Raw genomic sequence first — 57,671 nt, 5'->3', positions numbered from 1 at the left:
GTCCTGCACCAACCAGACCGGTAAGACCTACGATCTCGCCTGCATGTACATTGAAAGAAACATCCTTGAAAAATCCTATTCTGGAAAGATGTTCGATACGGAGCATCTCATCTCCAAACTTCACTTCCGGTTTCGGGAACAGATCGTTAATCTCACGACCAACCATTGCCTTGATCAGATCTGCGTTTGTGATTCCATCTACATCATAGGTTCCAATGTACTGGGAATCACGGAATACGGTAACTCTGGAAGCCAGACGGTACATATCTTCGAAACGATGGGAGATAAAGATAATGGAAACACCATTCTCTTTCAGCTTGTCAACCAGTGTGTAAAGCTTCTCGGACTCGTTTCTGGTAAGTGCTGCTGTCGGCTCATCCAGAATGATGATCTTCGCATTTGTGGAAAGTGCCTTGGCGATCTCGACCATCTGCTGCTGTGCAACAGAAAGTGTACCCATCTCTGCTGTTGCGTCAAAGTCTGCATCCAGCTCCTTCAGGTACTTGTTTGCCTCCTGATTCATCTCTTTCCACTGGATCATATGATGTTTAATGATCTCATGACCCATAAAAATATTTTCGGCTACTGTAAGATGCGGATATGATGTAGGGTGCTGATATACGGCAGCGATACCTGCCTCCTGGGCATCCTTCGGACCTTTGAAGTCAACCTTCTGTCCGTTTAAGAACATCTCACCCTCTTCTGCCTTATGTACTCCGGTAATAACCTTGATAAACGTAGATTTACCAGCACCATTCTCACCCATCAGCGCATGAACTTCGCCAGGTTTGAGCTGGAACTGTACATTATTCAGAGCTTTGACACCGGGGAATATCTTCGTAATACCTTTTAATTCAAGAACATATTCTGACACGGCTCTTTCTCCTCCCTTTCCTTTAATCTGATTATATTCTATCATCCGGCCCACAGATTGATAATGGGAATATTTTTGGATAAGGGTAAAATATTCTTCTTTTCCCTGTAAAATATTACTCATAAACCATTGTCCCATTCTCGTATTTCTATATACTTTATGCTATAATGATAACGCTGACGTTACAGTTTTCTGGGAATATAAACAGAGCTGTAAACGTCCGATTTACGAAGCTATAAAGCTATGCTCGATTGGAGAATTGTATATGAAATTACTGATCGTCGATGACGAAGAACTTACGCGTACCGGACTGATCTCATCTATCGACTGGGATTCTCTGGGAATCACCGAGATCCTTCAGGCAGATGATGGTGTGAACGGACTGGAAATGGCCAGACTGTATAAACCTGAGATCATTCTCTGCGATGTACGGATGCCGCGGATGACAGGCATTGCCATGCTGGAGCGTCTGGAGAAATTCCTGCCGGACAGTATCCCTATCTTTATGAGCGGATATTCTGACAAAGAGTATCTGAAAGCTGCCATCAAACTAAAAGCCATCAATTACATCGAAAAGCCTCTGCATCCCGAGGAAGTACAGGCGGCAGTTCTGGAAGCGCAGACTCTTTACAAACAAAAGCTCCGCTCCCATCGTGGCGAAGCGATCCATTCTCAGGAAATCGCTACCCGGCTGGCACAACAGCTGACTCTTCCACCTTCCGATAACAACAAAATTGCAGATCTCTGTCTGGAACTGGGGCAGCCGGAGCTTCTTGAGAACGGCATGAATTTTACCTCTGTGATCGTAAAGCTTAATGAATCTGTGGAGGCTTCCGGTATTTTCCTGGAAGATCTCCAGAACGACATTTCCTGTTTTCTGGAGCATTACCATCTGAAATGTCTTTTTGTGGAAAAAAGAGTTCAGTATCTGGTCCACCATATATATGGAAGGAATGCCCTTTCCCCGACTACCCTTTCCGCAGTGGGAAGCTATATTTCCAGACAATATGACACCTGCGGAAAGCATCTGATCGCAGCCGGAAATACCGTAACGGATATTTTCAAGGTTTATCAGTCCTACGCTTCTGCCGTGATCCTTCTGCAGAACTGTTTTTTCTTTCCGGAAAAAACATTTCTGACGGAAAATGCCATCCGCCTGCTTTCACCGAAGGGACCGGTTCCGGATTCCCTGCATTCACCGGAAAATACTTTTTCCAAATATCTCCTGGCCGGAGAAGAAGAACCCTGTTTTCAGTTTCTTGATGAGCTTTTCCGGTATTATAGCTGCAATCACACATTTATGCCTAACCAGATCCGTGATCTTTATTACCAGCTATTTAATACACTTTCGGCTTCCCGTAAAAAAAATCAGCTGGAAACCGAACTTCATGAAAAGCAGGATCTGATCGTAGATACGTTAAACAACGCCTTCACCTACGAAGAGCTTCACAAAGCTCTGAAAGAAAAAACCGCCCAGTATTTTGAAGATGCGAAAAATTCCAAGCCGGAAAATTCCACGATCTTTATGATCAAGGATTATATCAGCCGGAACTATATGAACGATACACTTTCCGTAAAAGATATCAGCGGCCATGTATACCTTTCCGCATCTTATGTATGCACTTTTTTCAAAAGCGAGACCGGACAGACTCTCAATCAATATCTGACAGAATACCGAATGGAAAAGGCCAAGCAGCTGCTTTCCGATCCCAAATACAAGATTTCCGAGATTTCTTCCAAGGTAGGCTATACGGATGGCAATTACTTCGGAAAAAGCTTCAAAAAATACTCCGGCTTTTCCCCGTCTGAATACCGGGAGAAAATGTCATGAGGGCCCTCTGGCGCCGTTTCAAAAACGGCTACCTGAATTTAAACCTGCAGACAAAATTCACCATTGCCCTGATCAGCATTGTGGTAATTCCTGCCTGTCTTACCGCCTTTCTTTTTTATGGACGACTTTATAGCATGGTGGTTTCCAATACCATCCGGCAGGAACAGGACGCCTCCGCAAAAACTGCACCTCTGATCGAACGGACTATGGATACGATCCTCGCTACTACCCGGAATATTACAGGACAGAATTTTTTTCAGGAACTTTTTTATATGCCGGTCAGCGATTCAGCAGAACAGCTTGCAACATCTAACCATGCCACTGATTTTAAAAATGCCATTCAGCGTCTGACCGCAGATTCCATTGTTACCGATGTACAGATCTATGTGGATTTTCCTGATGATCTGAAGACACTGGATACTTATCCCAATACTGAGAATATCCTTGCTCCCTTAAGTCAGGCGAAAGGTACCTACTGGTACGGTATCTTTCAGGGAAACCGGAACACCCAGGAAATGTTCTGTCCTTCCTTCTATCTTGGTCCCAGGGAAAAAAAGAATTATGGTGATATGGCATATATCTGCCCTTTAAGCCTTTATTATCACTCCACTGCCTATAAGGCTTATCTGGCAGTGTATTATTCCGATGACAAGCTTACTTCCATTCTTTCCGACAATCTATCTCTGGAAGGAAGTGTTTCATATATTGTAAACGAACGTGATGCCATTGTTGCTACCTCAGATTTGTCATTATCCGGAATCTACCAACTGGATTACGACACCATCAAGGCTTCCTTTATGTCTTCCAATAACTTCATTGAGCGGAACATTCTGGACACAAAGGTTTATGCCGGTTTTTACAGCATTGCCAATACGGACTGGTTTATGGTGACGGTCCTTCCTTCCCCGCCGCTGATCCATGCGAGCAACCGACTGATGGTCCAGATCGTACTGATCTATGCAGTTTTTCTGGTTCTGGCTCTGATTTTTGCCAATGTACTGGCTCATTCCATTACCGGAAGACTTTCTTCTGTGATCCGGCAGATGCAGACCGTCCGCCACGGCCCGCCTACTCCTATGGAAAGTCCACAGGCACATGATGAGATCGGTAATCTTATCGATACCTACAACTATATGACTCGAAAAATGGAGGAACTGATGGAAAAGCAGGCTAAGGCTGCAGAAGATCTCCGGATCGCAGAATTCAATTCCCTCCAGGCACAGATCAATCCGCATTTTCTTTATAATACCATGGATATGATCAACTGGATGGCACTGCAGGGACAGACCGATGAGATCAGTCACGCAGTGCAAAGTCTTTCCCGTTTTTATAAGCTGACTCTGAGCCGCAAAAAAGGAATCTCTACCATTGCAAGGGAGCTGGAGCATGTAACCATCTACGTGCAACTTCAGAATATGCGCTACCACGACAGCATTGAGCTGATCACGGATATCCCGGATGAGCTTTCAGAATACCAGATCCCGAAGCTGACTCTTCAGCCTGTTGTGGAAAATTCCATTCTTCACGGGATCCTGGAAAAAGAATCAAAATCCGGAACTATTGTTATTACCGGATGGATGGAAAATGAGGATATTGTTCTTCTGATTTCCGATGACGGTGTTGGGATTTCGCCGGAAATCCTGTCAACTATCCTTTCCGGAAAGGGAAAAAGCCAGTCCGGCGGCACCAATATCGCAGTTTATAATACCCACCGGAGACTCCAAATTCTCTATGGAAATAATTACGGACTCACTTATTCCAGCAAGCCTGGAGAGGGGACGGATGTTGAGATCCGGTTCCCTGCACATCGTGAAAAGTAACTTACGTTCCAAAAAAATCTTTATTCAGAAATGAGGTATGACACTATATGAATACACAGCCAGAAGCTCTTTTATATAATTTTAACGACCCGGAACGGCTTCGCCAGATCCGCCGCTATCTGAACCGTCAGAAGGTTAAGACACGGATCGTCACTGCGCCGGAATTTCTTCATCCGCTGGGATATCTTTTTGAGATTCCGGGATTTCATCCCTCATCCCAGTTTAATCTGGGAAGCAATTTCAGTGATGAGATGATCGTGCTGAAGGATTTTTCCAGTGCACAGATGGATGGTTTTCTTGCTTTTTTCCGTGAAAACCAGATCCCACCTGTTGCACTGAAGGCCATGCTCACACCGGTAACTCAGCACTGGTCTTCCATCCAGCTGCACGATGAGCTTTCCAGGGAGCACACACTTATGCATAAAAAATAACTGCAAAACCAAAATCTGCCGAATCTGCCTGCTGCATTTCCGGCAGATCTTTTTTATCTTATTTTTCCCACTGAAAAAGGAGACCGCTCCGCGCAGTCTCCTTTTTTGAATATGTTTTAGGTTGAATACATAAGAAAGAATTTATCTTGTCACGATATCTACCGGTACGTTAAAGATTTTTGCAACCTTCAGGATCGTATCGATGTGTCTTCCTGTAGCAGCTGCCATATGATGTGTCGGGCCAGCCTCGCTCCAGCGGTTAACGAACTCTCTTGCTCCGCATGTGAAGCGTGTTCTCATGTTTGTATCACCGAAGGAAAGGATCGGTCCCTCCTCGTTTACGCCCTCAGCTACAACGAATTTGAAGTTTCCGTCTTTATCCTGAGTGATTGCAAGGTAGGTTACAGGGCCTGTGTATGGATAGAACTGTGTCAGGTATCCGCCGCCTGTTTTGCCGTGGAATACCGGCACGATTTTCATGGTTGGTTTCTTGTCGGAGATGTCAGCGTCACCGCTTCCGGAATGTCCGATGATGCAGATGTCATCATTGAAGTCGATGGAGTACATCTCAGAAAGCTGGCCTGTACCGGAAATTGTCTTTAAGATACTCATTGCCATGGCAACCTTCATGTCACCCTCTACCGCACATGCAGTACCCTGTTTGATCAGCATGGAGAAAGCCGGGATCAGCATACTGTCAAGGACTCCTGCTTTACCCTGTGCAAATCCGTCGTAATGGGAAGCGATCATTCCAAGATGCTCGTCTTTTACCCACTCCTCAAAAGCAACTACATATTTTGCCATATCCCATACTTTCTCAATGGTGCCGCCGCCCTCAATATCGAATGTATCAAGGATATCCTGTGCTTTTGCCCGGATTGCCTCCTCATCTGTAATATCATCAGCGATCGCCCACATCTTCTCCCAGTCGAACTGTTTTGTGTAGAGGAACATTCTGTTATAGAGGTTTGTCTCATCAATATACAGATCCATCATACCCGGATATGGTCTTCCGATCTGCGCAATGTTAGTCTCACGGAATCTTCTTCTTACCTGAGCAGCCTTGCACCAGTCTTCGATCTCAGCCTGAACTGCAGGATCTCCGCCTTCTACAACGCCTGTGATAACCGCATGTCTCTTGCCTGCTCTCTCAAGGTCAGCAACTGCCTCGCCTACAGCACCGCATGCATAGCCTTCACCCAGCCAGGAGGCAATGTCAGTGTGCTCATAATCCAGCGCTTTGATCTTCTGAACGTTTACAAGAACAACCGGAACATCCAGATCACGGATCGCCGGAAGCATGTTGTAGGATGTTGCGTATGTCAGCATCTGAAGAAATACAAGGTCAACATCTGCTGCACGGAACTTATCTCCTGCCACCATTGCCTGCTCTTTTGTTGTCACCATTCCGCCGTCAACGATCTCTACTGTATCCGGGATCGTTTTCTTGAATGCGTCGTACTGTGCCTCAAATTCCGACACCAGTGACGGGAACTGCGGAAGATATGCGCCTAAAGCAATTGAAAATACACCAACTTTTGCCTTTGTGTTAACTAACATAATAAGACCTCCAATTATTTATGCTTTGTATACTTTAATACCGAAGGACTCATGGATGGTTGTACGAGCCTCCTCGATCGTTTTAAACTCCTCGGCCTTCAGCATCTGTGCTGTGATATTACCGATTGCAGTAGCCTCACCAGGGCCTGCATGGATTTCTTTCTTTGTAGCTTTTGCAGTCAGCTCATTTAAGTATCCTGCATTGGAACCACCGCCTACGATATGGATACGGCTGTAGGTTCTTCCTGTCATCTCCTCGATTTCTTTTGCGATCTTAGCGTAGCAATCTGCAAGGCTTGTATAGATAACGGTTGCAATCTCGCCAAGAGTTTCCGGAACCTGCTGTCCTGTTCTGCGGCAGTAGTCCTGAACCTCTTTTGTCATGTTCTCAGGAGAAAGGAAGCACTCATCGTTTGCGTTTACTCTTGACGGGAAGTCTTTTGCCTCCTCAGCCATCTCGCAGATCTGTGCAAAGCTGTACGCATCATCAAACTCATGACGTACAGACTGGATCATCCAGAGACCCATGATGTTCTTCAGATAACGGAAACGTCCTGCATATCCACCCTCGTTTGTGAAGTTCATCTCACAGCTCTTCTCAGAGCAGTCTGCTTCTTTTCTCTCGATTCCCATCAGAGACCATGTTCCGGAACTGATATAAATGAAATCGTCATCATTTGCAGGCACAGCCAGAACTGCAGACCCTGTATCATGTGTAGCCGGTGCTACAACCTCAAGATCAAAGCCAACTGCTTCCTTCACTGCGTCTGTTAAATGTCCGATGCTTGTGCTAGGCATGATCAGCTTCTGGAATATCTTTCTTGGATATCCCAGCATATCGATCAGCTCATAATCCCAGTCCTTGGTTGTCGGGCATACAAGCTGTCCTGTGGTTGCCTCTGTGTACTCGCAAGTTTTTTCGCCTGTAAGAAGAAAATGGAAGTAGTCCGGTACATGAAGAAGTGTCTCAGCCTGCTCCAGATACTCAGGATGTTTCTTCTTCACTGCCATCAGCTGATATACTGTATTGTAGATCGCTTTCTGGATACCGGTTCTTGCATACAGATCCTTCAGGGAAATTGTCTTATAAACTTCCTCGTCCATTCCCTCTGTACGATGATCACGGTAGCCTACCGTGTTGCCAAGAACCTTGTCATCCTTGTCTAGAAGCACAAAGTCAACACCCCAGGTATCAACACCCATGCTTACCGGGATCTTGCCGATCTCTTTACATTTCTTAAGACCATTTACGATCTCGTTGAAAAGGCGGTCAAACTCCCAGCAGAGCTCTCCATCCTTCTTAACCATGCCGTTCTCAAAACGATAGATTTCTTCCAGGATCATTTTTCCGTTTTCCATATGTCCCAGAATGTGACGTCCACTGGATGCTCCGATATCTACTGCTAAATAATATGTTGCCATTTTTAAATCCTCCTCAATATGTAAGCTTCTGATCACTTTCATATCTGATGTTGTATTTATCATACATCAGGATCCTTCCGGTGATAAGAACCTCTTTTGTCAAAAAAAGTGTCTTTATTTGCCAATAATACAGCGATTATTTATGAACTACTACATTATTTGTTTAAAAAATCCGCTGACTGAATCAGCCAGCGGATCTCTTATTTCATACGTCCGTGAACGCAATCCGCGTTCATTATAACTTCACGATCTTATCAATTATATGATTAGTCATAAAGGTTAGGTGCGATATTCTCGTCTTCCATATTTGTTGCATCATACCAGTAACCCTCTGTAGGAACATCCTCAAGCTTCTGGCCGTTTGCTGCTGCTGTCAGAGCGTAGATTGCATAGTATCCCATCATAAGAGGAGACTGTGTAACAGCACCAACGAGTGTGCCATCTTTAACAGCTGCTTTGATGATAGAACCAGCATCGAAACCAACACCAACTACATCACCGTTTGCCGGGTCAGAACCAAGAACGTTAAGGTTAGCATTTGCTGCAAGAACACCCTCTGCGGAAACCTGGTTGGAACCGAAGATTGCAATACAGTTCTCCTGGGAAAGGATTGCCTGTGCCTCTGTGGAGCAGAGCTCTACAGTTGTCTGTGCCGGAACAGCTACCTGGATAACAACGTCAGCGTCTTTAGCGTCTGCGTCAGCACCCTCTGCTGCGTTTACATAGAACTCGTTGCCGCTTACTGCAACTGTCTTTCCATCAGCCTGAAGAAGCTCGATCATCTTGTTGATGAATCCTGTACCACGCTGCTGGATATTCTGAGCTGTTGCATCCTGGTTAACCTCACCGATTACAACCTGTCCGTCAGCATCTTTAACAACGTCTTTAATGCTGTTGTACATATTCTCAGCTGCTACTGCACCAGCCTGTGCGTTGTCTGTACAAACCTCGCATACTACAGATCCCTCTGGAGCATCAGCGATACCTGTATCGAATGTTACAACCGGGATTCCTTTTTCTGCACATGTCTTAAGTGCATCTGTAACGGAAGATGTATCACAAGCTGCAAGTCCTAATCCAACAGGATTGGAAGCGATAGCTGTGTTGATCATGTTAACCTGGTCAGCGATATCGGACTCACTGTTCGGTCCCTGTGGTTTATAATCAACGCCCAGCTCCTTAGATGCTTTCTTCATACCTTCCTGAGCTGCATCCCAGTATGTGGACTGGAAAGATTTAACCATCATCGGGAACACATAAGCTTCGTTTGCTTTCAGTCCGTCGAACTGTGCAGTAGGATCCTCAGCTGCTGTGGAATCTGCAGATTTCTCTGTTGCTGCATCTTCTTTCTCCTCAGCTGCAAAAGCTGCAGTTGCACTCATGCTTGTTACCATTGCTGCACAGAGCATTAATGCCATAACCTTTTTTGCTTTCATATAATATTTCCTCCTTAAATATATTATATAGTTTTTTTATGTTCATACGCCATTGCTACCCCTTGGCGTTTCACATCTTTGATAATGGGTACTGTCACATTTCTCTGTGAACAGCACCCTTTTTCACATTATATCTCACTGCTTATCAGTGAGCTGCTTTTTTCTCTTTCAGGATATCGATCAGAACGGCTACGATCAGAACGATACCGGTGATGATCTGCTGCCAGTTTGCCTGCAGGCCGATATATGGAAGACCTGTTTTCAGAAGCATGATGACGAAGATACCAACGAATGTACCGATCACGGAACCATATCCACCGGTAGCTGCTACACCACCAACGAATACACCACCGATAGCATCCATCTCAAGTCCGGCACCAGTACCAGGCTGTACAGTAGGTGTTACTGCTGCGTATGCGATCGCTGCAAGACCTGTAAACAGACCGCAGACAACGTATACCATTACGTGATAGAACTTTGTATTGATTCCGGAAAGGGCTGCTGCCTCTTTGTTGGAACCGATTGCAATTGTATAACGACCGAATTTGGTGTGGTTCAGGATGTACTCCATAAGAAGAACCAGAATGATCATCCACAGGAAACCGAGCGGATAACGTGAAGCACTTCTTCCTGTACCAACGGTTACCTTGAAGATGCTGTGGAACCATCCACCCGGCTGTGTAAGTCCCGGCCAAGGTGTTGCACTGCAAAGAGATCCGGCACCACGGGTAATCATACATGTACAAAGCGTTGCAAGGAATGGCGGCAGGTTCATAACACCAATAAGTACACCGTTTAATGCACCAACTGCGATACCAAGTACGATACAGATGATCATAGCAAGTGCTACCGGGCAGTTGTTGTTTCTGATCAGTGTTCCTGCGATCAGTGCGTAAGCTACCATACCAGTTCCGATTGACAGGTCAACACCACCAGTGATAAGCGGGAATGTAACTCCGATCGCCATAAGAAGATCGTAATATGAGAAATCCAGCATACTCAGGATCGTGGTGTACTGTCTGAATTCTTTACTCAAGCCTGAGAATATTGCACACAGGACAATGATAACGAGCAAAACAATAAATCTCTGATCACTTAAAATACTTTTTTTCTTCTTAGTCATGACTTTCCTCCTTAATCGATATTCCGTGTGGCCTTGTCCATGATGTTTTCCTGGGTTGCCTCGGAGATATCAATACATCCGGTAACTTTACCCTCACACATGATGATGATACGGTCACTCATTCGGAGAACTTCCGTCATCTCAGAAGAAATCATGATAATGGATTTTCCTTCTGCTGCCAGTCTGTTCATTAATTTGTAGATTTCGTTCTTAGCACCAACATCGATACCTCTGGTAGGCTCATCGAAAATAAGGATGTCACTGTCTCGTGTCAGCCATTTTGCGATAACTACCTTCTGCTGGTTACCACCGGAAAGGTTAACTACCAGCTGGTCTGTAGTAGGTGTCTTAGTTGCAAGTTCGTTTACATATTTCTCAGCAACTTTTTTCTCTTTTGCTTTGTTGATAAAGATACCATTGGTAAACTCTTCCATTGTTGCCAGTGTTGTATTCTCTGTTACAGATTTCTGTACAACACAGCCGTATCTTCTTCTGTCCTCTGACAGATAACCGATACCGTATTTAACAGCATCCTGCGGGCTGTTGATGGTAACTTCGTGAAGCTGTCCATCTTTACCCATAACAGAGATCTTACCACTCTGTTTCGGGTCTGCTCCGAACAGTGCTCTGGCTGTCTCGGTACGTCCTGCACCCATCAGTCCTGAGAAACCAAGGATCTCACCTTTCTTCAGTTCAAAGCTTACATCTTGAACCATCTTTCCTGCGTTCAGATGTTCAACCTTAAGAACTACCGGTGCATCTGCCGGAACTGCACTCTCCTGCTTCGGATCCTCATAAATAACACGACCAACCATCATGTTGATGATATCTTCTTTTGTACTGTCTTTTGTGATGAGAGTTCCTACGTAACCACCATCTCGCATGACTGTTACACGGTCTGTGATGGTTTTGATCTCATCCATACGGTGTGAGATATACACGATACCAAGATTTTTCTTACGAAGGTCACGGATGATCTCGAACAGATCCGCGATCTCTTTCTCGGTAAGTGCTGCGGAAGGCTCATCGAAGATGATGACCTCAGCTTTATGAGAGATTGCTTTTGCGATCTCACACATCTGCTGTTTTCCGACTGTCAGGTTTTTCATCTTTTCCTTCGGATTGATCTCAATGTTCAGATCCTGGAAAAGCTTCTTTGAATCCTCGATCATCTTTTTGTCATCAATGCGGAAACCTTTTTTCGGTTCACGTCCGATGAAGATGTTCTGAGCAACGGTAAGATCACCTACCATGTTCAGCTCCTGATGTACGATTACAACGCCGGCATCCTGTGCCTCACGTGTATTGTGGAATTCTGTTTCCTGTCCTTTGTAAACGATGGAACCTGAATCCTTCTGATAAATACCGGTAAGAACCTTCATCAGTGTTGATTTACCGGCACCGTTTTCTCCCATAAGTGCATGTACTTCGCCGCGTTTTACTTCGAAATTAACGTGATCCAGAGCATGAACTCCAGGAAAGGACTTATCAATGTCCTTCATAGTTAAAATAACTTCACCCATTGTCGCATCCTCCCTCTAAGATCAGTTCTTTCTGCGTCTTGCAGAAACGTCGATATAAACTGCAACGATAACGATGATACCTGTGATGATCATCTGCTGTCCTTTACCAAGACCAAATGCCATGATGCCCTGCTGAAGAAGAGAGATGATGAATACGCCGATTACAGTACCGCCGATGGAAGCAAGTCCACCAACCATGGATGTACCACCCATAACGCAGCCTGCAATAGCCTCGTTGTTGTACTGATCGCCATAGCCAGGCTGAACAGTTGTGTATGTAGCTACAAAGAAGAGTGCTCCAATACCTACCAGGAATCCGCAGATCACATAAGCAAGCATTTCCCATTTCTTTGTGTTAACACCGGAAAGGCGGACAGCCTCTTTGTTGGAACCAAGGCAGAGGATGTAACGTCCCGGTTTTGTGTTGTAAAGAACGATACCGCAGATAACTGCCATTCCCAGGAAGATAATGATTCCTACAGGGAAGCCGTTTACGGAAACGATATTACGGAACCAGCCGTTTGCATCGCCAGCTGCCGGCCAGCTTACGGACTGTGTTTTTGTGAATACAGAAGCAATACCTTTTGCAATGTTCATGGATGCCATGGAAATAATGAATGGTGGCACTGACATGTAAGAAACCATCCAGCCATTAAAAATACCAAAGCAGAGACCGATCAGAATGCAAAGGATCATGGCAACTGCACATGGAACCTTGTAAGATGTCATGCAGTAACCGGATACCAGTGCACAGCAGAACATTACAGGTCCGATGGAGAAATCAATTCCTCCTGTAGCGATTACGAATGTAACGCCAAGTGACAAGAAGCCCAGGAAGTACACATAGTTCAAAGTAGACTTGATGCTATCAACAGCCGGAAACTTGTTTCCAAGAACTACTTTAAAAACCAGGAACATAAGAATCAGAACACAGACAAGAAGTATTCTGTTCAATCCGAGCTTCTTAACGATTGGATTTTGTTTTAAGTTTTCCAATTTTTACCCTCCTCACGTTTTGCACGTATCTTGTGTTTTCTTGGTTATTATAATACCGTCAAAAATCAATAATTGTAATAGAATATCTTTCAAAAAAAGGTTAAATATTTACTGTATGGTAAATATTTAACCCTTTTCTTTGTGCATTTATGACTATTTACGATGTAAGATCACCATATGTTTTTAACGTATTAAACGGAAAAAGCAGTTTTTCGATCTCACTGGTATACATATTGTCAGGAGTCACAAGCTGGCACCCGGAATTAATATTCTTCTTATAGTCTTCTCCACGCAGCATCTTAACAGTTTCCCGAACACCCACATACCCCATTTTAAATGCCTTCTGTACAACGATTCCCTGGAAGATTCCGTGTTCCATCAGCTGGACGGCCTCCTGTGAGCTGTCTACTCCCACCACCCTGATCCGATTCTCTGCTTTTGCTGCCTTTACTGCTCTTGCAGCACCTACAGAGGAATATTCATTCATTCCCGCGATCATCTTGAGATCCGGATATTTTTTCATCAGCTCTTTTGTAAGCTCATAGGACTTGTCATACTGAGAATCACAGTATACCACATCTACGATATTATCCTTCAGACTGCCAAGTCCTGTCCGGAAACCTTTTTCTCTTTCAACTGCCGTAGATACACCCTTTACATGTGAAACGATCGCAATCTGATCATCCGTTCCCACAAGATCCTTCGCAAACCTGCCAAGGATCTGCCCCGCTTCCAGATTATCGGTCGCAACGGTAAGATCCTGGACCTCTTCCTGTGTGTAGGAATCAATAAATGCGATATGTATTCCCTGTTCCTTTGCCTTCTTCAAAAGCTGGTCGGATTCAGTGAAGCTGGACGGCGAGATCAGGATCGCGTCCGGTTTTTCTTCTATTGCCCTTTCGATCAGCTTGTTCTGCCCAGCCACATCATTCTCTTCCTCAGGTGCCCATACGCGGATATCTGCATTATATTCCTTTGCAGCCATCTCCGCCCCCTGGATCAGTGATGTCCAGAAATCATTGGTACCGTCCACAACCTTCGGAATATAGATCAGCGATAGTTTTCTCTCTTCTTCTACCTGTTTATAATAGACTATTCCGGCTACAAGCCCCGCCACAAGGCAGATGACCACTCCTAAAGTCAGGAGTTTTCTATGTTTTTTCATATTGATTCCTCCTGTATTCCCGGAATGGTGATCGTGGCAGTGGTTCCGACACCTTTTTCACTTTCATAGGTGATCCCGTAATTTTCTCCATAATAAAGCTTCAGACGTTTCTGTACATTGTAAACACCCACACCATTGGAATGATAATTCACCTTATGCTTATCATAAATATGTGACAATGTTTCCTCATCCATACCTACACCGTTGTCGATCACCTGAAGAACTGCATTTCCGTCCTTCATAAAGCCTTTTACCTGCAAAAGTCCCTTACTCTCTTTATATTTCAGTCCATGATAGATGGCATTTTCAATAATCGGCTGGAGAACCAGCTTGATCAGAGGGATATTTAATATAGAAGGTTCTACATCGATCTCGAATTCCAGCTTGTCCTTGTAACGCATCTTCTGGATCGTAAGATAACCCTTGGCATACTCCACTTCCCTTGCAAGAGGAACCACTTCATCTTCATTACTGATGCTCTGACGAAGAAGACGCGCCAGGGATGCTGTCATCAGAACAACCTCTTCGTACTTTCTACCCTCTGCCATCCAGATGATCGAATCCAGGGTATTGTAAAGAAAATGAGGATTGATCTGGGACTGAAGGGCCTTAAGCTCACTTTTTCTCTTTGCTTCCTGTTCCTTCACGTTCTGCTCCATAAGATCCTGTATCCTATGTGTCATCACATTGAAAGATTTCGTCAGGCTTCCGATCTCATTCTCTGAATCGATCTCCACATCTGCTCCGTCAAAATGCCCTTCCTGTACTCTGGACATGGAATCTCTGAGACGCTGAAGAGGATATGTAAGACTCTTTGCCAGAAATCTGGAAAAAAGCAGTGCCACGATCATCAGAAGTGCGGAAATAAGCACATAAATACTCTGTGCCTGATTGCTTTTGCGCAGAAGCTCGCTGACGCTCATACAGCCCACAACGGTCCATCCGGTTTTATTTGATCTGGAAATGGAATACAGCTTTCCTCTGTTTCCCTTTTCGGTACGCACCGTATCTTCTTTTGATTTCACGATCAGGTCGATATTCTCAGTCTGCAATTCATTGTAAAGCTGCTGCTGTTGGGGATGGTATACAATATTTCCGCTTTCATCCAGAATGAATGCGTATCCCTTTTTCCCGATCGTATTCTGATCACAAAGTTCACTGATGGCACTGTAATTCAGATCAATAAAAAAGACTCCCTCTTTCTCACCGCTGTTGGAAAAATTACGGATTCCCCTGCTTAAAGTGATCACCCACGGACGCTCTCCGCTGATGATGTGCTGTACATGAGAAGATGTAAGAAGCGGGCCTTCCGGCTTCTGTAAAGCTTCCAGATACCACTCCTGGGTGGAAAGCTTCAGATCCGGATTCACAGACTGTTTGCCGTCGTTGATCAGCTTCCGTCCATTACTTCCAATGATCCCAAGATTTCGGATATCACTTCGTCCATCCAGAATAGTCTTGAACTGATTGATCAGACGCTCTCTTGTTCCATTGTCCACATTTTCGCCAAAAAGATATTGCTGTACATCCTCGTTACTGGAGATCATATAGGCTATATTTTCCATGTAATCAATATAGGAATCAATATTCTGATTCATCTGCTGCACGATATTCTGGGTGTAGACAGCAGAATTTTCAAAAATAGAATTGCGGGTATATCTCATGGAAACACCTGTTATGACCAGCACCGCACTTAAAAGCAGCACCGTCACTACCGCAAAGATCGCACTCTGGATACTCTTAAATTTTCCTATGATCTTTGCCGCAAACCGGATATCTCTCATTTACGTTTCTCCCTTGCATATTCTGTTGGTGTGCAGCCGGTCATTTTTTTGAAGGAGATCCCAAAATAATGGGGATCTGCAAATCCGACTTTCTCGGCAATTTCATAATTCTTCATAGTTGTATTCTCCAGAAGTTCCTTCGCCTTCTCCATACGGGTACGGATCAGAACCTCTGTAAAAGTCTCTCCCGTAAGATCCTTAAAGATCGTACTGAAATAGCTTGTACTGATATTCAGATAGGAACAGATACTGTTCAGGCTTAAATCCGGATCCATATAATTCTTCTGGATATAATCCAGGGCAAGTCTGGCCTGACGCTGTCCGCTGGAGCTGTTTGCATCGGAAAGTGTCTGGAAAATCTCTCCGATATGATTCCTGACCAGTTCAACAGCACTGTCAAAAGAATTCTGCTCCGTAACCTGCTGCAGAAGTGCTTCTCTTTTGGAAAAAAGCCTGTTGTCCGGAACCATATCCTCACAGGTCTCATCTGCTGCACGGATGATCTGCTGAAGATACACGCAGGCACGACTCTTATCCACCCGCGCTTCCTTGATCTCAGAAGAGATCTGTTCCAGAATATGCTCTGCGTTTTCCTTTTTACCCGCTTTCAGAGCAGCTGGCAGCTTCTCTACATAAGCTTTAATGGAAAGATTTTTTTCCTCCAGCTGTTCTTCCATATCAATAAGAAGGCTTCCTCCAAGAAGATAACGATATTCAATAGCTTTCTCTGCAAGTTCATGGGATGCACGAAGCTCCTGCTGAGTTCTGGCCCAGCTTCCCACACCGATAGAAATATCCAGCGACATCAGTTCCTTCAGCTTATCCTGGATCGTCCTGCAGATCTCCATGATCTTCTGTTCAAACTCTCTGGTACGGTTTCCCATGAAAAGAGCACCGACCTTGTTATTTCCAGCCTGATATGCCACTCCTGCTTTTTCTTTGCTGATGATCTCATCACTGATATTAAAAAGGACAAAAGACATCAGTGCACTCTCCTGGCGTTTCTCCACAGTAAGCTGACTGCCGTCCGAATACAGATCCAGATCAAAAACAGCCACACGATAGCATGCTGCCTCAAGATCGATTCCCAGTGCTGCAAGCTCTTCCAGACTTTCCTGCCGTGTCTTGATATTATCCACAAAGCCCTGCAGCGCTCTGGAACGGATCACAATGGCGTTTTTCTGATAATTCTCGGAAGTCTGTGTCAGACGTTCCAGCTTCTCTTTTTCTTTTCTTTGCTGGTCCACCTTCTCCTTCATTTTTCCGATAACATTTCTGAGTTCCATGGCTGTCACCGGCTTCAGCATATATTCACTGACACCATACTGGATCGCCTTCTTGGCATACTCGAATTCTCCGAATCCGCTGAAGATCACGATCACGATGTCCGGATAATTATCATGGAGAAAACGGCTCAGTTCCATACCATCCATATATGGCATAAGGATATCTGTAAGCACGATATCCACCGGATGGTTCTGTACAAATTCCGCTGCTGCTTTCCCGTTATCACAGTCTCCTACCAGCTCACAGTCCATTGCTTTCCAGTCAATATTCTCCCGGATCGCATCTCGAACAAGTATCTCATCATCTACCAGTAAAATACGATACATAATTTCTGTTGTCCCCCTCTGATCAGTTCCTTTTATTTTTATTGCACATCCCCCTGACAGATCCTTCCCCCCGTCTCTGTCATTTTCATTGGTAAGATTACTGTCCTTTCTGTGAACAATAACTGTTAATTCTTTTTATATGTTAACATGTTTGGTTAAAATTTACAACGGAGTTTCTTAGTCCAAATTAAATATAAAGAAATCCCGCATCCAACATATGGGATACGGGATTTTCCTGCATATTTTTATTATTTTACGATAACGCCATCCTCATCCCAGAGGTCATGCCAGTCATTTGCATCATGCCACAGGAATACCTGGCCTTTTACAAGACGGTTGCCTTTTTCCAGAGTTGCGATGGTTGCCATTTCCTCATCTGTAAGTGGATCCTCTGTGACACATTTCAGGTTGCTTGCATAGTTGTGGACAGAGAACGGAATGGAGATCTCGCCTCTCTGATGTGCCCACTTCAGAGCGATCAGAGCCGGGTGAACCCCATGTGCTTTTGCAATTGCCTGCATTTCCGGTACTTCCAGATCTGCAACATCCTCCGGACAGATATCTCTCTCCGGTCTGCGCGGGGAACCGATCGGCATGTAACCTACCGGCTGGATGTTATGTGCTACCAGATAATCATAAAGCTCCTGCTGCTGGAAACATACGTGAAGCTCAAGCTCACAGGTTGCAGGTTTGATCTTCATAAGCGGAAGAACTGCCTCAAGCTTCGGAATGGTCATATTGGAAATACCAATGTAACGGATCTTTCCTTTTTCTACCAACGCCTCACACTGGCGGTATGTATCCATAAACTCCTCCACACTGAAGGGTTTGGAATCCGGATTTCTGGAATCCACATCACATCCCGGTGCATGATAGTTCGGGAATGGCCAGTGGATAAAATACATATCCACATAATCGCACTGAAGATCCTTAATGCTCTTGTCACAGGCTTCCTCTACTCTTCTGTGCATGTCATTCCATACCTTTGTCATGATAAAAAGATCCTTACGCTCTACAACACCTTCGTCAAAAGCGTCCTTAAATACCTGGCCGATCTCATGCTCGTTTCCGTAGCATGCGGCACAGTCAAACATGCGGTAGCCACTGCGGATCGCGCCTGCAACAGCTGCAGATACATCCTCTGCGGATACACGGTCGGAACCGAATGTTCCCATTCCGACACACGGAACCTGCTCGCCGGAAGGAAGTGTCACTTTCGGCACAATTGCCGGATTGATAACTTCTGCCATCTTTACATCTCCTTTTTTATAAAAATTTTCTTATTATAAGCTTATCTTATAAACGCCTGATCTCGATCTTCGGAAGAAGAGCCTCCATATCCTCCATCACAAAGAATCCCGTTTCCTCGCGCATGGCTGCCGCCGCTGAAATTGCACTGGCTCTTTGCAGAGTCTCTTCCAGGGAAAGTCCCTCACTTAATCCAAGGGCAAAGCCTGCGATCATGGAATCTCCGCAGCCTACGGTATTTACCGCATCGATCTTCGGAACCACCGCACGGAAAATCCCTTCCTCTCCGACTACCAGGGAACCATCTGCTCCAAGCGAGACTGCCACGATCTCCACACCACCGGCATGGATGGCTTTCGCTGCTTCAATGATATCGTTGATATCGTCACAATGCTTGCCTGTCAGCATACGGATCTCATCAATGTTAGGCTTGATCAGTGTCGGTGCTGCCTTGATCCCCTCTTCCAGAAGCTTGCCGCTGGTATCCAGGATCACCGGTTTTCCGGCGTCTTTCACAATCTTCACAAGGCGCTGGTAGGCACTTCCGTCAAGTCCCTTCGGCACGCTGCCGGACATCGCCACAACAGAAGCGTCTTTTACAAGCTGGCGGAATTTTTTCTCAAAGCCCTCAAAATCTGCCTCTGTCAGTGTAAATCCCGGCTCCAGGAATTCGGTCTGTACATGATTCACCTCATCCCAGATGTTGATACAGGAGCGGCTCTCCGCCTCTACATGGTAAAAAGCACTCTTAATGCCAAAGGGTTTCAGGGCAGCTTCTATATAATTGCCTGCGTGACCGCCTACAAAGCCGGTGGCAACCACTTCAGCACCGTAAATGGACGCCGGCTTGGAAACATTCAGTCCCTTTCCGCCGGGAACGTAGGTACATTCACGCACACGGTTCACTTCGCCCACTTTAAAATCATCCACTACATAACGCTTGTCAATGGCAGCGTTTAAGGTTACTGTCAGGATCATATCAGTCTTCCTCATTGGAAAGAAGGATCTTTCCTTTTACAAGGCCCGGTGTCTTGAACAGCTGGAAGGCCTCCTGTGCCTGGCTCATCGGTATTTTCTTATAGATGAAGCCCGGGTCAAACTTCAGCTGGCCGGTTGCAAAATAATGCGCCGTCAGCTCCCACTCACGTCCCGGATATGGTGCACTGTAGGACATCCAGGAACCGGTAAGCTTGAACTCCTTACGGTTCATGTTCTCCCACTCCTTCGGTGTAAAGGTAAGGTTTTCATGAGGAGTACCAATGAAGCATACATGTGCCTTGTTTGCTGCAAGCTCAAATGCCATATGCATGGTAGGAACCTGTCCGGCTGTCTCAAATACGAAGCCGTAGCCCTTTCCACCTGTAATGGCCATGGCTTTTTCCATATATCCCTCTTCCTTTGTGTTGATGATCTCATCTGCGCCGAGACGCTTTGCAAGAGCAAGTCTCTCATCGCTGATATCAAAGACCACTACCTTTTTGGAGCCAAAGATCTTTGTCCACTGCATGGTGAACATACCAACTGTACCGCCGCCAAGGATCGCCACATACTCACCGCCGTGGTAATCGTTCTGGAATACACCGTGGATAGCTACGGTTGCAGGCTCAAACATGGCTCCCTGCTCATATGGAACATTGTCTGCGAATGGTACTGCATTCTGCTCAGGAACCACTACATAATCTGCGTTTGCTCCCTGCTCTCTGGAACCGATGAAGCTGTAATGCTTGCAGAGAGAGAAATTACCCTTCTGACAGTCGTCACATTTCATACAGGGAAGAAGCGGTGCACCGGATACACGGTCGCCGACCTTCACCTTGGTAACGCCTTCTCCCACTTCCACCACATCGCCGGAAAATTCATGTCCAAGCACGATGGGATAAAAATGTACGCCGTGATTTAATACACGCGGGATATCAGATCCGCAGATCCCGGAATATCTTACCTTGATCTTCACATGGCCCGGTGTTACCTGAGGTTCTTCCACTTCCTGATACTGAACATCCTCATTTGCTACTACTACTGCTGCTTTCATGATCACTTTTCCTCCTCATTTCTCATCATAGGTTCAAGAGATTTATAGAGATTTAAATAGGTTTTATAGGTTTTCTCATAAACGTCCCGGTTTTCCGGGTTCGGTTCATGTCTTCTTGTTTCCTTTACCGTAAGACGGATGGCCTCATCATAATCCTGATACATTCCAACACCAACACCTGCCAGAATCGCTGCACCAAGTGTTGTTGCCGTATCAGAGGACGGCACTACGATGGGTTTTCCTGTGATATCGGATTTGATCTGTGTCCAGAGAAGAGAATTTGCAGAGCCTCCCATTGCACGGAGAACTTCCACATCTGCTCCCGCTTCCTTTGCCACCTCAAGGTTGTGTTTCAGCGAAAGTGCTACGCCTTCCATACAGGCACGTACCATATGTCCCTTGGTCTTGGCAAAATCCAGTCCGTAGAATACGCCCTTCGCATTAGGATTCCAGATCGGGGAACGCTCACCGGACATATATGGAAGAAATACCACTCCGTCACTGCCTGGTGCGACCCTTTCCGCGATCTCATTGAGCTGGTTCAGAGAAGAGCCTTTTTCCCCTGCTACAGAGCGCTCATAATCTGCAAACTCACGTTCAAACCAGCGCATAACACCACCACCTCCGGTGGTTCCTCCCTGAAGGAGCCACTGTCCCGGAACCACGTGATAGCCAAGGATCAGTCTGGGATCTGCCTTGTACGCATCCATGCAGATGCTCATTCCGCCGGCCTGTCCTCCCTGCTCCTGTGTCTCACCCGGATGGATCACTCCAGCCCCCAGTGTTCCGCATGCTGCATCCAAACCACCGGCAACAACCGGTGTTCCCACAGCAAGGCCGGATTCCTTCGCCGCCTTCTCTGTAACTGTTCCCACAACATGATCACAGGCACAGATCTCAGGAAGAAATTCCATGGGAATCCCAAGCTTTCTGCACATATCCTCATCCCAGGCTGCCTTTCTCATGTCAAAGCAATGCAGGCCATAGCCCTGGGAAACATCCTGGCTCATCACACCCGTCAGCTTATATGCAATGTAGCTGTTAGACTGCAGGATCTTGTGGATCCTTTGGTACACCTCCGGGAGATTTTCTTTATACCAGAGGATCTTTGCAGTTGTGTAGGACGGCTGAAGGGAATTACCGGATACTTCAAAAATCTGCTCTGCCCCGATCTCTTCATTCAATCTGTCACAGATAGACTGTGCTCTGGTATCCATCCAGATCGGAGTGTTTGTCAGTACATTTCCGTCCTTATCTATGGCAATGGCTGACCAGCTCTGGCCGTCAATACCGATGCCTGCGATCTCCTCAGGTGCTATCCCCGCTTTTTGGATGGCCTTCTTTACCGCCTGACAGACAGCACTCCACCATTCTTCCGGATTCTGTTCTGCCCAGCCCTCCTTCGGATAATAAACCGGATAATCGCCGTTGGCCGCAGCCACAACCGTTCCCGATTTTTCAAAAACCGCAACCTTACAGGCACTGGTGCCGATATCAATACCTAATAAATATGGTTTCATTATAGCTTCTCCTTCTCGTCCAGCACACGGACGGATTTTCCCATGATGATCTCTGCGCCAAGCTTCTCCGTGATCGGTTCTGTTTCTTCACTTGCAGCCCCTTCCAGCCGTTTCAGCATGATTCCCGCCACTTCTCCGGCAATCCCCTGTGTAGGCTGTGCCACAATGGTAAGCTTGGGATTGCATGCTCTGGCAAACTGCAGATTGTCAAAACCGATCATAGACAGCTGTTCCGGGATCTTAAGACCCAGCTCATTCATCCCGATCACCGCCCCCATGGTCATCTCATAGTTGGTAACAAACACGGCCGTCATATCCGGATTGTCCGCAACAAGCTTCTCAATTCCCTGCACACCGCCCTGAATGGTATAATCGCCGTGATAGATCAGAGATTCCCGTACCGGTATATTTTCTTTTTCGTATGCATTGCGGTACCCCTGGAGACGTTCCTGAGCGGTGGAAATTTCCTCCGGTCCGCCAATGATCCCGATCTTACGGTGTCCTGCCTGAAAAAAAACTCTCATTGCGTCCTCAGCCGCCTTCTCGTTGTCTACAAGAACACTGTCACAGGAAAGCTCCCGGATCCTGCGGTCAATGAGTACGATGGGCTTTCCGGTTTTCTGGAATTTTTTCAGATGATTGCCTTCCGCATCTACCGGCATGCTGATGATCCCGTCCACACGCTTCCGGCTTAAAAACTCCACTGCATCCCGCTCCAGTCTCTTATCGGTACGGCAGTCACAGACAATAGTCGCATATCCGTGACTCCTTAAGACATCCTCCATTCCTGTGATGATCTCCGCGCAAAAGGTATTGTTAAGCTCCGGGATCACCACGCCGATGGTCTTGGTAGCATTGGTCTTAAGCCCTCTGGCCACCTCATTGACCTCATAATGCAGCTCCTGAATGGCCTCCTCGATCTTTATTCTGTTTTTTTCTCTTACGTTTCCGCCGTTAAAATAAGAAGAAATCGTTGCGAGCCCAAGTCCGGTCCGCCTGGCAATATCTTTCATGGTTGCTGCCATACAGATCACTCCGTTTCTGTTTTTTTACAGAAGATCATTCTGCCTTTCCATCACAGCCGCAAACCTTCATACGCGCCTCAACCAGCTCCTTCACTGCCTGGATCGCTTTCTTTCCGTAGGCTTTCGGGTCGATGGTGTTCTCATTCTCTGCAAAGGTCTCCTTCACTGCCCTGGAATATGCAGCACGAAGCTCTGTTGCAAAGTTAACCTTGCAGATACCACGTTTTACACAGTCGCTGACATCCTCATCACTGAGTCCGGATGCCCCGTGAAGAACAAGGGGGATATCTACAACTTCACGGATCTCGCTTAAGCGTTCCTTGTCAAGAACCGGTGTTCCCACATAGAAACCATGTGCGGTTCCGATGGCAACTGCCAGGGAAGTAACACCTGTACGCTCCACGAATTCCTTCGCCTCCTGCGGGTCGGTGTTAGTGTCTGCCTCAGCCTCAAGATCATCCTCTTTACCACCGACCTTACCGAGCTCAGCCTCACATGGGATATCCAGGGCTGCTGCCACATCCGCAACTCTCCTGGTCTCTCTGATATTATCCTCAAAATCCAGCTTGGAACCATCGATCATCACAGAGGTATAGCCTGCATGCATTGCCTGCATCGCAAGTTCAAAGCTGCTGCCGTGGTCAAGATGAAGGCATACCGGAACGGAAGCCTTGGCTGCCTCTGCTGCTACGATCGCAGCGTAAGTCTCAACCGTACCATATTTAACAGTAGAAGGTGTTGTCTGGATCATAACCGGTGCTTTCAGCTCCTCAGCTGCCTGGATGATCGCCTTCACCATCTCCATATTCTCTGCGTTGAATGCTCCTACTGCATATCCGCCCTTCTGTGCCTTTAACAGCATTTCCTTCGATGTAACCAGTGGCATAATCTTCTCCTCCTTGGAATCATAATCATTGTGTTTGTTTTGTATTATTTTCTCATTTGATCCAGAAACCGAAACGTTTCCGTTTGAGTTCATCATAGCGCTCCATACGTTTTCTGTCAACCATAAAATTTTCATCATTTACAGGAAAATATTCCCTTGAAAAGGAGGCCAAATACCGTTAGATTAATTAATAAGAGTTCTAAAGCCTGTGGCCGGGCAGGTCTGTCTGATACTACCGGCGTCATAACAGTTTCGGAAATCCATGTATCCTGTTCTGATCACCTGAGCCTGATGCTATAATTTCCGAAATGCTGTAAGTACACAATGATCTTAGGAGGATATGAACTATGTTAAAAGGAATTCCAGAAATCTTATCACCAGAATTACTGAAGGTTTTATGTGAGATGGGACACAGTGACCGTCTTGTTATCGCTGACGGAAACTTCCCTGTAGAATCCATGGGAAAAAATGCCATCACCATCCGCTGTGACGGACATGGCGTTCCGGAGATCCTGGATGCCATCCTGAAGCTCTTCCCGCTGGATACTTATGTAGAGCATCCGGTAAACCTGATGGAAGTAATGCCTGGCGATAATGTGGAGACACCGATCTGGGATACATATAAAGAAATCGTTTCCAAGCATGACGAGCGTGGCGAAAAAGCCGTCGGAAACATCGAGCGTTTCGCATTCTATGACGAAGCAAAAACTGCATACTGCATCATCTCCACAAGTGAGAAAGCACTTTATGCCAACATCATGCTTCAGAAAGGCGTTGTGATCAACAACGACTGATCTTTCTTTTGAACTGCCTGATATAATCATATATAATACACATATTCAACCAAAACATAAAACGCCCGGATCTGGAATGTTTCAAGCCAGATCCGGGCGTTTTATATTTTAACACTTTTATCTCTTTGCTGCTTTTGCGGCGTATCCTCCGCAGAGTACTTTTCCACCGGAGGTTTTTATCCCTGCACGCACCGCATAGTAATACGTTGTTCCCTTTTTTGCGGTCTTATCCTCAAAGGAGGAGCTGCTGCCTCCGGAAACTGTACTGATCTTTTTCCATGAACCCTTTCCGGTCTTACGGTAGATCTGATAGCAATCTGCTTTCTTCTGCGCTTTCCAGCAGATCTTCAGCCCCCTGGAGGTCTTCCTGACACTGGATATCTTCTGAAGTTCCGGATAGGACAGGATATAGCTGCTTGCCTGATATCCTCCGAAAACTTTTTTCCCGTCTACATTCTTATATGGCCTCACAGCATAAGCGTAGGAGGTGATTCCCTCAATCTTCGTGTCCTGCCAGGACAATACTTTGTTGTTCACGGTTCCGATCCGAACCCAGCTTTTCCCCTGGAGCTTCCGGTAGATATGATAGCCACTGGCTCCGGAAACCTTCTTCCAGGATACCCTGTTACATGGTCCGCTGACAGCTTCAGCCACTGCACGGGCCTTCCCCAGCTCCGCTTTTGCTGAGAACGGCGAAGATACGGCTCCATAAACAGTCTTCTTTCCGGAACGTACATAAGAAGCCCGGATCCGATACGTATAAGTGCTTCCTGTTTTCACTGCAGTATCCTGCCAGGTCACTACATCTGCTGTCACGGTTGCCATTTTTTTTGAATTTCCGCTTTCATCCCAGCGATAGATAGCATAACGATTGCAGCCGGGAACTGCTTTCCAGGAGATCCGTATCCTGTTAAATGCCTTGGAAACCAGTTTTACACCTGTGGTCTGACGAAGCTTCACCGTAACCTTACAGGTAGCCCGGATTCCCCTGGCATTTTTTCCGTAGCAGGTTATGGTTGCTGTTCCCGGATTTTTTGCAGTAACAACGCCGCTTCCATTTACAGCAGCCACACTGGTATCTGAGCTTTCCCAGACAATGCCGGAAGCATCCATCTCGGATCTGGTAGCCGAAGCATTCAGTGTTTTCTGATCTCCGGAATACAGACTTATCTCAGACGAAGAAAGCTGCATCCTGGCCGCACTGCTCAGAGTCCTAGTATGCGCCTTGATCCTCGGCGTTACCGATGGATTAAATTCAACCGCATCCATCCAGGTATCCTCCGCGTTATATCGCAGAAAGCTCTGACCGGATACGATAGACGGAGAAAAGCTACACCAGCCATAACTGACCTCTGCCTCCACACAGTATTTTATATATGTGCTTCCTGCATTTGTCACCACAATAGAATACAGACTGTTCTGGCTGAGCAGAACCTCCGGGATCTGAAAGGTCATAACCCCAGCCATCGGCTGACTGCAGGAAACCGGTGTGGAATATGCCGGTGTTCCACTGGTAGGATCACTGGCATCCTTCAGATTTGTGTATACCTGCACAGTATAGGAATTATTGGCAGACATGGAGCTAAGAGTCACCTCACCAAGCGATTCCGCTTTTCCGTTTCCTGCACTGGCACGAAAAACCGTGGACAGCTGTTCTCCCGCATACATGCGGATGGAGCCAAGGCCTGACGTTCCGTCATAAAAATAATTGTTGCTATATTTCGGTGTATTGACAGCCGTAGCCGCAACCAGCTCACTGACAGACTTATCCTCATAGGACATATAAAAATATCCGGATTTTCCCCAGCCTGTACCCCAGCTGTTCTTAACGATCCAGGCTCCGTCTCCCTTTACCTTGGAAGATGCCCGGAAATTCTTCGCAGAATAATTGTCATCCCACCCCACCACTGTAACTACATGATTCACGTTCTTGGTGCTGGTAGGATAAGAATAGGCCGCTGTACTTGCATTGTAATAGGCATTCTGTGCATTATACATCACAGTGACCGAATTATTTGCAACCAGAAGCTTCTTCATGGCATTTACGGAATAATCGGAAAAATAGGCATTTTTCAGATAAGCAGTTGCATTGTACGCCTTGGATGCCGCCGGAGTCACACCGGTTTTCTGTGTATGCGTGGAATCTGTTGCCAGCGGCACATCCCCTTCTGTTGTCATTCCAGACCAGGTACTCAGAAACATGGAAGCCAGAAGATCATTTCCGCCCTCATGATAATCTGCGTTTCCTTTATCATCTGTCCCCATATGCTTATTGACATCCCCGTAGGTATTTCCAAGCGGGTCATTCTTTCTGTTTGCAAAAAAATACGCCAGATGCTCTTCCGACAGATCATAAGCCCCAAGGCCCTGGGTCAGAAACGAGGTTTCCAGAAGAGAGGCCATTCCAAATGCCCAGCACATACCGTAGGGCTCCTGATTCTTTACGGAAGTAACATATCCCTGATCCGCTGCATTATAATAGGACGGATAGGCCGCAGCTCTTCCCATCGGTACCTCATCCACATCATTTCCGATCTCCACGGCGGTGGAATAAGAGGTCAGATTATCAAAGGGTGCCAGCTGTTCCTGCTCCTCTTCCTCCGTAAGCGGACGGCCCTTGATATATTCGATGCCGGACTCATCACTGTCTGAGGCATCCCCAAAGCTCTCCTCACCGTCGCCAAAGGTATCCTCCTGGGAATCAGAAGACAATCCTTCTGATGTTTCGGGAGTCTCTGTATCCTCCTCGGAACTCTGCAAGGCTATATCCTCGGTATCCCCGTCGGCTGCCTCTGCAATATCCTCTGTCTGTTCATCCGGGATACCGGTGTTCTCTGTGGTATTCCCTGTGATATTCTCTGCGGTGTTCCCTTCTGCGGTCTCCGTCGTATCCTCTGCTTCCGCTGACTGCGTCTGTGTATCTTCTGACCATTCTTCATTGAAGCCTTCCGCAGAATCACTGAAGCCTTCCACATCGGCTGCCATGACCGGAACCTGGCTGCCCGCAACTGCCACACACAGAAGAAGCGGCAATAATTTCTTCCTGACAAGCTGTAATCTCTTCACAAAATTCTCCACTTTTCTTATATTGATCTGATTTATCTGTTAACGTTTCTTCAAATGATAACCCAGAATTCCGATTACTGCAAGTACTGTTGCGATCCCGATCCAGATAAACGGACTTTTATACCAGGAATTTTCTTCTTTAAAAGATGTCGCAGCTGTGCCATTGACCGGCTTGGTGACAGCTTCATCCACAGATCCCCCACCTTCTGTTGTTCCATCCGCTGCAGGCGGTCCCTGGACCTCGCCGCTCTGAGCCTGAGAACTACCTGTGTTGGCCGTCCCTGCAGGTGGCCCCTGAACCTCACCTCTCTGAGCCTGAGATTCATCTGTGCTGGCCATCCCTGCAGACGCTCCCTGTCCTTCGCCATTCTGAGCCTGAGAGCTGCCTGTGCTGGCCGTCCCTGCAGACGTTCCCTGTCCTTCGCCATTCTGAGCCTGAGAGTTGCCTGTATTGTCCGTTCCTGCTGCTTTCCCCTGAGTCTCGCCGGCTGCGGAATCCTGCGTATCGGATGCATCTCCCTGATTCACTGCAGAAGTCTCTTTCTCCGTGCTCCCTGCGATTCCGGCCTTCGCCAGCTCCGCATCCTTTGAGGGCCGCAGCTCCTCCAGCAGCACATAACCGTATCTGCCATTATACTTTGTATATCCCCAGGTCTCACCATTCTTCTCTGTCTCCCCTTCGATATGCAGGACAGTCCCATCCCTTACCGTCTTATCATTGAGCTTTTCACCTTTTCCGTCGGTGGACGGATAAATATCCACACCAACTCCACCAGAATCCACAGTCATATAATAATCTGTGGTATCCGCCGGAGCTTCCACCTTCACCACAACCGACTTGTCCGCATACACCGGAACACTCATGCTCAGCACCAGCATTCCTGCCAGAAGCACACCTTTGCACCTTTTCATTGCTCTTTCCTCCCTCAAAAAATCTCACTGCCATTCTATGCATAAAATCCCCTTATATTTCTCTTTTGCCTTGACTCCGAAATATAAGAGGATCTTATCATTAGTTATATCCAGTATCTTTTTTATGCAAGCTCCCGCTCACACATATCCAACGCAGAAGCGATCACCGCATCCATGTCATAATATTTATATTCGCCAAGACGGCCGCCGAATATCACCTTCGGTTCCTTCTCTGCAAGCTCCTTATACTGTCCGTAAAGCGCTCCGTTCTTCTCATCATTGACCGGATAATACGGCTCATCTCCAGGTTTCCACTCGGAACTGTATTCCCGGCTGATCACCGTTTTCGGAAGATCATTACCATCCTCATCCTTTCCGAACTCAAACCATTTATGCTCGATGATACGTGTCCATGGAGTCTCCACATCCGTATAATTCACTGCTGCATTTCCCTGGAAATTAGGTTTATCCAGTGTTTCATTCTCAAAACGCACAGAACGATACTCCAGAGTTCCCAGCTTATAGTCAAAATACGCGTCGATGGCACCTGTGTAGATCACTTTCTCCGCCATTGCATCGTACTGCTCTTTTTTCTCCAGATAATCCTCATTCAGCCGTACCTCGATACCGTCCAGCAGATTGGCAACCATCTTCGTATAACCACCCACCGGGATTCCCTGGTACAACGCATTGAAATAGTTATTATCAAAGGTCAGACGCACCGGAAGCCTCTTGATGATAAAGGCAGGAAGCTCCGTACACGGCCGTCCCCACTGCTTCTCCGTATAGCCCTTGATCAGCTTCTCATAAATATCCGTACCTACAAGACTGATAGCCTGTTCCTCCAGATTCGAAGGTTCCGTGATCTCTGCTGCCTGCCGCTGCTCCTCGATCTTTGCCGCAGCCTCCTCCGGAGTCACCACGCCCCACATCCTGTTAAAGGTATACATATTAAACGGAAGACTGTACAGCTCCCCGTGATAATTGGCAACCGGACTGTTGGTAAAACGATTGAAGGTGGCAAACCGGGTGATATAATCCCAGACCTTCTTATTATTGGTATGGAAAATATGCGCACCGTATTTATGCACGTTGATCCCTTCCACCTTCTCTGTATATACATTTCCCGCAATATGCGGACGCTTGTCGATCACAAGCACTGACTTCCCGGCACGCTTCGCCTCCTGTGCAAAAACCGCACCGTAAAGACCGGCACCTACGATAAGATAATCGTACATTGATTTCATTCTCCCTGTTCTTTCATTGATGCTGTTATTTTAACACCGGAAAAGGGTAGCTGGCAAGAAGCCACTGTAAAATCCCGATAAAATATCAGATATCCGCTTCTCAAACACCAAAATGTATGATACCCTGTAACTGGATCAGATAATAAACTACTCTGATCACATAAACAGATCGAAGGTGGTGAAACCTATGGGTACAAAGGATACCATCACCAAAGATTACATGGCTGACAACCGCGTTTTTGCGGATGTGTTCAACCATATGCTGTACAAAGGAAAAAACGTCATAGACCCTGACACTCTTCATCCACTGGATACCACAGCTCTCGCTGTCCCCTACGGATCCGGCACTTCAGAAGTTCCCGTCCAGAAATTCCGGGACGAATTCAAATCTCTTAATGTTATGCACGATGATTCAAGGATCTATCTTCTCCTGGGGATTGAAAATCAATCGGAAACACACTACGCAATGCCGGTCAAAAACATGGTCTATGATGCATTAGAATACGCAGGGCAGGTAGAAAATTCCGCCAGATCACGCAGAGAAGCAAAGCAATGGCCTTCTACATCCGGAGAATATCTCACCGGCTTCTACAAGGATGACCGGCTCATCCCGGTCATAACCACGGTCGTGTACTTCGGTTCCGACACCTGGAACGCTCCCAGGAGCCTCCACGAAATGCTCTCTGTCCAGGACCCCGAAATTCTTTCCATGGTCCCGGATTACCGGATCAATCTCTTCTCACCTGCCGAGATAAAGGATGAAGAACTTGACAAACTCCAGAGCAATCTCAAAGAAGTCATGCTCTTCATCAAATATTCCAAAGATAAACGGAAGCTTCAGGAGCTTACCTCACAGAGTCTCGGCTTCCGGTCACTCGAGCTCAAAGCAGCCCGGGTCATCGACTCCATAACCGGTATCAACTTACGTTTCACAGAAACAGAAGGGAGTGTTAATATGTGTCAGGCTGTTCAGGAAATGTGCGATGATGCGCGTGCCGAAGGCCGCCAGGAACAAGCTATGCTGACAGCACAGCGTATGCTTCAGGATTCACGATTCTCCCCTGAAGACATCTCCAGATTTTCAGGCCTTTCTCTTGAGGACGTGCTGAAATTACAGAAGAAATAGTTCGTATTGAAAATGCTCAGATCCTTTGTGAGGGATCTGAGCATTTTGCTATTTTACAATACCAATATTACTTTATATCACAGAACAGTTCTTCTTTATAAACACCACGCTCCAGCATACCACGAAAACTCTCTTTTACAACCGCAACATCCTCTTTATAGGTCATGCCATACCATGTATCATTAGTCCGCAGCACCTTAACAGACATCTTATCCTCTGCCAGAAGTTCACCGATAAAGATTGGAATCAGATACTCGGCTTTCTGAGGATTACCCGGTACTTCTTTCTCGAAGAACTCTTTGAAGCCCTCTTCCAGCACATCCAGAAAATCAGGAGTCAATCCCCACACATATTCATAGATACCAGAGAATTCACATCGACAGCCACACCGTCTGCTTCTGCTCCGGTTGCTGTCTTTACAATGTTCTTTGTTTCCACAACCTCTGTCAAGTTATTTCCCTCATCCATCTTGCAGATACCACGGGTCACACCACCGTTATCGGACAGTGTGTTCTTCAAGACAAAACCTGCCATGCAAGACTCACCGCCATCTACAAGATACTCGTGGACGGCCTTGAAGCCTTCCTTGCCATAGTAATCATCTGCATTAATCACAATGAACGGGGTCATGATTACCTTCTTCGCTGCAAGCACGGCCTGCCCAGTTCCCCACGGCTTTGTACGGCCTGCCGGAAGTTCTCCCGGAATATCGTTGATATCCTGAAAAGCGTAGTCCACAGTTACATTATGAGAGGAACAAATGGAGGCAATGCGATTGCCGATGACCTCTTTGAACTCTTTCTCGATATCCTTACGGATAATAAATACCACATGATTGAAACCAGCCTCAATCGCATCATGGATTGAGTAGTCCATGATGATATGGTTTGCATCATCAACCGGCTCCAACTGTTTAATTCCTGTTCCAAATCGGCTGCCTATTCCGGCCGCCATGATAAGTAATGTTGTGTTCATATCTCTCCTTAATGTGCTCGTGTTGCTTTAATTGGGCATACCTTAATGCACTGATAGCAACGAACACATTTACTTTCATCTATCTGTGGATACTCAAAGCCTTCTTCATCCTCTACCATAGAAATAGCTTCTTTCGGGCAGATGGCATAACAGGCCGTGCAACCACAGCATTCTTCTTTTCTTTTATATAGTACTGGTATTTCTCTTTCCATATCCAATCACTCCACCGTCACACTCTTTGCAAGGTTTCTCGGCTTATCCACATCGAGGCCCTTTGCCACAGATACATAGTATCCCAGCAACTGCAGCGGAATCACGGTCAGACTGCCAATGAAATGCTCGTCTACCTTCGGGACATAGACTGTGAAGTTCACCTGATCTTCAATCTCGTACTTGCCATAAGTAGTCAGTCCCATCAGATAAGCCCCACGGCTCTTGCACTCCAGCATATTGCTTACAGTCTTCTCATACAGTTCACTCTGAGTTAACACACCGATGACCAGTGTTCCCTGCTCAATCAGGCTGATGGTGCCGTGCTTCAGCTCACCTGCTGCGTATGCCTCGGAGTGGATATAGCTGATTTCTTTCAGCTTCAAGCTGCCTTCCAGGCTGACTGCATAGTCGATACCACGACCAACAAAGAACACATCATGAGCGTTGGCGTACTTTGCCGCGAACCACTGGATACGCTCTTTGTCTTCCAGAATCTTCTGTATCTTCTCCGGGATAGTCTGCAGTTCAGAAATATAATAGCTGTACTGCTCATCCGTGATTTTTCCTCTGACCTTCGCAAACTGCACTGCCAGGCAGTACATAGCGGCAAGCTGTGCACTGTATGCCTTTGTCGTAGCAACAGAGATTTCCGGTCCAGCAAGTGTGTAGAACACTTTATCAGCTTCACGCGCGATGCTGCTGCCTACCACATTAACGATAGCCATTGTGGTGATGCCCTTTTCTTTTGCAAGACGCAATGCTGCCAGTGTATCCGCTGTCTCACCAGACTGGCTAACAACGATCACCAGTGCTTTCTGATTGAGCGGCATCTTACGGTAGCGGAACTCAGATGCAAGTTCCACACGCACCGGGATGTCTGCCATATCTTCCAGCACATACTGAGCAGCCATGCCCACATGCCATGCAGAACCACAAGCAACAATATAAATCTGCTCGAAATTCTTAATCTCATCTTCGGTAATCTCCACGCTGGACAGATTGATAACTCCGTTCTTGATTACGGAATTAAGAGTATCCTGGACAGCTTTCGGCTGCTCATGAATCTCTTTCATCATGAAATGCTCAAAGCCGCCCTTTTCAGCCGCTTCTGCATCCCACTTGATCTCGGTGGTCTGCTTTTCGATTTCATCACCATTCAGGTCATAGAAATGAGCCTCACCCGGAACAAGTTTTGCAAACTCAAGGTTTCCAATATAATACACATTGCGAGTGTATTTCAGGATTGCCGGAACATCCGAAGCCACATAAGTTTCACCATCCGCAATACCGATGATCATCGGGCTGTCCTTACGCGCTACCCAGATCTCGCCCGGATAGTCACGGAACATCAGCTCCAAAGCATAGGAACCACGGACACGAACCATTGTCTTCGCAATGGCATCGATGGGGCCAAGGTTATACTTCTTATAATAGTAATCAACCAGTTTAACAACTACTTCCGTATCGGTCTGGCTGTAGAATGTGTAACCGTGCTTCAGCAGTTTTTCCTTCAGTTCAGTATAGTTCTCGATGATACCGTTATGTACACCGACAACCTCAGATTCGACTGGACCGGAACCAGAACAAATGCAGTTGCCGGAAACATGCGGATGGGCATTGGTCTGGCTCGGCTCACCATGTGTTGCCCAGCGAGTATGGCCGATACCGCAAGTTCCTTTCAAAGCATTACCGTTATCCGTTTTCTCGATCAGATTAGACAGGCGACCCTTTGCTTTCACGACTTGTGCCAGATTCTCTCCATCACGGACAGCCAGTCCGGCCGAATCATATCCTCTATATTCCAGTTTCGACAGACCATCCAGCAGGATCGGTGCTGCCTGTCGGTTTCCTGTAAAACCAACGATTCCACACATAGGTTTATCCCTCCCGATATTTACTTCTCTCGTCTATTATACTTTCCCTCTTATGCAAAACGACTCCGGGTAATTGCCAGAGTCGTCATTGACTTTACGCCTTATATCCCTTTTCGCAGATCACATTAACCACTTCGTCAACATACTTCTGGCAAGTATCATGATCTGGTGCTTCCACCATGACACGCACCACAGGCTCAGTGCCGGACTCACGCACCAGAATACGACCAGTATCGCCCAGTGCTTCATCAACCTTAGACACAGCTTCCTGAACAACAGGATCATTCTGTGCAGCCTTCTTATCGGTCACACGGACATTTTCCAACACCTGCGGATAAATTTTCAGCGGTGCTGCCAGCTCACTCATCGGCTTCTTCTTAGCCAGCATGACTTCCTTCATTTTCAGGCTGGTCAGAATGCCATCACCAGTGCTCGCATACTTGGAGAAGATGATATGGCCGCTTTGCTCACCACCGACACGGCAGCCGTTCTTGGCCATATACTCATAAACATACTTATCGCCGACAGCGGTCTTAGCGTAACCGATACCTTGCTCATCGAAAGCCTTGTAGAGACCAAAGTTGGACATAACTGTGGTGACAACAGTATTATTTAACAGCTTACCACGTTCCTTCATGTAGCAACCATAAATGTAAAGGATATGGTCGCCAGTGATAACATTGCCCTTTTCGTCCACACACAGGCAGCGGTCGGCATCACCATCGTAAGCAAAACCAACATCCAGATGATTTTCCACAACAAACTTCTGGAGACCCTCGATGTGAGTGGAGCCAGCATTGTTATTGATGTTCAAGCCATTCGGTTTGTTGTTAATAACATAAGTGTCCGCGCCAAGAGCATCGAACACGGACTTTGCGATATTCCAGCTGGAGCCATTGGCACAGTCCAGACCGACCTTGACACCCTTGAAGGAGTATATACCCAGAGAGATCAGGTAGCCCATGTAGCGGTTACGACCGGAGATGTAATCCACAGTACAGCCAATATGCTCACGGTGGGCAAAGGGCAACTCCGGCCAGTCCTTATCAAAAACATGGAGCTTGCCGTCGATGTAGTCTTCCACCAGCAGCAGAGTCTCCTCAGGCATCTTCTCACCGTAGCAGTCGATCAACTTGATGCCATTATCGTAGTAGGGGTTGTGGCTCGCGGAAATCATAATACCACAGTCAAAGTCATCCACGCGAGCGATGTACGCCACGGAAGGAGTGGTGGTGACGTGTAGCAGACAAGCATCTGCTCCAGAGGCCATCAGACCTGCAACCAGACTGTACTCGAACATATAGGAGCTGCGACGGGTGTCCTTGCCGATGACGATATGAGCAGGATTGTTGTCACCATTGCGCTCACGCAGTGCATTATAATACCAGCCGAGGAAGCGACCCACTTTATAAGCATGGCCTGCTGTTAATGTAATTCCGGCTTCACCACGGAAGCCATCGGTTCCAAAGTATTTTGACATTTTAACTATTTCCTTTGATTATTTTTTACTAAAAGCGATTTAAGTCTACACATAACGATTAAGAACGTTAATGTTGCACAATAAGTCACAATCGGTGCAACGCATCTGTAAATCGATTTTATGCCGAGCTTACCTGTTGCGACTGAAAAGGCCGTAATGAAAATCGGATGAATAATATAAAGCCATGTGGAACATTTCCTTCCAATTACAGCCAATCCTTTATTATGCCAATTGCTCTTGAGAGTATATACAAAAAGACAGATTGCCAAGAAAGTCGTACTGAGATAATGATCTCTTGTTGCATTCAATCCTGCACTCACCAAAACAAATCTTTCTGCAAGACTGGTTATCGTAAAAACTACAATCAGCACCTGAAGTATTTTTCTATTCCATTTTTCAGAGCACCGTTTTTCTCTGATGAGATTTCCAATACAAAAATATGGTATTCCTACACAAAGGAAATTTCTAACTAATATGTACGGAAACTCCCGATGGAAAATGAGCAGCGAATACTTTCCAAACACCAAATCTGCAATGAGCAGAACCGGAGTTAAATAGTATAAAACCTTTTTGCAGTTAAATCTGTCCACCAGCAGAACAATCACTAGCACATAAAGAATTGCTCCTAAATACCAAAGGTGCCCTGCCAACGGTGATTCATTCAATACCAAGAACTTCAGAATGCTCTTTCCAGTAAAAATTTTCCGGACATAGGTTACTATGCTATCTCTTTTGAGGATACCGAGCGCAATATTCCAAATAAAGAAAATTGAATTTGCCCTTACAACCAAGTAGAATATTTTCCTGATCTGTCGATTTTCCTTATGCCGTGCAACAGTATCCCCATAAAAGTATCCCGTAATCATAAAGAAAATGGGAACCGCTACTCTAGTCAGTGTCGTAAAATATGCACCGAACTTTCCCGGAAACGGAGCATGAATACAAACAATCAAGAAAGCACATATCGCTTTCAGAATGTCAATATTATCTGCTCTGCTCTGCTCTGCTCTGCTCTGCTCTGCTCTGCTCTGCTCTGCTCTGCTCTGCTCTCAAGATTATCTTCCCCTCTGCAGCTTTGTCAATAATCAACATACCCATATTTTATTTTCTAGTAACTTTTGAATAAATATATTTAATTTTTCTCTTGATTCGAAATGGAATACCTGCTGGTGAGTAAAAAGAAATACAATATCCTATTCCCTTTTTCTGAAAGTCTCTCCAAAACGCATTAACATTCTTAGGAATAACAGAATGTCCCTTTAAATTTGGTTGCCGCACCGCGTCGGTAACAGAGATTTCTTGATATTTTAGCATTTCCTTAAATGAATCAAATCGTTCAAGTGCACGATCATTATTAAAGAATAAAAGAGAAACTCCTTTATTGTCATCAAATTCAGGCAAAACATCCTGAACGCCCCAAAAATCACCTACAGTAAAATCACCGCATCTTTTTATCGTTGAAAAAGGACATTCACCGCACGATCTTCTTAATGGTAAATTAGTATAGAATAATTGCGTGTATCCATCTCTATATTCTATCTTGCCATTTTCATATATTATTTTTTCCACGTGCTTGTGCCACCCCCCGATTTTATCTCGAAAGATGAATTCTTTAATCTTACTTTTCATTTTTCTTTCCAAATAGTGTAAATAGCTATTATATACCCTAGGACTAGGCACGCCATGGCAGATTAAATCTACTGTATAGAGATTATAATAAAATTTGCTTCTCGAAAAGTATTGTTTTACAGCCATTACATAGCACGGAGTTCCAGAAAATAACACTATCCTTCCCAATTTCAAATCAGCTTCAATACCTGCGTAAGTATTTCCCAATTTAGCCTGAACGTATTTTGAACCTTTTATTTCTTCAAGCTTTTCTATATGATCTATTCTTTTATAGACTGCCTGATTTGAGTTATCCATTTCGCAGCCATAAACAATTCCACCGCACTTTAAAAACGCAGTTGCAATTGCAGTAAAGGCGCCACCTGACTGACTTGCCATCAATTTCTCAGTGTCTTTTAATTTACAGCAAATTACCTTTTTAGGGGATTGCATATTATTCTCTTCCATAACTAATTCCCCTCTTTCTTATATTTTCTAATTTCAGCAAAGAACATTTTGATTAGCTTCCAATTTATTCCAACTGCATATATACAAGCAATCACCAGGGCGGCTACATTAAGAATAGTAATATTAAAATAGTAAGACAATGTAACAAATACAACAGCAACACTATTGAGTAATATATTTTTGACATTTACTTTAATTTTAATATACTTTCTGATATCAATTCTTCTATATAAAGCCGTACTAGCATAAGATACTAATGTTGAAATAGATGCTGCGTACAAACCTATAAACCTAATTAGTGCCAAGTTGACTAGAACATTTATTATTGCTCCTGCAATTGTTGTTCTAGCAATAGTGCTTGACTTCTTTAATGCAATGTATATAGCGCTATACAAACCTACAAGAATTTGGAAGATAACTGCAATCAGCAAAATCGGAATCTGATAATAAGCATTTCCATACTGTTGATTTACCATGACCGGAAATACAAAAGGCATAATTGCAATAATTCCAACACATATCGAAACAAACAAGTTAGAAACTGTCTCCATCATGTCACCGATAAACTCGTCTCTATCACTGTCATTATAGTGTACTGAAACAGTCTCCACCCAGGCCAAATTAAAAAAACCGTAAAAAGTGCCCACTAAATTTGAAAATTTATTTGCGACAGAATATACTCCATTCTCCGCAACACTTAAAAATTTTGCAATGATTGTTCTGTCAGAAGCACTTAAAATCCAGCCAGAGATTTGATTAGGCACAAGTGGCAATGAATAACCACAAACTTCCTTAATAAGCGATAAATCCACTAGCTTGGGCTTGTAATATTTCCATGCTTTTAACTTAAAGAACAAGTATATACAATTAATTGCAATTCCGCACATAGTAGCTATAAACATGCCATGTGCTCCTAATTTTAGAACCGCGACAAAAACAACATTAAGAACCACTGTACTTGCAGCGGTTAAAAAGCTACTCACGGAATATGCCAGCATATCCCCCAATCCGCGGGCAAATTGCATTAATAAACCTGAAAAGATGTTTAAAACTACACCAATCAACAAATAAATCTTATATTCTGATGAGCTGAACGGTTGTAAGCATAAATAAATCAATACCACTGCAAGTGCTTGAACAACATTTACTGATGTAATACTTGAGAATAATGCCTTAGTCTTTGTCTCATCTTCTCTGCAGTCTATCATAAAACGAAAAATTCCTTGATCTAACTGCCAACAGACCAAAGGCAAAATCAATGCTATATATGTTGTAAAAAGATCAACAATTCCGTATTCTTCTGTAGATAATAAAGCTGTATATAAGGGCAAAAGTAAAAAACTTACAAACTGGGTACACATTTTGCCTATTGTAAGAATTGCCGTATTTTTTACAAGTTCCTTACTTCTACTCACTATTTTACCCCCATTACTTTTCTATCAAGTCTACTACAGACCGCAAAAATTTGTATGATTTTTCTTTTTCTAAATTCAGACGAACATCAACCTTTGACCAATCTATTTTTCCTTTAAATGTGTTCTCCTTATTAATACCACGATTAATCGCGTGATCCTGCAAGCCAGTCAAATTAAGGATATTTTTTATTCTTCCATTTCTCTTAAGACCGATTTCAGAGTAGAATTCACGATGGAAAATTATCGAAAACGCAGTTGCATGAAATGAATTTGTAACCACATAACTTGCATTTCTAATATACCCAAGAAATTCACATGGTGATGCAGCTCCACAATGGTGTAATTCTCGGTGCTTATACCATATGTCTTGATTAGACAAATAAAGCAGCTCCATGTTTTTCTCATTAGCAAGGTTCTTTGCAAATTCTAATGTTTGATCTAATTCATCATTATATCCTACGCAGAAGAATAGAACATATGGTTTCCTGACAATAGAACTAGCCATTGTATTCCATTCGTCTTGCTTTAAAAGAAAAACAGGATCAACAACAGAACATATTTTTTTCTCTGAAGCAATTTTTTCAAAAATCGAAACCAGTTCTTTTTCCCGAAAAGAAATAAGGGCAAATCTATCAATCAATTGTTTGTAATTTTGTAATTCTTCATTTGAAAATGCAGAACTGCCTATACTTGCAGCATATGAGCAGCAAATGGATTCTGGCATTGCAAAATCACAAAAAAAAGTTTTGTCATTTCCCGTAAGAGTTATATTCCAAACCTGATCTGAACCAACAAGATATAGGTCATACTTGAGAGATGACAGATCTTCCTTTTTAATTTCATTATCTGCTGTCAAGTATTTATTGACAAATTTAGAAAACACTTTATCTAATTTCAAATAATATGGTGTCGTCAAAAGATTGCGTGCAAGTTCTTTTATGACATTGTTGTTGAACAGACTCTTCCATCTTGATTTTTCTTTTTCGATTTGTTCGTTCTTATAATTTACAATTTCAACAGTGCAATTGGAATTTTTCTGCAAATACTCTTTAAGCGCATAAGCCTGTAAAACCGCTCCGAAATTATATGCATTATGAAATGTTAATATTCCTATCTTTTTCATTCTAACCTCTGCTTATCTATCCTAAAATTAAGTGCGCCAGTTATAGCCATTGCAATGATATATAAATAAAATGTCATATCATAAAGACAGTTTCCAGACAAACTGTATAACAAATAAAAAATCTGAAAACAGAATGACAGCATTGCAGCATACTTATACTGATACTCTTGTGTCTTTGAGAAATATTTAAGTGCTTTAATCGTATACTTAAGTAAAAGAATAATGGCACCAGTATATAATACAAATCCAATAATACCCATTTCGCACAAAACCTGAATATATACATTATGTGCATCCAGACGCCGATACGATGAAATATCTGTTAGATCACGAATAAACTGTGCCGCCAAATTTGTGCTATATTGTTCTCGAAAATTCAAAAATCCAATACCTAGCAGAGGAGATTTGGTGAAATTCAATATTGCAAGTCCCCACATTGCAAATCTATCGGTTGAACTATTATCAGAGCCCAACTCTGAAAATCTCTCTACAATAAAATTCAAAGAAGGTATATTCTCAACCGCAAATTGAAGAAGGACGACGCTGACACAGGCTATAATAATCAATCTAGTAACAAATTTTGATTTTTGCTCTGTCGAAACAAACCATGTCAAGATAATTGCGACAATACACCAAACCAGAGTACCTCGTTTACCATTTAGCAGAAAGGCCAGAAAAGCTATCCCAGCAATTATTAGTCTTAACCTATTTGTATATCTACTTTTTTTTCTTGCTGATTCAGCAAGAATCAGAGTTACAAGCGTCATGATAAAAACAGCAATAAATATACCGTTTTGTGAATAATGAGCTGTTATTCCTGCTCTATATCCGTATTTTAACTGTCCAGTCCCAGGAGGATAATATCCATAAAAATCAACAACATAGCTGTATAAACTCGGAATCAGCCAAAAGAAAAAGGTAAAAAAAACGGCGCTTCCTGAAAAAAGCAGCAACATCTTTTTTAAATTATTTATCCAGTCGTCTTGTGTTGCAAGAAATAGACAAACAATGATTCCAAAAAGTATACGAAAAACAACCATTTTTTCACTATGTAAAAGTCCATACAAAAAAAACGGAATCATCATTATCCACATCAGTGTGTATGGATAGACTTTTTTCGAATAACTTATTCTTCCGTGCACTGATGCAGCCATTATAAAGCATAAAGTAATACCAATTTGCAACACTATTAATAATTGTGTCCCCAAAAGAGAAATTGGCGTTTCAAAGAAATAGAGTGCACAAAGAAGAAAAACTCCTATAAAATTATATATATCTCTAATCTTAATCTTCAATTTCCTCTCAACCCCCTTATTGAAACTATAAAGCCTTTAACAAGCCACTTTAAACCTCCAAACGGAAGATTTACAATGATAGTATTCAAAAATCCCCACTTATATTTATCAACTGCTTCTTTCAAGTTGGATTTACGTTCTCCATCAACGTAGTCATGGAACAGAAAATCTAAAGCTAAAGTGACAATTTTATATTCAGTAAAAGCTTTATACTTCCTATCAGATGCCTCACCTAGCAGCCTTTCGAGAGCAACTATATATTTTAATCTCGAATCATTTGTAAACAATCTATCTTTATTATTTGTTGCACTCTCTTCATTTATTATGTAATGATAAATAGGATATCCTACAATAACAGCTTTCAAGTTATTCTTTTCTACCAACTCTGCATTAAAAACCAAGTCTTCGCAATATTCTAGTTCCGTTAAAAAAGAAAAATCCCTTATACTTTCAGCTCGATAGAACTTGTTACAAACGCTACCCAGAATACGCCCATCATTAAGAATCATGTTATATAGTAAATGACCTTCAACATTTCTTTGTCTATTATGAGAGTGAGTTTCTTGAACAACAGTATTTAAACTATCCTTTTTTGAGTAATAAAATCCACCGATTACAATATCTATATCTTTATTCTCAAAAAACAACCTTACCTTTTCAAAAACATCTTTCTCATAAATATCATCAGAATCACAGAATCCTACAACATCCCCAGTACTGTGTGATAAACCAGTATTTCTGGCCGCTGATACACCCTTACCATTAGTTCGATAGAGTTTGATTTCAGTATATTTTTTCTTCAACGCTAAGCATATTTCATACGATCTGTCAGTTGAATAGTCCTCAACCAAAATTAACTCTATCTCGAATTTTGTCTTCTGGGTTATAATACTATCTATACAATATTCAATTGTTTTTTCTGCATTGTATACTGGTACTATAATACTGATTTTCATAATAATATTGATATCCCGTCTCACTTCATTGTCATTTTACCAAATCCAATTTTTAAAGCCGAAACAAATCCAACATTTCTTACTTTACGTACAATTCGTAAAGGAAGCATTAAGATTTGCCCCAAAAGATATCTGCCTTTTCCTCCATTTCCAAACTTTCTTTCAATTTTTAATATAGCCCAATCCAAAGGCGTAAACCAGCTCGCAACAAAATGATGTATGGAATGTGTATTTTCGGTTGTTGTGAGGACTCCGGTATTAAAATCTAACGGGCAAAAGAAATCTGCCGGATAAACTGTTATCCCAGCTACTTGCTGTATGATATTTGCATTAACCATACCATGTTTTTTCAAAATTTCGGTAGTATAATCAACAATTGTTTTAATATTCTGACCGCCATTTCCAGTGACGAAATGTAATTGATGGTAAAACTCGATTATCTCTTTGAAAACTTCAACCCCCGGTTCCGAACCCAATCCCAGTCCTGGATTCACCTCATACTCCATACCATGTACAGTTTTCTTCCCAGGTTGTAGCCCCATAAATGTTCCTTTAGAAACAATATCATCAAAAGATTTTACTAATTCAACATCTGTATCGAAATACAATCCTCCGTATTTATACAAGATTTCAAAACGTGCATAATCACTTACAAATGCCCATTTTTTTGCTTCATATGCCTCTTTTACATATGCGCAACTATTCATGTCAAAATTATCTTCATTCCACTCTTTGATTTCATAATCTGGGCAAAATTTTTTCCAAGATTCAATGCATTGTTTTGCCTTCTCCGGCAGTTCACCTCTGCCAAACCAGCAATAGTGTATTGTTTTCGTTATCACAATCTATACTCCTTTAAATTTACTAATTCTCTTATAAAAGATCTTTCAAGCCCGGAATCTTTAACATTATAAATGTTGCTCCCCAAGAGAGCAGAAACACAATAAACCATAACAGCGGAATAGCAAATCCTATTCCTAACAGAGGAAAATTAGTAGGGGTAATGTCCACCATCTTATATAGAAGATTGATAAAGAACGGATGAATCAAATAAATGCCAAAACTACACCTACTGATTGATTTTGCTAGTCTTCCCACATGTATACTGTCCATGTATTTTTTGAACAAACAGAATACTGACAGTGCCTGGATCATAGTAAATATTCTATCTCCCAGAATCAATGCAGAGCCCTCTCCGCATCTCATAACAGCAGCGTACTGTATAATAATTTATATTACAGAGGCAAACAGCCACAATCCGAGCTGTACCCCTCCCCGGTTAGTGATGTTATCTATTGCTTTTTTCTCTCTGCCATTATCCTCAGCATGGAGTCCACCAATAATGTAACCGAGCAAAACATATGTTACATACTGCGTAAACAGCATATAATTTTCTATCTTCGTACCAAAGGCAATATTAATTGTTGGGATAACAAAGTTTCCAAAAATTAATATCGCCGTAAATATGCAAATTTCTCTATTACTTGAATTATCGATAAATCTCTTCAAAGGAATAAGAATCAAGTAGATACCAATTAGAATATATAAATACCAAAGATGCGACCAACTTTTCTGTTGAAGAGTCATCAGCACTGAATTTGGTAGCATTCCTATTTCTAATGTTTTTCTTTCAAATACTTGTTCCAAAAGAGCAAAGGCACTGCCAAATAAAAGTAATACCGCTCCCATTCGAAGGCTCATTTTCTTTACCTTTGTAAATGCCAGCTTATTTGAATGCAAAAGCAAATTACCGCTGATCATCAGAAAAACCGGTACTGCCCACTGAATCAGCGTATATACACATGTAAGTATGGTATAATTGCTCTTTCCAATCTCCTGCACTGAATAATTATTTGGCTGTGTCATCGTTATATGAATTCCAATGACTGCAATAGCACTAATTATTCTCAGCCAATCAATATATTCAATTCTTTTTCTTTCCATAGCTTCCACACCTATTTCTTTATCTTGACAAAAAAGCATAATGCTCTTCTTGTTAACGAATATCCAATATATTTTTTTAATTTTTTAACTTTCTTGACTTTTCTACTAATGTCATAATTCAATAAAATTTGCAGATTCTTAACTTTACTCAAGAGTTCCCTATTCTTTACTCCTGAAGATACCCCTAGAAGAACAGAATACTCATATGCATAATAAGAAGCAAGCAATTCAGTCTTTTCCTTGTCCTCCAGCTTTAGTGCCTGTCTATAACCTTTCTCACACATATAAAGCTTATCGGAGATTAACTTTTCAGCTTTTCCAGCAGTAATTGAACCATTCCGTTGTTGTCTATACGCATAGAATGGATTATCATAAAAATCAAACCGTTGCGCATAAAGAAGGAGATCTCCACACCAATCCATGTCCTCACTAAGATATCCGTCTTTAAATCTCATCGAATAGCTGTCAATAATAGATTTTTTAACCACTTTATTCCATGCTGCTGCTCGATAAATATTATTTTCAATCATATAACGGATTGATGCATTAACATCTTTATCTATAATCTTCGTCCTGTCCACGTCTGAGGTGATGATATAAGTATATTTATCTTCACTCTCATAGTATCTCTTTGCAGTGAATACAAGTACGTCAGCATCCGTTTCTGTAAGGTTAATGTGAATGTGCTCAAGAGCACTAGCATCATCCCAAAAATCATCACTATCAATAAAGATGACATACTTACCGGTGGCAATATCCAATCCTGCATTTCTTGCACTTGATAACCCACCATTTTCTTTATGAACTACTTTTACACGTGTGTCTGACGAGCTATACCTATCACAGATTTCTCCACAGGTATCTGGTGAACCATCATCAACCAGTATTAATTCAAAATTACAAAAAGACTGTCCAATAATGCTGTCAATACATATCTCTAAATACTTTTCAACCTTATATATTGGGACAATAATACTAAACTCTGGCATCTTCTCACTCTTTTACTCTTTCTTGCATTCGTTTATAGTTCTTCTCAGGAATTATGACACCATGCAGCACAGATGCCACTTCACAAAGTACAAATCGTGGTGCTTTACGAATCATCGTAGTTCTAAACTTAACCAAACCACTTCTCTTATCCTCCTGAAGTGGAATATCTCTCCACGGTGACATTTCTTTATACTTTAAGAAAGTTTTTAAATATGGATGTTGATTTCCTTTTATCCAAGGCCTTAGACCATCCAAAAAACATGTTGTAAAGTGTACTAAGCCGGGGTTTGATATGGCTTCTGAAAATTCTTCTTTACTGTAAAAATCTTGGCTTTTCGATCTCCTGATTTTTAGCACCTGCTCATATGTAGCATAAAAATAAATCGAAAGCGTGTTATAACGCATAGGAAGTTTTACTTTCTTCTCTTGTTCCACAACACCATTCAAAACATCCTGATCTAAGTATGCTAGACTGCTACCGTATTTTGTAATGTAATCCGTGAATTTTCTTTCGTAATTCCCAACACGTACTTCGTCGAGATTCAAAAACACAATACCACCATTCAAATAATAGTCGCCATCATTTTTCCCCACATTACGTCTGTAACGGTCATTAATACATTCCAGCATTCCACCAAATACTTTTCCCGTCATATCCGTATTCCACAATGGTTCAATAGTATCTACAATAATAGTATCACAGTCAATATTCAGAACTTTATGTACTGTTTCAGGCAATGCACTTGCCATATATAACCGGCCAAAAGTACTGATATTCCATCTTCTTGTGTCTATTTCTTGTCCGGTAAGTTCTTTCATGTCAGGCATCGGAACAAAAGAGATGTCACGCCGATACTCCTTAACAACTTCAATCAATTTATTTTTATTTATATCTGAAATATGATTATCCATAATATAAATATGGATAGCATCACACTCTCTATTATTTTCTAACAATGACAATATTGAAATACCTGTCAAAAAGGCATAGCTGTCACTACTTGAGTACAAAATATCCATCTTCCCACCGTATATCCTTTACATTCCTTCATCTTCTTTAATCCATCGAGCTGTTCGCTCAATCCCCTTCCTAAAAGGAATCAAGGGTTTAAATCCAGTATCTTTATAAAGTTTAGTAACATCAAATGTTGTTATCGGTAAAGAAATGACATTTGATGTTATTTTTCCAAACCCTAACTCAACTGGCTCACCATCGTGTAAATCATTAGCAACTTGTCCAACAATCTTTAAAAATTCCTTTAACGGTTTTGCATCACCGGAGCCAATCGTATAATTAGTTCCATCCACGCCTTTTTCTGCAATTAGAATAAGAGCTCTGGCGACATCCGAAACATGAACAAAATCATAATACTGATTTCCTGCTGATAAATCAGGCGACTCTCCATGAAGAACTTTACGAATTATTGTGTTAACAAGCCGAGCGGATCTTTCCTCTTCGCCATATGTATTAATCAAAGGCCAGAAAAAGCGAATTCCATAAGTTCCACATTTTGCCTTTCCAATCCAGTGAGCCGCTGTTTTTGTTGCCTTATACATATACCCAAGGTTCGAAATCACTTTATCTTCATTCATCTCAACCAGCGACTCTGCTTCATGCATACTTCCGCAACCAATAAAGCAGCCAATTCTCATAATATGCATAGCATCAATCAAATCAAGTGTTGACTGTAAGTTCTGCATCTGAATCGCTTCGTTTCGAGCATCCAGATCAGATACTCCCTGCCAGGCAATATGAAAGACAACGTCAATATCTCGATCAGCAATCATATCAGGCAGCATATGATAATCTGCAATGTTGCACTCCACTATCTTTACCGGCAAAGCATTGATCGTATTAAGATTTTTTGTTCCCCGTCGCACAACTGCAATGACTTCCACATTCTGTTTCACAAGTTCTCTTACGAGAAATTTTCCAATAAATCCTGTTGCTCCTGTTACAATTGCTTTTTTCATCACTCCGCTCCTCCGTTACTTTCTTAATTCAATATATTCAGCTAATGTTGGCCAATTTTTGTCTTTCTCGGTTGCAATAATATGTTCTACCCCATATTCTTTAAGCGGCCATGGGATATTTAATTCCGGATCATTCCAACGAATACCTCCACACGCTGACGGAACATACCTTCCCGAACACTGATAAGAGAAAATCGTATCATTAGTAAGCGAAATAAATCCGTGAGCAAATCCCTCCGGGATATATGTTACAAATTGATCTTCAGCCTTTAAAAGCTCAGTATGGTATTGACCAAAGGTCGGAGAATTCTCTCTTAAATCAAGAGCTACATCAAATAAAACACCAGATATGACGTGTATAAGTTTTGCTTGCGAATCCACTGTTTGATAATGAAGCCCTCTTAAAGCTCCCTTTTTAGAATATAAATCACTGCTTTCTGTAAATTCACATGTTATACCATTCTCTGCAAAAATATTTTTTTCATAATATTTTTTATACAAACCGCGCTCGTCTGGATACATATGTGGCTTTATAAGCATTAAACCCTCAATTTCGGTTTTCTTAAATTCAAAAGGCATTACTAATCCCCCTGTTCTAAAATCTTAGTTATCGTCTCTCGATAAAAATCTTGAACCGGAAGGAAATGTTCCGGTATATGATTAAACCAGCCAAGATGACCTTTTATTTCTTGGTTGTCAAGCAGTCGAAGTTGAACTTTATCTACAAGCACACACTGATAAAGGAACGAAATAAAATGGGTTCGCCCCCTATCTCTTTTTGGCTCAATATTCTCCGTAATTAATACGGGTTTCATATCACAGAGAACATCTGTACCAAGTTCACTTTTAGCACAGACATGAAGTCTTTGTTCTAAGGTTTCTTTTAATCGGACACATCCTCCTGGCAAATGCCATCCAGCTCCGCATTGTTCATCATCTCTCCATGAAAGCAAAACCTTTCACTCTTTAACAATAAGAATGTCAACGTTTACAATAGGAGTCAGTGATGCCACAGCTAAAAACAATTGATCCCCCAGTCCTTCAGCGGGATCAATTTTTCTTCTTTTATTTTCAAAAGTAATTCATTTATAACCGCTGTAAGACTCATGCAAATTTTACCTTTTAACTTTCCATAAATAATTTAATTTCGTTATCCATGCAGGCACGAATATCTCCACCTTCTACCCAACACTTGCTCCATTCCACGACCATCTCAATTGCCGTATCAAGGTTCCAATGGGGCTTCCAGCCAAAGGTGGTCTTCAACTTGGAGCAATCCAGCTTCAAGAAATTCGCTTCGTGGGGACCACCGTCATACCGGTTGACCCATTTCATACCATCGCCCCACTTGCTCACAAACAAATCGACTAAGGCCCCCGTCTGGAAGCAATCCACATCATCGGGGCCTACATTATAATAGCCTGCATATTTAATGTCCTGATACTGCATTGCTGCAATCATCAGATACGCATACAGCGGCTCCAGAACGTGCTGATACGGACGGGTCGAGAACGGATTTCTTACCACAATATCCTCATGCTTGATTGCAGCACGGATACAGTCTGGAATAATGCGGTCATTCGCAAAATCGCCGCCACCAATCACATTACCTGCACGAGCCGTAGAAATTGCAACATGATCATCGTTAAAGAAGCTGTTTTTATAGGAGTGTGTAACCAGCTCAGAACAGGACTTAGAGTTGGAGTACGGATCATAACCGTCCAGTTCTTCATTCTCCCGATAGCCCCAAGCCCATTCCTTGTTTAGATAGACCTTATCAGTCGTCACATTCAGGAAAGATTTCACGCAACTGCTGTTACGCACACATTCCAGAATGTTCACTGTACCCATCACATTCGTTTCGTATGTATAAGCAGGGTTCTTATAGCTGTCACGAACGATGGGCTGTGCTGCCAGATGCAGTACGATTTCCGGCTGTGCTTCATCAAATGCGGCCTTCAATGTTTTAAAATCACGGATATCTCCAATTACAGAATGCACGTCCTGCTCAATTCCGGCAATCTCAAACAAAGAAGGACTAGTCGGAGGATTGAGGGAATAGCCAGTAACAATAGCTCCAGCGTTAGCCAGCATCTTACACAGCCAAGATCCTTTAAAACCGGTATGTCCTGTTACAAATACTTTCTTTCCTTTATAAAAGTCCAAATCAAAATTCATGTTTATTTTCCTCAGTCTTTCCAAAGCTTCCACGGGGCGTTACCGTCTTCCCACAATTTTTCAAGCTTTTGTTTTTCTCTTAAAGTATCCATACACTGCCAAAAGCCTTTATGAACATATCCTGCGAGTTGCCCATCTTCAACCAGCTTCGTGAGCGGTTCCTTTTCAAAGATCGTGCTGTCTCCTTCAATATAATCAAACAGAGCAGGTTCAAAAACCATATATCCGATGTTAATCAAATCACCGTCAAAATCGGATTTCTCTCTAAATGCATTAATGATTCCATTGTTGCCAACATCAACAATACCTTTTGTCTGTCCAAAATTATACATTGACATTGTTCCGATTTTACCGTGTGCTCTATGAAACACAAGTAATTCGTCAATGTTAATATCACCAACCGCATCACCGTAGGTAACCATAAATGTATCATCGCCAACAAAGTCTTTAACTCGCTTGATACGTCCACCAGTTTGTGTATTTAATCCAGTATCAACAACCGTTACCTTCCATGGCTCAGCATGCTTATTGTGAATAATCATTTCATTGCCTTTTGTGAAATCAAAAGTAATATCAGATGTATGGATAAAATAGTCTGCAAACCATTCTTTAATCACATGCTGTTTGTATCCGGCACAGATAATAAATTCATTAATACCATAAGCTGAATATTCTTTCATAATATGCCACAGTATCGGCTTTTCCCCAATTTCAATCATTGGTTTTGGTTTTAAATGAGACTCCTCAGATATCCTTGTTCCAAAGCCGCCTGCTAAAACAACAACCTTCATAGTATTTTTCTCCTCTACCCCTAGTAGGGCTCATACCTTATTTTTATATCTATCTACACATCCATATGGATGGTATTTCTCTCTAATTCCTCGTGTGTTCATCACACACTCGGCTAAGTGTTTTCTTATGCTGTCGTATCCAAATACCACAGCAATCATATTTTGCCTGTTTTCTACTCCATAAAACATCCGTTGAGTACACTCGTCTCTATTTCTCTATAGCCGAAGTGTTGCTTTATATAATCAAACCCCGTATACCCTGCAATGACGTTTTTTCTAAGTGTTGGATTGTTGAATCGAACACTGTCGGCGCATGAGTTTTGTTAAAACTGTATATATCATCCAGTCCAATTTTCGTCATTCATTGTTCCTTATGAATAAATCATTCACTCTCACCGCACAAAATCTGTATTTATCATCGCCATCCATGCTCTACTCAACAGCAGTTTCAGACGTTAATGATAAACTCATGGATTTTTGTTGTTTTATCCTGTTTTCCGCCATTTCCTCATAACTTCCCAAAAAGTTGTGCCAATTTTGTGTCGCAGGGGTCAAAAGTTCAGCGTTTTGTATGAGTTATTGGCATTTTCAGTTCATACAGCTGTGAAATATAACCAATTTCAGTACCCCATATAGTGTGCAAAACGAGTTCTTTTCGACGATGCTACGTCAATACGGTTTGTTGAGTAGACATTTGTAGGAGCAACAATTACTACAAAGTCAGCATCGGCGTATGCGGTCTTAGCATCCAGAGTTACAGTCAAGTTCAGTTCCTTCTCTGCAAGATACTTTTCAATATAATCATCCTGAATCGGAGACTTCCGGTTGTTGATCATCTCGACCTTCTCCGGAATGATATCCACAGCGGTCTCATGATGATGCTGAGAAAGCAATGTGGCAATTGACAAGCCCACATAACCAGTGCCCGCAACGGCGATTTTGTACTTCTTCATGTTATTTACTCCTCCGATTCTCATCGGGCATATCCTCTAATTTTTGCACCTATGTACACATCCTGTATTTCAGGATGGTATTTCATTTTCATAATCTCCTGTGTCATATCTCACAGTTCTATTAAAAATAACTTCGAATACACTCCCCAGCTTAAAGCCGGCACATTCTTCGCCGTGCCCACACCTTCTTCAGGTACACACACGACAGGCGGTATTCAACCCGACGGTGTTTATCACTGATATACACCGTGTTTTGCTTTCGCTTTCTTTTTGTCAGCACGGCAAAGCCGATGCACTGACTTTATGACATCTGTTTTCTGACATGCCATAAGGTCAATCCACCTGCTCGCTTTTCATACTGATATTCTGTTTCCTTTGTTCTTCCCTTCATGCTCTGCGTCCAAACTGTGTCAGGCACTTTTTCCCGAGATTTCTCACAGCATTCAGATATCGGTTCGTCTGATGTCCATTGGCGCAGCAGCATAGTTCTGTTCTGGTGTCAGTCCGAATGATTTCTGCGCCGCACTTTGCACAGATTTTGCTGATGCCGGTGGCGTGGACTTCGATAACGATGATTCCGTTTTTCCATGCTTTGTAGTCCAGATACTGGCGGATCCTAGTGCTTAAGTGGAGCGGGCCCCAGTTTCCTGAGCCTTTCATGACGTTTCTGGAATATTCCTGGTTGTAACGTGTAAGTACGATCACAGAAACGTCCTGCTCTACGGCAAAACGTAAGATTTGGCTTGTGACCTGGTGTCCATAGTGTTCAGAAAGATGTTTCAGATGCATCCAGTATTTCTGATCAACTCTGCCTGTCTGTCTACCTCCGGTTGCTTCCTGGGACTTCTGAATCTTTTCCAGAAGCTTTCTGCAATGGTGGCTGTATTCCTTTCCGCCTTTCCAGAACTTCACTGCGATCTCCTGACCGGTTCCATCCAGAACAACGCCTGCTGCAAAGGCATCACTGTTTGTAAACTGAATACAGAGTATCCTGCATCCTGCCTGCATCCTCTGATGTACGGTTGCTGTATTTTCATTGTTCTGACGTACTGGAACATGCAGCATGTCATATTTGTATTCAAAAACTACGGATGGTGACATGAGTCTGGCGTTTTCCGGAAAGTCTCTGCCTGACAGCCGGCAATGCATCCAGGTCCATGTGTCTCCTGTCCAGACACGCAACGTGATCTCTTTAGCGGAAAAATCCTGATACATTCCTTTGTAATAGGTAACTGCTGCATTTAGTTTCTCTGCTCTGCCGATCTTCTCATCCTGGGCAAAACGGCTGAGATAGCTTTTGGCTGAAGCAATTCCCTCATTGGCTGCTGCTCTTCGAAAATACAGCGGAACCTTTTTCCAGGGGAGAGGATCTGATGGTATGCGTCCGCCTCGCCCCGGAATGCTCATGATCTCCAGCTCGCGTAAAGTCTGCTGGCTTCCCATTTCCCAGAGATCCGTATGATCCAGAAGCAGGTTGTAATAAAATTCAGCGATCCGGTTATAAAATTCCTGTGTGGTCCGCAGCCATTCCGGATGTCTGCACCAGAGATGCAGTCGCCAGGTTGTGATGCTGTAGCCGCTTTTTCCGGTGTTTTCTTTTTTTCCGGTTTCCGGTTCTTTCATTTTGGTTCTCCGTTTTTCGCAAAGAAAATTCATTATAATATAACTTATCTAAATTATTATTTTTGTCACTTATCATTTCCATAAGCGACAAACAGGCCGGAAACCCGTATAAATGAGGACTTCCGGCCTGCTTTGACCATAATTCTGACTGCTAATAGTTCAGCTTTTCCATGCATTTCTGCTTTTGTTTTATGCTGCTGTGCACATAAATATCCATGGTGATCTTGACGGACGAATGTCCCAGAATTTCAGAAAGTGTCTTGCTGTCAAATCCCATTTCCGTACAACGGGTGGCAAAAGCATGCCGGAGAGAATGAATGTTGATACTGGGGATTTCACATTGCTGAAGGAGCTTCTGGAATTTACGCTGTATATTTCTGGGCTCCATACATTTACGATTCGTACCCGTCAGCAGGTATGAATCAGGTTCAGCAGCAATCCGCTCCATTTTTTTCAATAAAAAATCAGGGATTGGAATATCCCTGATGGATGAGACTGATTTAGGAGGACCTATCATTAAAACGGTTTTGGGTTCGTCATCAGATTCACCAGAATAATCAAGATTTTTTATCCGTGAGATCGTTCGCCTTATATGTAGCAGTTTTTTATCAAAATCAATATCTTCCCAACGGATGCCGCTGAGCTCGCCAACGCGGATCCCTGTATAAATACATAGCAGGATGCCGATGGGAAATTCTGAGTCCTCAGCAGAGAGAACTGTGATCAGCTTTGTGAGATGTTCATGAGAAATAAGCTGAAAAGGACTGGTATTTATTTTGGGATACCGAAATTCCAGCTGTGAAAGATTCAGATACCCCTGTTTTTCACCATAGCGTAAAATACTGTGGAACAGGATCAGAAGATTTTTGATGGTACGTGGCGAAAGCCCCTGCTGTTTCAGCTTTTCAGAGAAGGCATATACAGAAGCAGAAGAGATGTATTTCAACGGCATATCACCAAATTCCGGAAGGATATGTGTATCAAGAAGTGTTTCGTAGCAGGCATAGGTGCTGAGCTTTACAGCATAACGCATGGATAACATCCATTCTTCACTGAGGTTTCGAAATACATAACACTTTCCCGGAGAGTTTTGAAGATTATTCTGACATAAAACAGCCAACTTTTTCTTTTTTACAGCCTCGTATGTACGACCATACAGATATCCGTACTGGATACGTCCATTCTGGCCACGACATTTTTCATAGCGCGCCTCCCATCTTCCGTCTTTCCTTTTTCTGATATTTTCCCCTTTTCTAGGCATAATCGTAGTCTCCTTTTCGCACTATTATAGCAAAAGTCTGACCATTTTTGTGACCACTAATAAGCGAAAAAAAGAAAAATTTGTCGTATATAAAAAAATTTAACCGAAAAAAACTGCATTTTTGGTCGAAAGTGGTGCATTTTTCGTATCTTGACAGTGACAGGGTGCAATGCTATCATTGATTAAGATTCAAAAACTATGCAATTTGAGAGAAAATCACCTGTCGCTTATGGAAATGATAAGCGACTTTTTTACCCTCAAAAAAGCAACACGGCAGACACCCCTCCGGGGCTGTCTGCCGTGTTTTATATCGCTTTTATGTTTTTATGTAATTAAGCTATCTGTTCCTTAAGCCTCATATCCATTAGGGTTCTGGCTCTGCCATCTCCAAGAGTCTGCACACATCTCGCGGATTCCGTTCTCTGCCTTCCAGCCAAGCTCTTTCTCCGCTTTGGTTGCATCGGAGTAGCAGGTTGCGATGTCGCCTGGGCGGCGTGGTTTGATCACATATGGGATCTTGACGCCGGTAGCTGCCTCAAAGTTCTTAACGATATCAAGAACACTGTAGCCTTTTCCGGTTCCAAGGTTGTAGATGCTTAATCCGGAATTGTCTTCCAGCTTCTTAAGAGCTTTTACATGGCCCTTGGCAAGGTCTACTACGTGGATGTAGTCACGGACACCTGTTCCATCCGGTGTATCGTAATCGTTTCCGAATACGCCAAGCTCTTTCAGCTTGCCTACTGCTACCTGTGTGATATATGGCATCAGGTTGTTCGGGATACCATTTGGATTCTCACCGATGGTTCCGCTCTTATGAGCACCGATCGGGTTGAAGTAACGAAGAAGAACTACGTTCCACTCCGGGTCTGCCTTCTGGATGTCTGTAAGAATCTGCTCCAGCATGGATTTGGTCCAGCCATATGGGTTGGTACACTGTCCCTTCGGGCACTCTTCGGTGATCGGGATCATTGCCGGATCTCCGTATACGGTTGCTGAGGAAGAGAAAATAATATTTTTAACATTATGTTTTCTCATCACGTCTACAAGAGTAAGGGTTCCTGCGATATTGTTCTCATAATACTCCCACGGCTTGGCAACAGATTCACCAACTGCTTTCAGTCCTGCAAAATGAATACAGGAGTCGATCTCTTCTTTGTCAAAAACTTCATTTAATGCTTCGCGGTCCAGGATATCTGCTTTATAGAATTTCACCGGTTTGCCTGTGATCTTGGATACTCTGTCCAGAGCCTTCTCACTGGAATTGCATAAATTGTCAACTACTACAACATCATATCCTGCGCTCTGCAGCTCTACAACGGTATGACTTCCAATGTATCCTGCTCCACCTGTTACTAAAATTGCCATAGTTTTTCTCCTCCTCTATTGGATCTAACTGTTCCTGTTTATTTTAGCACTGTTCCTTTGTTTCCACAATAGCAGAAAACCAGGTTTACTACTTAATCCCAGAGTCCCTGCGGATAAAGTCCCTGATCCTTCAGATTCTGGATCGCGGCTACCACTACCGGTTTGTCCTCTTTATAGGTCACTCCGTACCATTTATCCTGTGTGGTAAGGACCCTGACTGCTGCCTTTTTTTCCTGGAGGAGCTCGTCAACTACAAACGGAAGAAAATATTCGCATTTCAGAGGATTTTCCGGAATGCTCTTTTCAAGGAATACCGGGAAGCGTTTTACCAGCTCTTTCATAAATCCACCGGTGAAGCCCCACATATTCATGGATACCGGAGTCTCTCCTGGGAGACTTGTCCAGGTTTTTCCATCGTCCTCTGTGTAGGCTGCTCCGCCGTCACGTTTCTCAATGTGTGTTCGCTCATTGATATCTGCAAGATATCCATTTTCATCTGTCTCACAGACACCTCTGGAAACGTAGCCGTTGTCTGTCAGGGTATTCTCAAGACGGTAGCCTACCATCATATACTGGGCAGGTACGGTGTCCTCCTGGGCCTGGATCAGGAAATCATACGCCATCTTAAAGGCATGGGTTCCATAATAATCATCTGCATTGATCACCACAAACGGTCCGTCGATCTCTCCAGCACAGCTTAATACCGCATGTCCGGTTCCCCATGGCTTCACACGGCCTTTCGGAACCTGGAAGCCTTCCGGGATGTTGTTGAGATCCTGATGCACATAAACGATCTCCACCTTGTCACTTAAGCGGTCGCCGATGGCATCGCGGAAATCCTGTTCATTCTCTTTTTTTATGATGAATATCACTTTCTTAAAGCCTGCACGTACGGCATCATAAATGGAAAAATCCATGATGATATGACCTTCCTGATCTACAGGATCGATCTGTTTCAGTCCGCCGTAGCGGCTTCCCATTCCTGCTGCCATTACTACCAGAACCGGCTCTTTCATAATTTTGTTCCTCCTGATTTTTAGAAATACAGGGATTTTTTCCCATACATATTTTAAGCCGGTCAGATTCTCATCCGACCGGCCTTTGAACCTTTTTTTATTATACTACACTTCACCGTGAAATCCTACTGATTATTTTCAGTTTATTTTCGGTCAGAAGTATTCTCCGGGAAAACGATCTCCATCCTGGTTCCAACTCCCTGTTCACTTTCCACGTTGATCTGTGCATGATGAAGCGTTGCTCCATGCTTCACAATGGAAAGCCCCAGACCTGTTCCGCCGGTCTGTCTGGAATGACTTTTGTCTACCCGGTAAAAGCGCTCAAAGATCCTTCCCTGTTCACTTTTCGGGATTCCGATTCCGTCATCTGCCACACAGTAGAACGGATGCCCTTTCCGGTTGCCTACCATGATCCGCACATGACCATTCTGTTCTGTATAGCGAACTGCATTGTCTGCAATATTAAAAAGCATCTCATAGAGTACATGGCGGACACCCTTGATCTTCTCTGCACTTCCGGCAAGCTCAAGGAAAATATTTTTCTTTCCGGCAGGATGTCTGAGATTATTTCTTACGTCTTCCGCAAGCTCATAAAGATCCACCTCTTCAAAAGGAACCTCACTGTTGCTTTCATCCAGTCTGGAAAGCTGGATGATATCCGCTACCAGATTGGAAAGTCTTATTGATTCATGGTAGATCCTTCCGGAAAATTCCCGTATATGATCTGCCGGAACC

Annotated in this window: 47 protein-coding genes and 2 pseudogenes (2 of these 49 cut by a window edge); 5 read left to right on the top strand and 44 right to left on the bottom strand. The window is 43.5% G+C overall.

Annotated features, from left to right (window positions below; translation table 11 throughout):
- On the bottom strand, positions 1 to 874 hold the 5' portion of the coding sequence (locus tag NE671_RS06405; protein WP_110102921.1) for a sugar ABC transporter ATP-binding protein. Its footprint begins 632 nt before the window's first position; 874 of the gene's 1,506 nt are visible here — the first part of the coding sequence; its start codon is at positions 872 to 874; its stop codon lies off the left edge, out of view.
- A gap of 265 nt (positions 875 to 1,139) precedes the next feature.
- Here NE671_RS06405 and NE671_RS06400 point away from each other — a divergent pair, with 265 nt between their 5' ends.
- The 3 genes from NE671_RS06400 to NE671_RS06390 are packed head-to-tail and all read left to right on the top strand — an operon-like array spanning position 1,140 to position 4,956.
- On the top strand, positions 1,140 to 2,705 hold the full coding sequence (locus NE671_RS06400) for a response regulator transcription factor (protein WP_178015598.1): 1,566 nt from the start codon (positions 1,140 to 1,142) through the stop codon (positions 2,703 to 2,705).
- Positions 2,702 to 4,525 carry a sensor histidine kinase gene (locus NE671_RS06395; protein ID WP_178015600.1) on the top strand — a complete coding sequence of 608 codons (1,824 nt, stop codon included), beginning with the start codon at positions 2,702 to 2,704 and terminating at the stop codon, positions 4,523 to 4,525. Before NE671_RS06400 ends, NE671_RS06395 begins: the two co-directional genes overlap by 4 nt.
- 47 nt (positions 4,526 to 4,572) lie before the next feature.
- Positions 4,573 to 4,956 carry a DUF3783 domain-containing protein gene (locus tag NE671_RS06390; protein WP_118753054.1) on the top strand — a complete coding sequence of 128 codons (384 nt, stop codon included), beginning with the start codon at positions 4,573 to 4,575 and terminating at the stop codon, positions 4,954 to 4,956.
- 141 nt (positions 4,957 to 5,097) lie between these two features.
- Here NE671_RS06390 and NE671_RS06385 read toward each other — a convergent pair whose 3' ends face one another.
- The 15 genes from NE671_RS06385 to NE671_RS06315 all read right to left on the bottom strand — a co-directional run bounded on the left by NE671_RS06385 (position 5,098) and on the right by NE671_RS06315 (position 24,289).
- On the bottom strand, positions 5,098 to 6,516 hold the full coding sequence (locus tag NE671_RS06385; RefSeq protein ID WP_118608413.1) for an arabinose isomerase: 1,419 nt from the start codon (positions 6,514 to 6,516) through the stop codon (positions 5,098 to 5,100).
- A gap of 18 nt (positions 6,517 to 6,534) precedes the next feature.
- The gene (gene rhaB / locus NE671_RS06380; protein WP_015527297.1) at positions 6,535 to 7,938 is read right to left on the bottom strand and encodes a rhamnulokinase; all 1,404 of its coding nucleotides are present in this window, start codon (positions 7,936 to 7,938) and stop codon (positions 6,535 to 6,537) included.
- Between the two features lie 266 nt (positions 7,939 to 8,204).
- A complete protein-coding gene (locus NE671_RS06375) occupies positions 8,205 to 9,374 on the bottom strand; it encodes a substrate-binding domain-containing protein (protein WP_022427194.1) in 1,170 nt (389 codons plus the stop codon).
- Positions 9,375 to 9,519: 145 nt separating this feature from the next.
- Complete coding sequence (locus tag NE671_RS06370) at positions 9,520 to 10,497, bottom strand: ABC transporter permease (RefSeq protein WP_022427195.1); 978 nt, start codon at positions 10,495 to 10,497, stop codon at positions 9,520 to 9,522.
- Between the two features lie 11 nt (positions 10,498 to 10,508).
- Positions 10,509 to 12,020: a sugar ABC transporter ATP-binding protein gene (locus NE671_RS06365; protein WP_118608416.1), complete on the bottom strand. Its 1,512-nt coding sequence runs from the start codon at positions 12,018 to 12,020 to the stop codon at positions 10,509 to 10,511.
- Between the two features lie 21 nt (positions 12,021 to 12,041).
- A complete protein-coding gene (locus tag NE671_RS06360) occupies positions 12,042 to 13,016 on the bottom strand; it encodes an ABC transporter permease (RefSeq protein ID WP_195656873.1) in 975 nt (324 codons plus the stop codon).
- A 157-nt stretch (positions 13,017 to 13,173) separates the two neighbouring features.
- Positions 13,174 to 14,181 carry a substrate-binding domain-containing protein gene (locus tag NE671_RS06355; RefSeq protein WP_256163793.1) on the bottom strand — a complete coding sequence of 336 codons (1,008 nt, stop codon included), beginning with the start codon at positions 14,179 to 14,181 and terminating at the stop codon, positions 13,174 to 13,176.
- The gene (locus NE671_RS06350; protein ID WP_015527303.1) at positions 14,178 to 15,965 is read right to left on the bottom strand and encodes a cache domain-containing sensor histidine kinase; all 1,788 of its coding nucleotides are present in this window, start codon (positions 15,963 to 15,965) and stop codon (positions 14,178 to 14,180) included. The genes NE671_RS06355 and NE671_RS06350 overlap by 4 nt, the downstream gene beginning before the upstream one ends.
- On the bottom strand, positions 15,962 to 17,578 hold the full coding sequence (locus tag NE671_RS06345; protein ID WP_256163792.1) for a response regulator: 1,617 nt from the start codon (positions 17,576 to 17,578) through the stop codon (positions 15,962 to 15,964). The genes NE671_RS06350 and NE671_RS06345 overlap by 4 nt, the downstream gene beginning before the upstream one ends.
- A gap of 248 nt (positions 17,579 to 17,826) precedes the next feature.
- Complete coding sequence (locus NE671_RS06340; RefSeq protein WP_256163791.1) at positions 17,827 to 18,828, bottom strand: aldo/keto reductase; 1,002 nt, start codon at positions 18,826 to 18,828, stop codon at positions 17,827 to 17,829.
- Positions 18,829 to 18,874: 46 nt separating this feature from the next.
- A complete protein-coding gene (pfkB, locus tag NE671_RS06335) occupies positions 18,875 to 19,804 on the bottom strand; it encodes a 1-phosphofructokinase (RefSeq protein WP_256163790.1) in 930 nt (309 codons plus the stop codon).
- A gap of 1 nt (position 19,805) precedes the next feature.
- Complete coding sequence (locus tag NE671_RS06330) at positions 19,806 to 20,858, bottom strand: galactitol-1-phosphate 5-dehydrogenase (protein ID WP_015527307.1); 1,053 nt, start codon at positions 20,856 to 20,858, stop codon at positions 19,806 to 19,808.
- 2 nt (positions 20,859 to 20,860) lie between these two features.
- A complete protein-coding gene (gene xylB / locus NE671_RS06325) occupies positions 20,861 to 22,378 on the bottom strand; it encodes a xylulokinase (RefSeq protein WP_256163789.1) in 1,518 nt (505 codons plus the stop codon).
- Positions 22,378 to 23,403: a LacI family DNA-binding transcriptional regulator gene (locus tag NE671_RS06320; protein ID WP_015527309.1), complete on the bottom strand. Its 1,026-nt coding sequence runs from the start codon at positions 23,401 to 23,403 to the stop codon at positions 22,378 to 22,380. Before NE671_RS06320 ends, xylB begins: the two co-directional genes overlap by 1 nt.
- Positions 23,404 to 23,437: 34 nt before the next feature.
- Complete coding sequence (locus tag NE671_RS06315) at positions 23,438 to 24,289, bottom strand: class II fructose-bisphosphate aldolase (RefSeq protein WP_015527310.1); 852 nt, start codon at positions 24,287 to 24,289, stop codon at positions 23,438 to 23,440.
- Between the two features lie 347 nt (positions 24,290 to 24,636).
- Between NE671_RS06315 and NE671_RS06310 the strand changes: the two genes are divergently transcribed.
- Positions 24,637 to 25,083, top strand: a complete 447-nt coding sequence (locus tag NE671_RS06310; protein ID WP_015527311.1) for an RbsD/FucU family protein — start codon at positions 24,637 to 24,639, stop codon at positions 25,081 to 25,083.
- Between the two features lie 117 nt (positions 25,084 to 25,200).
- Here the strand turns inward: NE671_RS06310 and NE671_RS06305 are convergent, their stop codons facing one another.
- The 3 genes from NE671_RS06305 to glf all read right to left on the bottom strand — a co-directional run bounded on the left by NE671_RS06305 (position 25,201) and on the right by glf (position 30,299).
- Positions 25,201 to 28,149, bottom strand: coding sequence for a C1 family peptidase (locus tag NE671_RS06305; RefSeq protein ID WP_256163788.1), 2,949 nt, complete (start codon positions 28,147 to 28,149; stop codon positions 25,201 to 25,203).
- 39 nt (positions 28,150 to 28,188) lie between these two features.
- Complete coding sequence (locus tag NE671_RS06300; RefSeq protein WP_256163787.1) at positions 28,189 to 29,061, bottom strand: hypothetical protein; 873 nt, start codon at positions 29,059 to 29,061, stop codon at positions 28,189 to 28,191.
- Positions 29,062 to 29,183: 122 nt separating this feature from the next.
- Positions 29,184 to 30,299, bottom strand: a complete 1,116-nt coding sequence (gene glf, locus NE671_RS06295) for a UDP-galactopyranose mutase (RefSeq protein ID WP_256163785.1) — start codon at positions 30,297 to 30,299, stop codon at positions 29,184 to 29,186.
- Between the two features lie 196 nt (positions 30,300 to 30,495).
- Here glf and NE671_RS06290 point away from each other — a divergent pair, with 196 nt between their 5' ends.
- Positions 30,496 to 31,434 carry an Rpn family recombination-promoting nuclease/putative transposase gene (locus NE671_RS06290; RefSeq protein WP_021652128.1) on the top strand — a complete coding sequence of 313 codons (939 nt, stop codon included), beginning with the start codon at positions 30,496 to 30,498 and terminating at the stop codon, positions 31,432 to 31,434.
- 67 nt (positions 31,435 to 31,501) lie between these two features.
- Here the strand turns inward: NE671_RS06290 and NE671_RS06285 are convergent.
- The 25 genes and pseudogenes from NE671_RS06285 to NE671_RS06165 all read right to left on the bottom strand — a co-directional run.
- Positions 31,502 to 32,409: pseudogene (locus tag NE671_RS06285) on the bottom strand (sugar phosphate nucleotidyltransferase).
- Between the two features lie 8 nt (positions 32,410 to 32,417).
- Positions 32,418 to 32,621, bottom strand: coding sequence for a 4Fe-4S binding protein (locus NE671_RS06280; RefSeq protein WP_021652125.1), 204 nt, complete (start codon positions 32,619 to 32,621; stop codon positions 32,418 to 32,420).
- A 6-nt stretch (positions 32,622 to 32,627) separates the two neighbouring features.
- Positions 32,628 to 34,496: a glutamine--fructose-6-phosphate transaminase (isomerizing) gene (glmS, locus tag NE671_RS06275; protein WP_021652124.1), complete on the bottom strand. Its 1,869-nt coding sequence runs from the start codon at positions 34,494 to 34,496 to the stop codon at positions 32,628 to 32,630.
- Positions 34,497 to 34,590: 94 nt separating this feature from the next.
- Positions 34,591 to 35,976 carry a phosphoglucosamine mutase gene (gene glmM / locus NE671_RS06270; protein ID WP_021652123.1) on the bottom strand — a complete coding sequence of 462 codons (1,386 nt, stop codon included), beginning with the start codon at positions 35,974 to 35,976 and terminating at the stop codon, positions 34,591 to 34,593.
- 5 nt (positions 35,977 to 35,981) lie between these two features.
- Positions 35,982 to 36,950 (bottom strand): acyltransferase family protein, encoded by a 969-nt coding sequence (locus NE671_RS06265; protein WP_256163802.1) that lies wholly within the window; start codon positions 36,948 to 36,950, stop codon positions 35,982 to 35,984.
- A 127-nt stretch (positions 36,951 to 37,077) separates the two neighbouring features.
- Positions 37,078 to 38,052: a Coenzyme F420 hydrogenase/dehydrogenase, beta subunit C-terminal domain gene (locus tag NE671_RS06260; protein ID WP_021651292.1), complete on the bottom strand. Its 975-nt coding sequence runs from the start codon at positions 38,050 to 38,052 to the stop codon at positions 37,078 to 37,080.
- A 2-nt stretch (positions 38,053 to 38,054) separates the two neighbouring features.
- Positions 38,055 to 39,467 (bottom strand): lipopolysaccharide biosynthesis protein, encoded by a 1,413-nt coding sequence (locus tag NE671_RS15930; RefSeq protein ID WP_256163784.1) that lies wholly within the window; start codon positions 39,465 to 39,467, stop codon positions 38,055 to 38,057.
- A 13-nt stretch (positions 39,468 to 39,480) separates the two neighbouring features.
- On the bottom strand, positions 39,481 to 40,590 hold the full coding sequence (locus NE671_RS06250) for a polysaccharide pyruvyl transferase family protein (RefSeq protein ID WP_021651290.1): 1,110 nt from the start codon (positions 40,588 to 40,590) through the stop codon (positions 39,481 to 39,483).
- Positions 40,587 to 41,885, bottom strand: coding sequence for an O-antigen ligase family protein (locus NE671_RS06245; RefSeq protein WP_021651289.1), 1,299 nt, complete (start codon positions 41,883 to 41,885; stop codon positions 40,587 to 40,589). Before NE671_RS06245 ends, NE671_RS06250 begins: the two co-directional genes overlap by 4 nt.
- The gene (locus tag NE671_RS06240) at positions 41,882 to 42,841 is read right to left on the bottom strand and encodes a glycosyltransferase family 2 protein (RefSeq protein WP_044961433.1); all 960 of its coding nucleotides are present in this window, start codon (positions 42,839 to 42,841) and stop codon (positions 41,882 to 41,884) included. The genes NE671_RS06245 and NE671_RS06240 overlap by 4 nt, the downstream gene beginning before the upstream one ends.
- Before the next feature lie 20 nt (positions 42,842 to 42,861).
- The gene (locus NE671_RS06235) at positions 42,862 to 43,683 is read right to left on the bottom strand and encodes a glycosyltransferase family 32 protein (protein ID WP_021651287.1); all 822 of its coding nucleotides are present in this window, start codon (positions 43,681 to 43,683) and stop codon (positions 42,862 to 42,864) included.
- Between the two features lie 388 nt (positions 43,684 to 44,071).
- Entirely contained in the window at positions 44,072 to 44,785 is a 714-nt protein-coding gene (locus NE671_RS06230; RefSeq protein ID WP_256163782.1) for an acyltransferase, read from the bottom strand.
- An 11-nt stretch (positions 44,786 to 44,796) separates the two neighbouring features.
- Positions 44,797 to 45,774 (bottom strand): glycosyltransferase family 2 protein, encoded by a 978-nt coding sequence (locus NE671_RS06225; RefSeq protein WP_021651285.1) that lies wholly within the window; start codon positions 45,772 to 45,774, stop codon positions 44,797 to 44,799.
- A gap of 4 nt (positions 45,775 to 45,778) precedes the next feature.
- On the bottom strand, positions 45,779 to 46,795 hold the full coding sequence (locus NE671_RS06220) for a glycosyltransferase family 8 protein (RefSeq protein WP_021651284.1): 1,017 nt from the start codon (positions 46,793 to 46,795) through the stop codon (positions 45,779 to 45,781).
- An 18-nt stretch (positions 46,796 to 46,813) separates the two neighbouring features.
- Positions 46,814 to 47,749, bottom strand: coding sequence for an NAD-dependent epimerase/dehydratase family protein (locus NE671_RS06215; protein WP_021651283.1), 936 nt, complete (start codon positions 47,747 to 47,749; stop codon positions 46,814 to 46,816).
- A gap of 15 nt (positions 47,750 to 47,764) precedes the next feature.
- Positions 47,765 to 48,328, bottom strand: coding sequence for a dTDP-4-dehydrorhamnose 3,5-epimerase (rfbC, locus tag NE671_RS06210; protein ID WP_021651282.1), 564 nt, complete (start codon positions 48,326 to 48,328; stop codon positions 47,765 to 47,767).
- A 2-nt stretch (positions 48,329 to 48,330) separates the two neighbouring features.
- Complete coding sequence (locus NE671_RS06205; protein ID WP_021651281.1) at positions 48,331 to 48,702, bottom strand: hypothetical protein; 372 nt, start codon at positions 48,700 to 48,702, stop codon at positions 48,331 to 48,333.
- 169 nt (positions 48,703 to 48,871) lie between these two features.
- Positions 48,872 to 49,933, bottom strand: a complete 1,062-nt coding sequence (gene rfbG, locus NE671_RS06200) for a CDP-glucose 4,6-dehydratase (protein ID WP_420314486.1) — start codon at positions 49,931 to 49,933, stop codon at positions 48,872 to 48,874.
- Between the two features lie 5 nt (positions 49,934 to 49,938).
- Positions 49,939 to 50,718 carry a glucose-1-phosphate cytidylyltransferase gene (gene rfbF, locus NE671_RS06195; RefSeq protein ID WP_021651279.1) on the bottom strand — a complete coding sequence of 260 codons (780 nt, stop codon included), beginning with the start codon at positions 50,716 to 50,718 and terminating at the stop codon, positions 49,939 to 49,941.
- A gap of 674 nt (positions 50,719 to 51,392) precedes the next feature.
- Positions 51,393 to 51,671: pseudogene (locus NE671_RS06190) on the bottom strand (UDP-glucose 6-dehydrogenase); the annotation flags it as partial.
- Positions 51,672 to 52,058: 387 nt separating this feature from the next.
- The gene (locus NE671_RS06185) at positions 52,059 to 53,294 is read right to left on the bottom strand and encodes a zinc ribbon domain-containing protein (RefSeq protein WP_256163780.1); all 1,236 of its coding nucleotides are present in this window, start codon (positions 53,292 to 53,294) and stop codon (positions 52,059 to 52,061) included.
- A 151-nt stretch (positions 53,295 to 53,445) separates the two neighbouring features.
- Entirely contained in the window at positions 53,446 to 54,555 is a 1,110-nt protein-coding gene (locus NE671_RS06180) for a tyrosine-type recombinase/integrase (RefSeq protein ID WP_256163779.1), read from the bottom strand.
- 348 nt (positions 54,556 to 54,903) lie between these two features.
- The gene (gene galE, locus NE671_RS06175) at positions 54,904 to 55,920 is read right to left on the bottom strand and encodes a UDP-glucose 4-epimerase GalE (protein WP_015527335.1); all 1,017 of its coding nucleotides are present in this window, start codon (positions 55,918 to 55,920) and stop codon (positions 54,904 to 54,906) included.
- A gap of 92 nt (positions 55,921 to 56,012) precedes the next feature.
- Complete coding sequence (locus NE671_RS06170) at positions 56,013 to 56,936, bottom strand: sugar phosphate nucleotidyltransferase (RefSeq protein ID WP_256163778.1); 924 nt, start codon at positions 56,934 to 56,936, stop codon at positions 56,013 to 56,015.
- Positions 56,937 to 57,079: 143 nt separating this feature from the next.
- A protein-coding gene (locus NE671_RS06165) for a sensor histidine kinase (RefSeq protein WP_173739334.1) crosses the window boundary here: on the bottom strand, positions 57,080 to 57,671 show its 3' portion. It continues 764 nt past the right edge of the window; only the last 592 of its 1,356 coding nucleotides appear in the window; the start codon falls outside the window, past its right edge — the gene reads right to left on this strand; it ends in the stop codon at positions 57,080 to 57,082.

This window comes from Blautia sp. DFI.9.10, from assembly GCF_024461705.1.
GTDB classification, from domain to species: domain Bacteria; phylum Bacillota; class Clostridia; order Lachnospirales; family Lachnospiraceae; genus Blautia_A; species Blautia_A fusiformis.
This window is presented reverse-complemented; position numbering and strand designations above follow the sequence as displayed.

Bases quoted from the DNA above. Each gene is read 5' to 3' on its own strand.
- NE671_RS06400 (WP_178015598.1), top strand. From the start codon at position 1,140: ATGAAATTACTGATCGTCGATGACGAAGAACTTACGCGTACCGGACTG.
- NE671_RS06395 (WP_178015600.1), top strand. From the start codon at position 2,702: ATGAGGGCCCTCTGGCGCCGTTTCAAAAACGGCTACCTGAATTTAAAC.
- NE671_RS06390 (WP_118753054.1), top strand. From the start codon at position 4,573: ATGAATACACAGCCAGAAGCTCTTTTATATAATTTTAACGACCCGGAA.
- NE671_RS06385 (WP_118608413.1), bottom strand. From the start codon at position 6,516: ATGTTAGTTAACACAAAGGCAAAAGTTGGTGTATTTTCAATTGCTTTA.
- rhaB (WP_015527297.1), bottom strand. From the start codon at position 7,938: ATGGCAACATATTATTTAGCAGTAGATATCGGAGCATCCAGTGGACGT.
- NE671_RS06375 (WP_022427194.1), bottom strand. From the start codon at position 9,374: ATGAAAGCAAAAAAGGTTATGGCATTAATGCTCTGTGCAGCAATGGTA.
- NE671_RS06370 (WP_022427195.1), bottom strand. From the start codon at position 10,497: ATGACTAAGAAGAAAAAAAGTATTTTAAGTGATCAGAGATTTATTGTT.
- NE671_RS06365 (WP_118608416.1), bottom strand. From the start codon at position 12,020: ATGGGTGAAGTTATTTTAACTATGAAGGACATTGATAAGTCCTTTCCT.
- NE671_RS06355 (WP_256163793.1), bottom strand. From the start codon at position 14,181: ATGAAAAAACATAGAAAACTCCTGACTTTAGGAGTGGTCATCTGCCTT.
- NE671_RS06350 (WP_015527303.1), bottom strand. From the start codon at position 15,965: ATGAGAGATATCCGGTTTGCGGCAAAGATCATAGGAAAATTTAAGAGT.
- NE671_RS06345 (WP_256163792.1), bottom strand. From the start codon at position 17,578: ATGTATCGTATTTTACTGGTAGATGATGAGATACTTGTTCGAGATGCG.
- NE671_RS06340 (WP_256163791.1), bottom strand. From the start codon at position 18,828: ATGGCAGAAGTTATCAATCCGGCAATTGTGCCGAAAGTGACACTTCCT.
- pfkB (WP_256163790.1), bottom strand. From the start codon at position 19,804: ATGATCCTGACAGTAACCTTAAACGCTGCCATTGACAAGCGTTATGTA.
- NE671_RS06330 (WP_015527307.1), bottom strand. From the start codon at position 20,858: ATGAAAGCAGCAGTAGTAGTAGCAAATGAGGATGTTCAGTATCAGGAA.
- xylB (WP_256163789.1), bottom strand. From the start codon at position 22,378: ATGAAACCATATTTATTAGGTATTGATATCGGCACCAGTGCCTGTAAG.
- NE671_RS06320 (WP_015527309.1), bottom strand. From the start codon at position 23,403: ATGGCAGCAACCATGAAAGATATTGCCAGGCGGACCGGACTTGGGCTC.
- NE671_RS06315 (WP_015527310.1), bottom strand. From the start codon at position 24,289: ATGCCACTGGTTACATCGAAGGAAATGCTGTTAAAGGCACAGAAGGGC.
- NE671_RS06310 (WP_015527311.1), top strand. From the start codon at position 24,637: ATGTTAAAAGGAATTCCAGAAATCTTATCACCAGAATTACTGAAGGTT.
- NE671_RS06300 (WP_256163787.1), bottom strand. From the start codon at position 29,061: ATGAAAAGGTGCAAAGGTGTGCTTCTGGCAGGAATGCTGGTGCTGAGC.
- glf (WP_256163785.1), bottom strand. From the start codon at position 30,299: ATGTACGATTATCTTATCGTAGGTGCCGGTCTTTACGGTGCGGTTTTT.
- NE671_RS06290 (WP_021652128.1), top strand. From the start codon at position 30,496: ATGGGTACAAAGGATACCATCACCAAAGATTACATGGCTGACAACCGC.
- NE671_RS06280 (WP_021652125.1), bottom strand. From the start codon at position 32,621: ATGGAAAGAGAAATACCAGTACTATATAAAAGAAAAGAAGAATGCTGT.
- glmS (WP_021652124.1), bottom strand. From the start codon at position 34,496: ATGTGTGGAATCGTTGGTTTTACAGGAAACCGACAGGCAGCACCGATC.
- glmM (WP_021652123.1), bottom strand. From the start codon at position 35,976: ATGTCAAAATACTTTGGAACCGATGGCTTCCGTGGTGAAGCCGGAATT.
- NE671_RS06260 (WP_021651292.1), bottom strand. From the start codon at position 38,052: ATGGAAGAGAATAATATGCAATCCCCTAAAAAGGTAATTTGCTGTAAA.
- NE671_RS06250 (WP_021651290.1), bottom strand. From the start codon at position 40,590: ATGAAAAAGATAGGAATATTAACATTTCATAATGCATATAATTTCGGA.
- NE671_RS06240 (WP_044961433.1), bottom strand. From the start codon at position 42,841: ATGAAAATCAGTATTATAGTACCAGTATACAATGCAGAAAAAACAATT.
- NE671_RS06230 (WP_256163782.1), bottom strand. From the start codon at position 44,785: ATGGAAAGAAAAAGAATTGAATATATTGATTGGCTGAGAATAATTAGT.
- NE671_RS06225 (WP_021651285.1), bottom strand. From the start codon at position 45,774: ATGCCAGAGTTTAGTATTATTGTCCCAATATATAAGGTTGAAAAGTAT.
- NE671_RS06220 (WP_021651284.1), bottom strand. From the start codon at position 46,795: ATGGATATTTTGTACTCAAGTAGTGACAGCTATGCCTTTTTGACAGGT.
- NE671_RS06215 (WP_021651283.1), bottom strand. From the start codon at position 47,749: ATGAAAAAAGCAATTGTAACAGGAGCAACAGGATTTATTGGAAAATTT.
- rfbC (WP_021651282.1), bottom strand. From the start codon at position 48,328: ATGCCTTTTGAATTTAAGAAAACCGAAATTGAGGGTTTAATGCTTATA.
- rfbF (WP_021651279.1), bottom strand. From the start codon at position 50,718: ATGAAGGTTGTTGTTTTAGCAGGCGGCTTTGGAACAAGGATATCTGAG.
- NE671_RS06185 (WP_256163780.1), bottom strand. From the start codon at position 53,294: ATGAAAGAACCGGAAACCGGAAAAAAAGAAAACACCGGAAAAAGCGGC.
- NE671_RS06180 (WP_256163779.1), bottom strand. From the start codon at position 54,555: ATGCCTAGAAAAGGGGAAAATATCAGAAAAAGGAAAGACGGAAGATGG.
- galE (WP_015527335.1), bottom strand. From the start codon at position 55,920: ATGGCAATTTTAGTAACAGGTGGAGCAGGATACATTGGAAGTCATACC.
- NE671_RS06170 (WP_256163778.1), bottom strand. From the start codon at position 56,936: ATGAAAGAGCCGGTTCTGGTAGTAATGGCAGCAGGAATGGGAAGCCGC.